This is a genomic window from Streptomyces sp. I05A-00742 (assembly GCF_013055795.1).
Lineage (GTDB): Bacteria > Actinomycetota > Actinomycetes > Streptomycetales > Streptomycetaceae > Streptomyces.
Genome location: NZ_JABETO010000040.1, coordinates 1 through 51369, shown reverse-complemented (window position 1 = coordinate 51369; position 51369 = coordinate 1). Strand labels below are relative to the sequence as shown.

The following is a 51369-nucleotide window of genomic DNA, read 5'->3' as shown; positions in this document are numbered from 1 at the left end:
CTCGTACGAGGGCATCAAGCGGAACATCATGCGTGAGTCGACCGGTAACCCCCAGGCGATCAACAACTGGGACGTGAACGCCCAGGCCGGTATTCCGTCGAAGGGTCTGCTGCAGATCATCGACCCGACGTTCAAGGCGTTCCACGTGGAGGGCACCTCCTGGGACATCTACGACCCGGTCGCCAACATCACCGCTTCCTGTAATTACGCGGCCAAGACCTACGGCTCGATGGACAACGTGAACTCCGCGTACTGATCCGTCCGAACCATCCGCGCGCAAGCGCAAGCGGAAACAGAAGCGGAAACAGAATGACGCCGGAGGGCGGCGGCACCGAAAAGGTGCCGCCGCCCTCCGGCGCGTTTCCCCGCCCCTCCCATCCCGTCTCATCCCGGCCGTGTCAGGTCCGGGCGCAGCCGGTGCCAGATGGGATGGCGGAGGTGCCCGGCCGGTGTCCAGCCGGTGAGGGTGATCTCGGCGACCAGTCGCGGCTCGACCCAGTGGGCGCCCGAGGCGTCGACCGGTCCCGCGAACGGCGACTCGTCCCGGGCCACCGCCTCCAGGTAGCGGGCCAGGTCGCGGCGCTCCTGGCCGGAGAGGCCCGAGCCGACGGACCCGACGTAGCGCAGGCCCGTCGGCTCCTCCACACCCGCCAGAACGGCACCGGGCAGCCCGGCGAGGGCGCCCCGGCCCTCCGTCCAGCCCCCGATGACCACGTCGAGGGTGAGCAGGTGCTTCACCTTGCGCCAGTCGGGTGACCGGACCCCCGGCACATAGAACGAGGACAGCCGTTTCGCGATCACGCCCTCGTAGCCGTGGCGCAGCGTGGCGTCCCAGGCCCGGCGCCCGTGGCCCTCCAGGTGGGTGGGGACGGACCAGCTGCGGCCGGTGAGCCCCATGCCCGAGAGGACGGTCCGGCGCTCCAGGTAGGTGGCCCCGAGGAGAGAGCGGCCGGCGAGGTGCATGATGTCGAAGATCATCAGATGGATCGGGTACTCCATCGCGAGGTGCGCCGCACGCCGGGGGTTGGCGATGCCCATGCGGCGCTGCAGGAGCCCGAAATCCGGCTGCCCCTTCGCGTCGAGCGCCACGATCTCGCCGTCGAGGACTGTCGCCCGGCCCTGGAGCTGCATGCCCAGCTCCCGCAGCTCCGGGTAGGTGGCCGTCACGTCGTTCCCCGAGCGGCCGATCAGCCGCAGGGTTCCGTCGCCCGGGGTGCTGACCACGCAGCGGACTCCGTCCCACTTGACCTCGAAGCCCCAGTCCGCCTCCTCGCCCTCGGCCGGCAGGGGGCCGGGCACGGTCAGCATGGGCCGGATCGCGGGCAGCGGGGCGACGGGCAGGGCCATGTATCCGATGATCAGGGGAGGAGGGCGCTTTCGCAGGTCATTCACCCGGGCGGGGCAGTGGCCCCTCCGCCTCGCCGGACGGCGGCGGTGACTCCGCGACGGCCGGGCAGCGCACGGTCAGCACGGCCTCGACGTCCCCTTCCGGCGCGGCGTACACGTGCGGGACGTCAGCGGCCCCCGCGCCGTGCCCCCGGGACCGACGAGGAAGGACGCGGAGACCTCCCCGACGCGGGCCGTGCCGCCCAGGACGATGATCTGCTCCTCGACGCCCCGGATGTGGGCGGCGGACTCCTGGACCGCCCCGGACCGTATCCGGATGCGGTACACCTCCGTGACGGCGCCGGCGCCCTCGTAGCGCCCGGTGAGCACCGCCTCCACCGCGCTGCCCGCGATCCCGGGCCGGGCCGCGGGGGGCCAGGACGCGCGAACAGGTGGCCCGGGCACTCGCCGCCGCCGGGGTCCCCGGCCGGGTGCGGGAGCTGGCGGAATCGGCGCGCACCGCCGCGGAGGCCGCCGAGGCGCTGGGGTGCGACGTGGGGGCGATCGCCAGCAGCCTCGTGTTCCTCACGGAGGGCGAGCCCCTGCTCGTGATGACGAGCGGCCGGCACCGGGTGGACACGGCGGGGCTCGCCGCCCGCCTCGGCTGCGGCCGGCTCCGGCGGGCCGCCCCCGAGCAGGTCCGCGAGGCCACCGGCCAGGCCATCGGCGGGGTGGCACCCATCGGCCACCCCGGGCGGCTCCGCGCCGCGGTGGACGAGGCCCTGGCCGCCCACCCCGTGGCCTGGGCGGCCGGCGGCACCCCGCGGACGGTCTTCCCGGCGACGGCCGAGGAGCTCGCACGGCTGAGCGGTGGGCCGCTCATGGCGGTCGCCGTACAAAGATGACCCCGGGATCCGAGACGGATCCCGGAGCACCGGAGAGCCCGGGGCGATGGCGGCCGGCCACCTGACGGACTCGGGGCAACGTCCCGCCGGGGTCCCCCGGGCGCTCCGCGCCTCGTCACCCCCGCCGCACCGGGGGGAAACCCCACCGCCGGAGCCCGGTTGCCACCATGGTCCGCCCGTCTCCCTTTCCCTAGCGTCGAAAGTGTCGACATCACCGGCGGAGAAAGGGACACCATGGCGTTGCGCCGCGACCGCGAACCCATCGATCGGCATCGGGGTACGGCCCCGGCGGTCGAGCTACGCGCCGTGCGGCGCGGTTACGGCCGGGGCGAGAGCGCCGTCGAGGCGCTGCGCGGCATCGACCTGGCGCTGTCCCGCGGCAGTTTCACCGCCGTGATGGGCCCCTCAGGGTCGGGCAAGAGCACCTTCCTGCAGTGCGCGGCCGGGCTGGACCGCCCCAGCTCCGGGCAGGTGCTGCTCGGCGGGGAGGAGATCACCCGGCTGAGCGAGGACCGGCTGACGAGGCTCCGCCGCAGCCGCGTCGGCTTCGTCTTCCAGTCCTTCAACCTGCTGCCCTCGCTCACCGTGCAGCAGAACGTCCTCCTGCCGCAGCGTCTCGCGGGCGAGCGCCAGGACCGCCGCCGTGCCCAGCAGCTGCTGACCGCGGTGGGCCTGGACGGGCACGGCAGGCGTCGCCCCGGCCAGCTCTCCGGCGGGCAGCAGCAGCGCGTCGCGATCGCCCGCGCCCTCGTCACCCGGCCCGAGGTCGTCTTCGCCGACGAACCGACCGGGGCGCTGGACACCCGGTCCGCCCACGAGGTCCTCGGCCTGCTCCGGCAGGCGGTCGACACCATGGGCGCGACGATCGTCATGGTCACGCACGACCCGGTTGCCGCCTCCCACGCCGACCGTGTGCTCTTCCTCGCCGACGGGCTGCTCGCCGGCGAGCTGACCCGCCCCGACCCGCAGTCCGTGGCCGACCGGATGGTCGCCCTGGCCGCCGCGGTCCGCACGAGCCCCGCCGCGGCGGTGGCCGTATGACGAACGGACTCGCCCGGGCCTCCGTGCGCTTCCGGCCCGCGTCGTTCGTCGGCAGCGTCGTCGCGCTGCTGCTGGGCTCGGCCGTCATCACCGCCTGCGGCCTCCTCCTCCAGACGGGCGTCACCGCACACGTCGCACCCGAGCGCTACGCCCGCACCCCGGTCGTGGTGGCCGGTGACCCGCAGGTCCGTATCACCGTCGGCCGCGGGGAGGACAGGTCGACGACCGAGGCCGCGCTGCCCGGCCGCAGCCGGGTGCCCACGGTCCTCGCCGCCCGGATCGCGGCCCGGCCGGGCGTGGCGGCCGCCGTCCCGGACCGGTCGTTCCCGGTACGGACGGGGGCCACGGCCCCGGCGAAGGCCCTGCCCGAGCTGACCGGACGCTCCTTCGGAGCCGTCGGCGTCGCCCTCGCCCCCGGCGCCCGCACCCTGACCGACGGCCGTGCGCCGGGCCGCGGCGGCGTGGTGCTGGACGCCGCCTCCGCACGCGCCGCCCGGCTGGCACCGGGCGACCGCGTCAGCCTCGCCGCCCCCGGCGGGACCGCCACGTACCGTGTCACGGGCCTGGCCCCGGAGGCGGCCGGCCGCGCGACCGCCTGGTTCGCGGACGCCACGGCGGACCGCGTATCCGGTCACCCCGGCGCGGCGGACGCCATCGCCGTGCTGCCCCGGCCGGGCGTCACCACCGCCGCCCTCGCCGCACAGGTCGGGGACGCCGTGGGCGACGACGCCGACGTGCTGACCGGCGACGCGCGCGGCGGCGCCGAGGAACCCGGGCTGGCCGACGCCCGGGCGCTCCTCTCCGGGCTCGGCGGCTCCTTCGGCGGCATCGCCGCCATGACCGCGATCTTCGTCGTGATGGGCACCGTAGCCCTGGCCACCGGCCAGCGCGCCCGCGAATTCGCCCTGCTCCGTGCGGTCGGCGCCACGCCCCGGCAGATCCGCCGCACCATCGCCACCGAGGCGGTGATCGTCGCCCCGCTCGCCGGCGCCCTCGGCATCCTGCCGGGCATCGCCCTGGCCCGCTGGTGGTTCGACCAGCTCGTGGCGCGGGGAGCCGTCCCCGACCGGCTGACGCTCGACACCGGCGTCCTGCCGATGGCCGTCGCGGTCGGCACCAGCCTGCTGTCCGCACTCGTCGCCGGCTACGCGGCCGCCCGCCGCTCCGCGAAGCTCCGCCCGAGCCAGGCGCTCGGCGAGGCCGCCGTCGAGCGCGTCCGCCCGGGCTGGATCCGCACACCGCTCGGCCTGGCCGCCCTCGTCGGCGGCACGGTGCTCGCGGGACTCGCGGCCGGCCAGGACGGCGAGACCGCCGCCAACACCGCCCTCGGCGTCGTCATGTGCTTCCTGCTGGCCGTGGCCCTGCTCGGCCCACTGGTGGCCCGGCTCTGCGCGACCCTGCTCGGGCTGCCCCTGCGGACCGGCGCCGCGGGCGCGGCCGGCTCGCTGGCCGCCGACAACTCCCGGGCCCAGGCCCACCGGCTGGCCTCCGCCATCACCCCGATCGTCATGGTGACGGCCTTCTGCGGAACCCTCCTCTTCCTCCAGAGCACCATCCGGCACGTCGCCGACCAGCACGTCCGCGAAGGCGTCGTCGCCGACCACGTCCTCACCGTCACCGGCCCGGGCCTGCCCGCCGCCACCGCGGACCGGGCGGCACGCGTTCCCGGAGTGGGCACCGCCGTCGGCGTCCTCCGCACGGGGGCCGTCCACCGCTCCGGCGACGTCCTGTCGTCGACGACCGTCCTCGGCGTCTCCGGCGACCCGGCGAAACTGCCCGACGTGCTCGACCTCGGCGTCCGCAGCGGCTCCCTGGGCAAGCTCGCCGCCTCCCCCGACACCGTCGCGCTCGGCGCCTCCCTGGCGGACACCCTCCATGTGAAGCCGGGTGACCGCGTGCCGCTCTGGCTCGCCGACGGCACCCGGGTGCGCCCCCAGCTCGTCGCCACCTACGAGCGGGGGCTCGGCCTGGGCGAGGCACTGATGCCCCGGGCCGCCGTCGCCGCCCACGCCTCCGCCGCCTTCGACGCCCACGTCCTCGTCAAGAACGCCCCCGGCGCCGACCGCGCGGCCGTCGCCCGGCGGCTCGCCGAGCTCGGCCCGCCCGGGACCGACGTCACCGACGCCGCGGGCTACGCGGCCGCCGCCGACCGCGACCGGGAGCTCAACGCCTGGGCCAACACCGTGATGGCGGCCGTACTCGGCGGTTTCGCGGCCGTCGCCGCCGCCAACACCCTCGTGATGACGGTCCTCGACCGCCGCCGCGAGGTCGACCTGCTGCGCCTCTCCGGCGCCACCCGGCGCCAGGTGCGCGGCATGATGGGCTGGGAGGCCCTGCTGGTGGCCGGCAGCGGACTGGCCCTCGGCGGCGCGATCGCCTGGATCACCCTGGTCCCGATCACCCGCGGCATCACGGGCGCGGACCCCTACGTCCCCGCCGGCACCGCACTTCCGCTCGCCGCCGGCGCGATACTGCTCAGCCTCGCCGCCACCGGCGTACCGACGTGGGCCCTGCTGCGCCGCGGCCCCCTGGCCGCGGGAGCCGAACGGCAGTGAGGGCGGGCGACGGCCCTGAAGTCCGGATCGCGCCCGCATCACCCCGTTCCCGAGGGAAATTCAGCTGCGGACCGCCCAACCCCCGTGGTACCTCACTCCTCATGGAAGACCTCACGACACCGCGCCTCATCCTGCACCCGCTGACCCCCGCCGAAGCCGAGCGCCTGGTGGCCCGGACCCCCGCCCCCGACGACCGGTGGGCGCCCGACTACCCCACCGACGGCGACGTGGAATCGGCCCAGGACCACCTCGGCCACTGCGCCACCACCGGCGACCCACAGCCGTTCGGCGACTACGAGATCCGCCGCCGCGACGACGGCCTGGTGATAGGGAGCCTGGGGTTCCACCGTCCCCCGGACGCGGAAGGAACCGTGTCGATCGGCTACGGCGTGGCCGAGTCCGCACGCGGCAAGGGCTACGCCGGCGAAGCGCTGAGCGCCCTGCTGGCCATGGCGCGCGACCGGGGCATCACCCGCGTCAAGGGCGACGCCGACCTCGACAACATCGCCTCCCAGCGCGTCATGGAGACCGCGGGCATGCGGTTCGTCGGCGAGGACGAGCGGGTCAAGTACTACGAGACCGACTGGACCCCCGCCGAGACGACCGGCACGCCGGCCGCCGGCGCCCGGACCTCCATACCGTGCCCCTGAACCCGGCACGGGCACCTGTGGGCCCGGCGTTCCGGGCATCCGCGCCGGGGCGTGCCCCGTCCCCGTGTTACTGATGGGGACAGCCCTACCAGTGACACGGGGACGTGCCGGATGGCACCGGCCGTAACCCGCCGGTGACCCTGGGGGTATGAAACGACACCCGGTCACCGCGCTGTTGACCTTCTTGCTCTGCCTGGGGACGGCCGCCACCGCGACTCCGGCCACGGCCGGGGCACGCGAGGGGGACGCCGTCGTTCGGGCCCTCGAACGCGCCGCCCACCCCCTGCGGACCACCGAACCGTCCGGTTCGACGGACGATCTGCGCCCCCTGGGCCGCATGGTGGGTGACGCGCGGGTGGTGGGTGTGGGCGAGGCGACGCACAGCTCGCACGAGTTCTTCGCGCTCAAGCAGCGTGTCTTCCGCCATCTGGTGCGCGACCGCGGCTTCAGGACCTATGCGCTGGAGGCCCCTTGGAGCACCGGAACGCGGCTCGACGACTACGTCGTGCACGGGAAGGGCGACCCGCGCCGCATCCTGCGGGAGGACTTCCAGGACGCCTACCTCTTCTGGAACACCCATGAGTACCTCTCGCTCGTCGAGTGGATGCGCTCCTGGAACATCGCTCACCCGGGCGACCCCGTCCGCTTCATGGGCAACGACGTCGCGTACGCCGGGCCGGAGCTCTACGACCGGGTCCTCGGCTACGTCCGCGACGCCCACCCCGCCGTCCTGCCCGAACTCACCGCGCTCTACCGCGGTCTGCGGCCGACCGGAGCCGCGGGCCCGTACCTGCGCGCGTACCTCGCCCAGCCGCTCGCCGAACGCCGGGACAAGGCGGCCCGGGCCGCGCGCGCCCTGGAACTGCTGCTGAAGCGGCGTCCGGCGCCGGGCCGGGCGGCGGGCGAGGCCCACCGGTGGGCCGTGCAGAACGCGCGGACGCTCCGGCAGACCGCGGATCAGTACGCCTTCGACTACGGCCGGCAGGAGGGAGTCGCGGCGGCGATGCTCTTCCGGGACCGGGTCATGGCCGAGAACACCGTCTGGTGGCAGGAACACACCGGAGACAAGATCCTGCTCTCCGCCCACAACGGGCACGTCGGTCTCCGGAGCAACGACCCGGAGAACTACCCGAAGTCCCAGGGAGCCTTCCTGCGCGACCGGCTCGGCACCGGGTACGTCGCGGTCGGACTCTCCTTCTTCCAGGGCTCGTTCAACGGCACCGGCCCCGACGACGAGCTGGTGGACAAGAACGTCCGGCGCTTCACCGTGGGCCCCGCCGGCGCCGGCAGCAACGAGCACACCCTCGACCGCGTCCGCCACCGCGACTACCTGCTCGACCTGCGCACCGCACCCGCACCGGCCCGCGACTGGCTGCGCGGCGCGCGTCCCACGCACGACATCGGCACGGCCTGGCCCATGCCGCGGCATCCGATCGCGCTCGGGCGCGCCTACGACGTGCTGATCCACCTTCAGGAGGTGCGGGCGGCGGACCGGCTGCCCGGTGGGTGAACCAGGCGTCCCCGCCCTGAGCCTGACGCTCGACCACCCCGCGCGGGTCGCCGGACTCGCCCTGGTGTGTCCGGGCGTCACCGGGTACGAGGGACTGGCCTCCCCGGAGCTGACGGCCGAGATCGGGAGGCTGGCCCAGGCCGGCGACATGGACGGACCGGTGGCCCTGGGCCTGCGCACCTGGGCCGCCGCCGGCACCGGTGACGACCCCGCGGCGGCGGCCCAGTTGCGGTCGGCGATCCCGGCGTGGTTCACCGACTTCCCCCACGAGGTGCCGGGCGCCCCCGCCTTCGACGGCCTCGGCGAACTGGCCGTGCCCTGCGTGCTGCTCCTGGGGGAGCACGACCAGCCGGAAGTGGTCCGCTGCAACGAGGAGATGGCCGCACGCGTCCCGGGCTGCCGCCTCGTGCGGCTGCCCGGCAGCGACCACACGCCGACCCTGCGCGAGCCGGAGGCGGTCGCCCGTCCCGTCCTCGAACTGAGCGCTCGTGCGGGAACTTCCGACCGGAGTCGGGACCGCTCGTCCGGATGATCGCGGGGCCGGCGGCCGGTCAAGGACCCGTGTGCCGGCGTTCGTTCGCCGGCACGCGCCGTGCCGTCATGCCGAGGACCGGTCGGTCGCCGGGGCGGCGGCCCGGGGCGTGGGCCCGCTTCCGGGCAGGGGGGTGGAGATGTCGCGCATCAGGAGGAGTGCCCCGAGCGCGAGGAGCCCGCCGACGGCTCCGCTCCAGGCGATGGTCGAGCCGATCGCCGAGGCGGTGGGCGCGGTCATGGGGTGGTGGCCCATCAGGGACTGGGCGCACGCCAGGCCGAACGCGCCGCCGATCTGCTTGGTGAGGGCGGAGCCGGCGGTCGCCGTGCCCATGTCGCCGTGCGGGACGCAGTTCTGGGTGGCGATGGTGATGCCGCCCATGGCCGGTCCGGTGCCGAGTCCGGCGATGAGCAGCCATATGGACGTCAGCGCCGGCGGTGTCGCGGCACCCAGGGTGAAGAAGGCGGCGGTGCCGATGGTGAGGAGACCTGCGCCGGTCAGGAGCGCGGGTCTGGCGTGTCCGCTGCGCAGGACGGCGGTGGCGGTGAGCCGGTTGCCCAGCGTCATACCGGCCAGCAGGGGGAGGAGCAGAAGACCGGAGACGGTGGCCGAGTGGCCGCGGACGTACTGGAAGTACAGCGGCAGGAAGACTCCCACGGGCAGCGCGGCGGCCTGGAAGAAGAACCCGGCGGTCAGCAGGGCGGCGTAGGTACGGTCGAGGAACAGCCGCAGCGGCAGGACCGGGACGGCCGCGCGCCGTTCCGCCGGGACGAGCAGGGCCAGCAGAGCCAGGCCGCTCAGCAGGCAGCCGGCGACGGCGGGATCCGACCACGACGGGGAGTGCCCGGACGATGTGGTGCCCTTGAGGCTGAGGCCGGTCAGGGCCAGCGAAAGACCGCCGGCGAGCAACAGGATTCCGGCGGTGTCGAGGCGGCCGGACGGTGCCACGGCGGGCCGGCGGTCGGGCAGCGCCAGGGTGAGGACGGCGGCGGCCGCCAGGCCGATGGGGAGGTTGAGCCAGAACGCCCAGCGCCAGCCGGCGTGGTCGGCCAGCAGGCCGCCGACGACCGGACCGCCCACCATGCCGAGCACCATCATGGTGGCCAGCACCGTCTGCATACGGATCAGCCCCTCCGCACGGGAGGGCGGGTGGAGGTCGCGGATCAGCGCCATGCCGAGGGTGAGCAGGGCCCCGGCCCCCAGCCCCTGCACCGCGCGCGAGGCGACGAGCACCTCCATGGACCCGGCCAGACCACAGGCGAGCGAGCCGGTCAGGAACACGGCGAGTCCGCCCAGCAGCAGCCGGCGGCGGCCGTACAGGTCGGAGAAGCGACCGTAGACGGGCACGCCCACCGAGGAGGTCAGCAGGTAGGCGGTGACGAGCCACACGTACCAGGAGCCGCCACCGCCGATCTGCTCGACGATGCGCGGCAGGGCGGTGCCGACCACGGTGCCGTCCAGCATGGCGAGGAAGGTGCAGCCCAGCAGGGCGAAGGTGATCAGCTTCCGACGGCGGGTGGTGAGCGTGTCGTAGGCATCGGGCGCGCTCACCGGGCCGCCCCGGGCGTGATGAGCGCGCCGTGCAGGAAGAGGTCCACCAGCTCCTCGGTGGTCAGCGGGTCGGGGGCGCCCGGGCGTCCGGCGGACATCAGCATCAGCTGGAAGGCGTCCGCGAGCCGTTCCGGGGCCAGCCGCAGAGCCTCCCGGTCCGGCTCGAACAGAGCGGCCAGGGCCGCCCGTGGCGCGGCGAGCCCCGCTTCGCGGTCCGGGGACCGGCCGTCCCCGGCGAGCCGTCCCCGGCGGGCCGGGCCCGGTCGGGGCGTTCCAGCCGTCCGGCCGCGGCCAGGGCTCCGGCGACGGCGCCCAGACGGGCCATGTGGCCGCGCATCACCTCGGCCGCCTCGGTGAGCCGGGCCGCCAGCGGCTGGTCCGGCGTGATCGACCCCAGATGGGCGACGGTGTCGTCGGGGCGCACGGCCTCGGCCATGCAGGCCGCGAGCAGGGCGTCCTTGTCGGCGAACGCGCGGAAGACGGTGCCCTCCCCGATGCCCGCGGCGCGGGCGATCTTCGCCGTGGACACGGAGGCGCCGTACTCGACGACAAGGGGAAGGGCCGCGGCGACGATCATCGCGCGGCGCTGATCGGGGTGCATGGCGGGCGCGCGGCGCCGGGAGGGGGAGGAGGGCGTCTCTGTCATGGCCTGTAGGAGTGAGTGCTCACTCCGTCAATGTTTCTCTTCGGAGAACCTGCCGCGAGCCGGCGTGCACCGACCCGCCCTGTGGTCCGCCCGTACCGACGGCGCGGCCGGAACGCCGCGACTCCCCACCGACGGGTGGTTTGACGGCGGGGAACGGCGGAACCGCCCGCCCCCGCGCGACACTGACCGGAAGGCGACCCGATGATCCGATCGGGATCCGGGCGTGCCACGCGCGAGGGGGACCGAGATGGCCGTCGGCACCGTACTGTTCGCTCTCGATCAGGACCCGCTGGGCCAGGGGGCGGACGGCGAGCAGCTCCGCAGGATCCGCGCGGCGGTGGAGGGTTCGGGTCTTGAGGTGCGCTGGGCCAGGACCGGGAGCGACGCCCGCGCCGTCCTGCGTACCGAGGCGGGCCTCGCCGCGGCCGTCGTGGCATGGGACCTGGCGGCCGGCAAACACGCCGGCGACGAGCCCGGGGGAGCGGCGGTGCTCCGCCGCATCGGCCGGCGCTTCAAGGACCTGCCCGTCTTCCTCGTCATGACGGACGAGGCCGACGACGACCTCGACCGGCTGCCACTGTGGGTCTCGGAGAGCGTCGTCGGCTACGTCTGGCCGCTGGAGGACACCCCCGGGTTCATCGCCGGACGGATCTCCGGCGCCGCCCACGCCTACCGGGAGGCCGTGCTCCCGCCCTTCTTCAAGGCCCTGCGGCGGTTCGACGACGCGCACGAGTACTCCTGGCACACACCGGCACACGCCGGTGGCGTCGCCTTCCTCAAATCACCGGTGGGCCGCGCCTTCTTCGACCACTTCGGGGAACAACTGCTGCGCAGCGACCTTTCCATTTCCGTCGAGGAGCTCGGCTCCCTCTTCGAGCACACCGGGCCGATCGGCGACGCCGAGCGCAACGCCGCCCGGATCTTCGGCGCCGACCGCACCTACTTCGTCCTCCACGGCAACTCCACGGCGGACCGCATGGTCGGGCACTTCTGCGTCGCCCGCGACGAGATCGCCCTGGTGGACCGCAACTGCCACAAGTCCGTCCTGCACGGGCTGGTCCTCTCCGGCGCCCGCCCCGTCTACCTCGTGCCCACCCGCAACGGCTACGGACTGGCCGGACCGCTGCCCCCGGCCGAGACCGAGGCGGAGGCGGTGGCCGCCCGCATCGCCCGTAACCCGCTGACCCCCGGGGCGGCCGGATCCCGGCCGGAGTACGCCGTGATCACAAACTCCACCTACGACGGCCTCTGTTACGACGCCGTCCGGGTCGCGCGGCGGCTCGCGCCCAGCACCCCCCGGCTCCACTTCGACGAGGCGTGGTTCGCCTACGCCCGCTTCCACCCCCTCTACGCAGGCCGCTACGGCATGTCCGTCGGCCCCGACACCTTCCCCGGCCCCGAACGCCCCACCGTCTTCACCACCCAGTCCACCCACAAACTCCTGGCAGCCCTCTCGCAGAGCGCGATGGTCCACATCAAGGAGGCGCCCCGGGCCCCCGTGGAACACGAGCTCTTCAACGAGGCGTTCATGATGCACGGCACCACCTCGCCCCTCTACCCGGCCATCGCCTCCCTCGACGTGGCCGCCGGCATGATGGACGGCCCCCAGGGCCGGTGGCTGATCGACGAGGGGATCACCGAGGCCGTCCGCTTCCGGCAGGCCGTCGTCCGCACCGGACGGCGCATCGCGGCGGAGGGCGACCGGCCCGGCTGGTTCTTCGGCGTCTGGCAGCCCGACACCGTCACCGACCCCGACACCGGCGAACGGTACGACTTCGCCGACGCCCCGCCCGACCTGCTGCGCACCCGCCCGTCCTGCTGGGAACTGGAGCCCGGCGCCGCCTGGCACGGCTTCCGCGGCCTCGGCGCGGGCGACTGCCTGCTGGACCCGGTCAAGGTGACCCTGACCTGCCCGGGCGTCGACGCCACCGGCGGCTGGGCCGCGACGGGCATCCCCGCCCGCATCCTGACGGCCTACCTCGCCACCCGCGACATCGTCGTCGAGAAGACCGACAGCTACACCACCCTCGTCCTCTTCTCCATGGGCATCACGAAGGGCAAATGGGGAACCCTGCTCGACGCCCTGATGGACTTCAAGGCCCTCCACGACGCCGACGCCCCGCTCGACCGCGTCCTCCCCGGCCTCCTCGCCCAATACCCGCGCCGCTACGCCGGGACGACGCTCTCCGGACTCTGCCGGTCCATGCACGAGCACCTGCGCGACACCGACCTCGTCACACTGCTGGACACCGCCTTCCAGGAACTCCCCGAGCCGGTCGCACCCCCGCAGTGGTGCTACCAGCAGCTGATCCGCGGCGGCACGGAACGGCTCCGGCTCGCCGACGCCGCGGGACGGGTCGCCGCGGCCATGGTCACCGTCACCCCGCCCGGCATCCCCGTCCTGATGCCCGGCGAGTCGGTCGGCGCCCCCGACGGGCCGCTGCTGCGCTATCTGCGCGCGCTGGAGTCCTTCGACCGCGCCTTCCCCGGCTTCCGCAGCGAGACCCACGGCGTCACCGTCGACGAGGAGACCGGCGACTACGGCATCGCCTGCGTCCGCGCCGACCGCGAGGTCAGCGGGTAGTCCGCGAGCCCGGACGGTCCGGCTCCGGGCGCGGCCGCGGGCCGGGGAACCGGACGCCGTCCGCGAGCCGGTCCTGGAGCCGGGCGTGGCGGAACTGGTACACGGCCCCGACCTGCCGCAGCACCCCGAGCCGGTGCGCGTCCGCGAGGAACGCCCGGAGCCGCCAGGGCAGTTCACCCCGCGCGGCGAGCACGAGACGGGCCAGGGTGTAGTGCGACCAGGCGTGGGCGGCGAGCGAGAGGACGAGGCCGACGAGACCGCCGTCCAGCAGGCCGAGGACGGTCAGCAGCAGGACGTCGCCCCACGTGCCCGAGAACCAGATCCACGCCCGCGCGCTCGAGTCCGGCAGGAGGAAGGCGACGGTACAGGCCGCGGCGGTGATCAGGGAGAGGACGCGGTCCGCCCGTACGGAGGAGGCGACCGAGACCGGATCGTCCGCGGTCGCCGGGTGCCGCACCCAGGCCAGTGTCGCCAGGGCCACTCCGAGGACCGTGCCCAACAAGGCCCCCGGAAGCAGCAGTTCCGACCAGGACTTCCGTCCCCCCGGGTTGACGTAACCGGCGAAGACCAGGGCGTGGACGGCCGTCACACCGGCCACGACGGCGAGCGCGCGCGGCAGGCGCCGGCGCCAGTGCCGCAGCGTCGGCCGGCCCCTGCTCGGCATCCGCGGCGGCACCGGCAGGCCCGCGCCCAGCACCACCAGCCACAGGCTGAACCCGTAGAACGCGGCGCCCGCCAGAAACTGCGCGGGCGTCGGCGACCCGCCGTAGACCAGGCCGACGGCCGGAACGACGCCCACCCCGCCGGCGACCGCGACCACCGCGGCCGCGGTGCCCGGCCTGCGCCCGGCCCACCCGCTCGCGGCCACCCGCGGAGCCAGCGCGATCATCGGCACCACGACGGCGGCCTTCAGCACCGCGAGCGGCACGTACCACCAGGGCAACCCGCCCCGGGCGACCGGCGGGACGGCCGCCGCCGGCACCACGAAGGCACAGGTGACCAGCCACCAGACCACCGCCCGCCGGCCCGGCCGGGCGAGGGACGGCAGCCACCGGTACAGCTGCCACCACGCGAAGTCCCTCGTGTCCTGCTCCCGCAGACCCGCCGCGATCCGGCCGAGGTGGTGCCGGGCCAGGTCCGCGTCCCGGCGCCGGGACGGGTCCTGCCGCCGGGCGCGTCCGTAGAGGGCCGGTACGAGGGCGTCCAGCAGGTGGTGTTCGACGGCCTCGGCCGCCGGAAAGCGCCGTGTGTCGGCGAGTTCGCCCGGGTCCGCGTCCCCGTCCGCGTAGATGGCCCGCGCCAGTGCCACCATCAACGGACTCGCCAGGGCCTCCGCCACCGGACTCCCCGGCCGCTCGGCCAGGTGCGCGGCGAGGATGTCCCAGCGGCACTGCCGGGACGGCGGGCGGGTGGCCAGCCGCAGCAGGGCGAGCGCGTCGTCGGCCCGGACCGGCGCGGGCTCCACGACGGCGGCGCCGGTGAGCACCCCGCCCTCGGCCACCGCCCGCCGGTAGTCGGCCGTACGGCAGGTCAGCACGAGCGGCGCGTCGGCGGGCAGGGTGTCGTTGAGCGCGGCCAGCACGGCGGCCCGGCCGGGGGCGGGCAGTTCGTCGAGGCCGTCGAGGACGGGAATCAGCCGGCGCCCGGCGAGCAGGTCGTCGACGGCGCCGGTGCCGTAGGTGTCGGCGTCCGCGAGGGCCGGGTGGTCGGCGGTGATCCGGCGGCGCAGCCACTCCGGCGCGCCCTCCCGCGCGGGGTCGAACGAGGTCAGGGAACACAGCACCGGTACGGGATCTCCGGGCGCCCGGGTGCGCAGCAGGGCGAGGACCAGCAGCACCGCGAACGTCGTCTTGCCCGAACCGGCCGGCCCCAGCACCACCAGACGGCGGCGGGCCAGCCCGCCGAAGGCCGCGGCCAGGCCGTCCGGGTCGTCCGCCCGGCAGACGACCGGACCGCCCGTCAGCGGGCGGTGGTCACCGACGTCGGGAAGGGAGCTGTCCGCCCACACGACCGGCAGCGGCGCCGGGTCGTACAACTGCCGCAGGACCGCCTCGTCCTCCCACTGCCGGCGCACCGTCCGCGCCAGCGCCTCCCCGGCCTCGTCCACCTGCGTGCCGCTCGACCGCCCCCGGCGCCCCTCGACCCGCCACACCCAGACCGCCAGCACCCCGAACAAGCCCACCGCGCCGCCCAGTATCGACGCCACGTCCGACGCCCGTTCCGGGCCGCGCAGCGCCCACACCGTCACCAGACCGCAGGCGACCGTCGCGCACAGCGCCCATGTCGTCGTCCATCGCCACCGCACACCGGAGGAACGACCGGCGCGGGCGGGAGTCACCGCGACCCGGCCCGTTCCCGGGCGGATCCACCGCGGATAGGGTCGGAGCATGGATCTTCTCGCTCAGTTCCGCCACGAGGCCCGGGCGTTCGAGGAGGCCGTCCGCCGCGCGGCCCGTGCCGACAACGCCCCGCCGGTCCCGTCCTGCCCCGGGTGGACGGTCACCGACCTGACCGGACACCTGGGCTGGGTGCACCGGTTCGTGAACCGCATCGTCCGGGAGCGGCTCCAGGAATCACCCGACACCACGGACCCGGCGTTCCTCCGGCTGCCCGCCGACCGCGACGGCTGGCCCGATCCGGCCCGTCCGCCCACCACCGGACCGGTCCCTGCGAGCCTCGTGGACTGGTTCGCGGACGGCGCCCGCGCGCTGGCGTCCCTCTTCGCGGAGCGGGACCCGGATGACCCCGTGTGGACCTGGACGACGGACCGGACCACCGGCTTCTGGCTGTGGGCACAGACCGTCGAAGTCGCCGTGCACCGCTGGGACGCCGAGAGCGCGACCGGCGCCCCGCGGCCGTTCGACGCCGAGTTCGCGGCGGACGGCGTCGGCCGGTTCCTCGGCACGGTGATCCCCGCCTGGCGGACCCGCGAACGGATGGCGCCCGGCGCCGGCGAACGGTTCGGCTTCCGGCGGACCGACGGCGAGGGCCACTGGACCGTCCGCTTCGACGGCGACGACGTCCGGTACGGGACGGACCCCGGCCCCTGCGACGTCGAACTCGCCGGTACCGCCTCGGACCTGACGCTCTTCCTCTGGCGCCGGACACCCGCCGACCAGTTGGACGTCCGGGGCGACCCGGCCGTTCTGGACCGCTGGTCCGCCCTGGTCCCGGCAGTCTGACGCCGCGCGCCTCACCCGAGCGGCACGGCGGCCGCCACCGCGCCCGGCGTGACGGCGGCGCGGGGTGTCGGCGCGCCCTGCGCGCCGTAACCGAAGCGGAACAGGAACTGGGGCCAACCGGGTTCGTCCCGGAGCAGGGCGTGCCGCAGGTCCGGCCACTCCAGCGCCTGGTGCAGCGGACACGTCCGGACCCCCCGTGCCGTGGCCAGCAACAGCGCCCGCTCCAGGGCCTGTCCGGCCCGCAGCCGGTCCAGCGGCCGGTCGCGGCCGGTGCATACGAGGGCGAGCTGCGCGTGGCGCTCGAACGGCACCGCCGGAGCGCGGCGCGCACGGCCCGCACCGGTGAAGTCGCGCATCGGCATCCGGCCCGTCGCGTCCAGCGGTCCCAGCGCGGCGGCCGGGATGCCGTAGGGGCCGGACCCGGAGGCGAGGACCCAGGCACGGCTCTCCCGGACCCGCGCGGAGTCCCGGCGGTTGCGCCGCTCCGCCTCGGCCGTCAGGGCGAGCATCCGCCGGGTGGCGACGACGCCGGGCAGGTACAGCCGGGCGCCCTCGGTCAGCACGGCCGCCGCCAGCTCCGTCACGACCCCGGTGGGGACCGGACGGCCCGTGAACGGCATGCGGCTCGTCCGGCGCCGGGCGACGGCCTCGTACAGGTCCGGGTGCCGGGACCGGTCGGGCGGGAAACCGGACACGTCCACGACGGCCAGCAGACCGGGGTCGCGGTCGTCCGGCAGCAGCCGCACCCGCGGCTGCCGGCCCAGATGCGCCGCCGCCACCCGGAGGTTGAACAGGGCCGCGCCGACGGAGAGCAGCCGCGCCCGCCCGGACGGGTCGGCGACCGGCAGCGACCGGCCCGCCGCCGCGCGCACCTCCAGCAGGGACGAGCCCGCGACCGGACGGAACTCCCAGGGCTGCGAGTTGTGCAGCGAGGGCGCCGCCACCGCCGCCGCCAGCAGCGTCTCCAGGTCGGTCGCGCCGATCCCCGTTGCGCCCATCGCCCTCAGCCCCCTCCGCGTCTCCGCGACCGGCCGGACCGGCCGCGTCCCGCCGTCCACGGTGCGCCGCGCGGAGGGCGGCGTGCCATGGTCCGAGCGGCCCCGGCAGGCGGGAATCCGGCCCTTGCCAGAAGCCCGCAGCAGTGCTCGTGCCGACTGCACGACGTGGGCGTGCGGTCAGCACGACCGCATCCGGGGGGGCGTCCCCATGGCCGTAGCGTAGTTCGGGCCGTACACGGCTTCTGAAATCGCTGCGCGTATGCGGATTTCCCTGGTGGGAGTCTCGTGGCGAGAGTCTCCACCGGACTGCGGGGGGCCATGACGCGGCCCGGGGCGGGAGCCTGGGGGCGAATACTCGATTGCTCACCCTGCGATCGGGAACGTAGCCTGAGGCCGTTCGTGGAGCTGTCCGCTCCGTTCATGAATGTCACGAGGTGATGACCTATCTCCCAGGCCTGAGAACCGCTCGCCATGAGGCTTGACCCCCTGCTCTGTGCAGCAGCGCGCGGTCGTCTCCCAGCAGCGGTCTGCCCTTCGGCCTGGGCGTTGCCGCACCCGAATCTTCCTGTCGCGCAGTAAGCGGGACGGGCATGCCTGGCCTGCCCCCTTTTCCCCTTTCTGTCCGCCAGAACAGGAACCGCGTCGTGTCCGCTGACACCAAAACCCTCCCGTCCCGCTCCGCCCCCGCCGACAACCGTCCCGGCAGCGGTCGCACCGTCATGCTGGTCGTCGTCCTGGTCGCCGAGCTGATGAACGCCCTCGACGGCTCCGTCGTCTACACGGCCCTGCCCTCCATTCAGCACGACACCGACGCCTCGGGCGCCGCGGTGCAGTGGATCTACGCCGCCTACGCGCTGACCTTCGCTCTGGGACTGATGACCGGCGGCCGGCTCGGCGATCTCCACGGCCGCAAGCGGCTCTTCCTCCTGGGAACCGGCGTCTTCACCGCGGCGTCGCTGCTCTGCGGCCTGGCCGGTACCCCCGCCCTGCTGATCGCCGCCCGCTTCATCCAGGGCAGCGCCGCGGCGGTCATGATTCCTCAGGTCCTGGCCACCTTGCACGTGACCTTCGACGAGGGCTCCCGTGCCAAGGCGTTCAGCCTCTACGGCACCGTCATGTCGCTGGGCAGCGTCGCAGGACCGGTCCTGGGCGGCGTGCTCACCTGCGCCGATGTCTTCGGCCTCGGATGGCGCCCGATCTTCCTGATCAATGTGCCCATAGGCCTGGCGACTGTGCTTCTCGGCCTGCGGTACCTGCCCGAATCCCGCGACCTCGCCGCCCGGCGCCTGGACCTCACGGGCATGATCCTGGCCGCCCTGGGCCTGCTGCTGATCACCTACCCGCTCACCGTCGGCGGCGCACACCAGTGGCCCGCTTGGAGCTTCCTCATGATGGCCGGAGGATTGCTGACCTTGGCCGTCTTCGTGGTCCAGCAGAGGGCCAGGGCCGCACGAGGCCGCGATCCCCTGGTCGTCCCGGAGTTGTTCAAGAGCAGGGCGTTCGCCGCGGGCCTGTCCGCGCAGCTCGTCTTCGGCCTGCTGTCCGGGGTGTTCTTCCTGACGTGGGCCGTGTTCACGCAGGACGGGCTCGGGCTCTCCCCCCGCCAGGCGGCGACAGGCTTTGTGGCGGCGTCGGTGGGTGAGATGGCCGGCGCCTGGCTGGCGATGAGCCTGGCCGGCCGGTACGGAGGGCGCGCTCCCCGGGCCGGCGCACTGCTGGCCGCCGCCACCCTGGGCGGTTACGCGTGGCTGATCACAGAACAGAACACCGCCCTGTCCCCGGTGCTGACGCTTCTGCCCATGCTGCCGGCCGGCCTCGGCCTCGGCATGATCGGAGCGGCACTGGCCGACATGACGCTGCGCCAGGTCGACCACGATCACGCCGGCTCCGCGTCCGGGCTCTTCAACACCTCGACCCAGCTCGGCATCGCTCTCGGCACGGCCTCGACCGCCGTGGTGTTCTTCGCCCACTCCCCGGCCGGCAGCCACGGCACCACCGTCACCGCCGCGTTCACCGGATCCCTCTGGTACGTCATCGCCGCCCTGCTGGCGATGTGGGCCCTCATGCTCCTGCTGCCCAAGCGCCACGCCACGGGCTAGAACCAGCCCCGGGAGCCCGGTCGGCAACGTCCGGGCCCCGGGTGTACCCCGGGGCAGCCGCCCGGACGGCAGGGTCTGCGACAACCGGTCCGGGCCGCTGCCCCCATCTGCCGACACGTCCGTCAACGAGGAACAACCGCCCCCCATGATCCGAGTGTTGATCGCCGATGGGCTGCGCCTGACGCGCGAAGCGCTGTCTGTCGTGCTCGCGTCCGAACCCGGAATGCACGTGGTCGCACAGGTGCCACGAGGCGACGAGGTCGTGCCGCAGGCCCTGCGGACCCGCCCGACCGTGGCGCTGCTCGACGCCGACCTCCCCGGCCTGGACGGAATCTCGGCCGCGAAGCAGCTCAAAGCCGCTCTGCCCCCCTGCCGCATCGTCATCCTGACCACTCCGGAACGCGCCGGCGCCCTGAGAACCGCCCTGGAGGTGGGGGTGGAAGGGTGCATGAGCAAAGGCGTATCGGTCAAAGAACTGACCGACTCCGTCCGCAAGGTCGCACGCGGTGAGCGCGTCCTGGATCCACGGCTCGTCACTCACGCCCTGCACGCCCCCGACAACCCGCTCAGCGATCGCGACAGGGAACTTCTGCGCCTGGCCGCGCACGGCCACACGCCCCAGGAGATCGCCGAAGTCCTGCATCTCTCACCCGGAACGGTCCGCAACAACCTGGCCGCCATCAACCGCAAAGTCGCGGCACGCAACCGTATCGAGGCGATACGCACCGCCTCCGCCCGCGGCTGGATCTGACCGATCTTCGCCACCACGCCCCCAAGTGCAATCTGCACGGGAAACCGTGCGCTTCACCTCCGCGACCCCACCACGACCTCCCGCTTGATTCCCTATATTCGCTGGTCAGCGCGTTGACAGCAAGAAAATCGGGATACGGAACCGGTTCGGAAGACCGTCGTGATCTTGGAAGAATCCGAATCCGGCGCGGCTCTCGCGTGAGCCGCTGCCTCCATGGTCCGAACGAGAAGGAGACATGATGTCCAGCCGGTGCGATGTATGCAGCAAGCAGCCCGGTTTCGGGAAACGCGTGGCCCGCTCCGGGTCCCGCGCCCAGAGCCGGCACGTCCGGGGACGGTCAAGCCGCCGTTTCAACCCGAACATTCAGTCGGTCAGGGCCGTCAAGGACGGAACGCCCCTCCGTATGAACGTGTGCACCTCTTGCATCAAGGCGGGCAAGGTGGACCGCCGCGTCTCCGCGTAAGCATGCGGGAGAAACCGGCGTCCAGGCTCTTCAGCCGTATCCGCGCTGCGGTGCCTGGCGCCCGGCGCCCTCCGAAGAGGAACGAATTCCCCTGTGACGATTGCGGATTGCCGACCGCACCCGTCGACGGCCCTGACGAGTGGTACACCGTACTCGACGGTGTGTGGCAATGCGCTGGTGCCGCCGAGGACAACGTCCTTTGCGTCGGTTGCCTCGAAGTTCGCCTGAACCGCCGTCTGGTGCACACCGATTTCATCCCGGCAGCCCTCAATGACCCGGACTACGGCCACCACAGTCAGCGCTTGCTCAGCCGTCTGCGGCCCGCGGTGACCGAGGACTGATATCCACCGGCCGCCTCCGGCCCGAGCGGAAATATTCCCTTGCATGGACGCCTGTGGCCCTTTTAGCCTGTGGTGGTTGTAGTTCCGTCGGTGCCCCTTTCCGGGGCCCGACGCCGTTTCGAGGTGATGACCTATCTCCCAGGCCAAGTAAGCAGCCGCTCGTTCCGAGGCGCTCTTCCGGTTGTCCGCGATGGCGGACTTCTGACGCATGCCTCGACGGCGGTGCTCCCTGATGGCCTGGGTTCGTTTCGTCGCCCCCTGCTTCCCCCCTGTCGCACTGAACGGCGAGCGGGGGCATGCCCAGGCCTGCCCCCGTCCCCCATTCCTTCTGTACGCGAACAGGAATTCCCTCGTGTCAACCGACACCCGTACCACCGGCCGCCCACGCCCCACCGGGGCCGCCCGTGCTGCCACGATCACCCTGATCGTGGTGCTGATCGCCGAGCTGATGAACGCGCTCGACGGTTCCATCGTCCACACCGCACTGCCCTCCATCCAGGCGGACACCGGCGCCTCCAGCGCCGCGGTGCAGTGGATCCCCGCCGCCTACACCCTCACCTTCGCCCTCGCCCTGATCACGGGCGGGCGCCTGGGGGACCTCTTCGGCCGCAAGCGGGTCTTCATCACCGGTACCGCCCTGTTCACCGTGGCGTCACTGCTGTGCGGGATCGCGACCGGCCCGGACTTCCTGGTCACCGCCCGGGCCCTGCAGGGTGCCGGAGCGGCGGTCATGGTGCCGCAGGTCATGGCCACCATCGCGGTCACCTTCAAGGGCGAGTCCCAGGCCAAGGCGTTCGGCATGTACGGCATGATCATGTCGCTCGGCGGCGTCCTCGGTCCGGTCCTGGGCGCGGCCCTGACAGCCGCCGACATCGCCGGTCTGGGCTGGCGGACGATCTTCCTGATCAACCTGCCGATCGGCCTGGCCACCGTGCTCTTCGCCCTCCGGTTCATCCCGGAGTCCCGCGAGCAGCAGGCGAGGCGCCTGGACCCCCTGGGCATGCTGCTCTCCGCCGCGGGCCTGCTGCTGATCGCCTACCCGCTCACCGTGGGCGGGGAGCGGCACTGGCCCGCCTGGAGCGTCCTCATGATCGCCGCAGGCGTGGTCGTGCTGGCCGTGTTCGTGGCCCAGCAGCGCGCCAAGACCGCCATGGACGGCTCCGCGCTGGTGGCGCTGTCTCTCTTCAAGAGCAAGGCGTTCGCTGCCGGCCTCGCCGCCCAGCTGGTCTTCGGGCTGGTCTCCGGTGTCTTCCTGCTGACGTGGGTACTGTTCATGCAGTCCGGCCTCGGCCTTACGGCAGGGCAGTTCGCTCCGGCGTCCGCCGCCATCTCCGTCGGCGGCATGGCCGGCGCCATGCTGGCCTCCAAGTGGGCAGGACGCCACATGCGGCGGGTGCCGCAGGCCGGGGCCGTGCTGATCGCTCTCACGCTGGCGGGCTACCAACTGCTGGTCTCCGCCCAGCAGACCGAGACGCCGTTCGCGGCCGCTGTCGCTCCGATGATCCTCGTCGGCGCCGGGTTCGGCATGGTCGGCGCGGGTCTCGCCGGTCTCACCCTCAGCCAGGTCGGCCACGAGGACGCCGGGTCCGCGGCGGGACTGTTCAACACCGCCATGCAGCTCGGCACCGCACTCGGTATCGCGACGGCGTCGGTGGTGTTCTTCAACCACGCCCCCGCGGGCAGCCACGGCGCCACCGTGACGCACGCCTTCGCGGGCAGCGTGTGGTACGTCATCGCCGCCCTCGCGGTGACGTGGGCGCTGATGTTCCGGCTCCCCAAGCCGGTCAAGGCCGCCATCTGACCCACCCACCACCGGGGCCCGCCCTCACCGGGCGGGCCCCGGCTCCCTTCTCCTCACCCTTCGCCTCGCGCTGGACCGGGCGGCGACGGCCGCGGCCCTGTGCGAGACCCGGCCGGACGCCGTCGTGCACCTGCTGACCGCCATCCCGGCGCGGATCCGGCCGCAGCGCGCGGACCGCGACTTCGCCCTCACGACCACCTTCTCCTTCACCCACACCCACGACGCCGCGACCGCCGTCGTCGCGGCCCCGGCCCGGCCCTTCGCGGGCGCCCTCAACGTCGTGGACGACGAATCCGCCCAGGTCGCCTCATGGCTCCCGGAACTGGCGGATATCCTGGGCGCACCGTGGCCGGGACGGATCCCGGCCGCCGTGGCCGGGCTCGTCGCGGGCGCGTGGGGCGTCGCCTTCACGACCCGGCTGCGCGGCGCCGACGACGCGCGTGCCCGGCTCGCACTGAACTGGCGCCCCCGTCACACCACATGGCGGGACGGCTTCGCGGAAGAGCTGGGGGAGAAGTGAGCGACGTGTTCGAGGGGCTGCGGCCCCTGCTGCTGGGAATCGCCTACCGGATGCTCGGCAGCATGTGGGACGCCGAGGACGTCGTCCAGGAGGCGTACCTGCGCTGGGCCCGCACCGACCCGGAGACGGTGCGCGACCCGCGCGCCTTCCTCGCCACCGTCGTCTCCCGCCTCGCCCTGGACCAGCTGCGCTCCGCGCGCGTGACCCGGGAGGCGTACCGGGGGGAGTGGCTGCCGGAGCCCGTCGCCACGGACGCGGCCGGACCGCTGGACACGGCGGAGCTGCGCGACACCCTCGCGTACGCCACCCTCCACATGATGGAACGGCTCACCCCGCCGGAGCGCGCGGTGTTCGTCCTGCGCGACGCCTTCGAGATGCCGTACGAGCAGATCGCCGAGGTGGTCGGCTCCTCAGCCACGACCTGCCGGCAGATCCACCGCCGGGCCGTCGGCCACCTCGCCGCCTCCCGGGCCCGGCCGCGCCCCTCGCGCGACGAACACGAACGGCTGCTCGCCCGCTTCCTCGAAGCGGCCGCCTACGGGGACATGGCGGGGCTGAAGGGCCTGCTCAGCGCCGATGTGACGGCCTGGAGCGACGGAGGCGGAAAGGTCAGCGCCGCCCTGCGGCCCGTCCTGGGCCGCGAGCGGGTGGCAACCTTCGTGCTGGGCCTGGCGAGCAAGTACGAGATCACCGAGCACCGGCTCGTCGAGATCAACGGCGAGCCCGCGTTCCGGCTGATCGCGCGCGACGTGGAGCAGGTCCTCATGGCCGATGTGCGGGACGGCCTGATCCACGGGCTCTTCGCCGTCCTCAACCCGGACAAGCTGCGCCACATCGGCTGAACCGACGGGAATGTCCGCCCGGCGGCATACGTGTCGTATGTCCCCCGAGGCTCGTTGGCACGGCATGAACCACCGTATGAATCGCCGCATCGTGACACGCCTCGCCGTCGGGTCGATCCTCCTCGCCTCCGGCGGCGTCGCCACCGCGTCCGCCACTGCACACGCCGCCGAGGGCACCCGGCCCGCCGCCCACGGGGTCACCGAACGGCTCTCCCACCTCGCCGCCACCGGTGACACCATGGCGGGCCGGGCCGCATCCTGGGTACAGGACAACGTGCCCGGAGAGGTGACGGGCCAGGTGTCCGTGGAGACGCCGCTGTCCCGGCTCTGAGGGACCGTACGCCGCTGGAGGCGCCGCATGCCCGAGGGGGACACCGTCTGGCGGACCGCGCAGCGCCTCCGGCACGCCCTGGCCGGAACCGTGCTGACCCGTTGCGATCTGCGCGTCCCGGCCCTGGCGACGACCGACCTCGGCGGCAGGCGCGTCGACGGCGCCGTCTCCCGGGGCAAGCACCTGCTCGTCCGGGTGGAGGGCGGCCTCACCCTCCACTCGCACCTCGGCATGGAGGGCTCGTGGCGCGTCCACGCCGCCGGCGAGCGCCGGCGCGGCGGCCCCGACCACCAGATCCGTGCCGTCCTCGCCAACGACCGGTACACGGCGGTCGGTTACCGCCTCCCCGTGCTGGAACTGCTGCGCACCGCCGACGAGTCCACCGTCGTCGGCCACCTCGGACCCGACCTCCTCGGCCCGGACTGGAACCCGGACGAAGCCGTGCGCCGCCTCCTCGCCGACCCCGGCCGCCCGGTCGGCGAAGCCCTGCTCGACCAGCGCAACCTGGCCGGGATCGGCAACGTCTACAAGGCGGAGCTCTGCTTCCTGCTCCGCGTCTCGCCGTGGCTGCCCATAGGGCGGGTGCCCTCGCCCGGCCGGCTCGTGGTCCTCGCCAAGAAGCTCCTCGAAGTCAACAAGGACCGCGCCGCCCGGATCACCACCGCCGACAGCCACCCCGACCGCCGCCTCTGGGTCTACGGCCGCGCCGGCCGCCCCTGCCGCCGCTGCGGCGGCGCGGTGCGGCTGGCGGGCCAGGGGCGGCCGGGGCAGGAACGGCCGACGTACTGGTGCCCGCGCTGCCAGGGGGAACCCGGCTCCTGACCCGCCGGCGCCCCTGACCCGCCGCCGCGCCCGGGGCATCAGGCGGGGCCCGTCACCTCCGCCGGCAGCCTCGGCACGGAGTCGACGAGGGCCCGCACCGCCGGGGACCAGGGGCGTTCCCGCGGGCCGCACAGCACGAGACGCCTGCTGTGGCACGGGGCGAGCCGCACCAGGACGAGGTCGTCCGGGACCAGGGGACGGGAGACCTCCGGCAGGACCGAGACCCCGAGACCGGCCTGGACCATGCTGATGAGCGTCCCCAGGCCCCGTACACGACGGGCGGGAGCGAACTCCGCGCCCGCCAGCCGGTGGACGGCGCGGACGTGCCGCTCGCAGCCGTTCGGCGAGAGGAGCAGCGGGTCGTCCGCCAGGTCGCCGACGTGGATGGTCTCCTCCTCCGCCAACGGGTGGTCCCGCGGGAGCAGGGCGAGGAAGGGGTCGGTCGCCAGCAGCGCGCCGCCGCCGGCGGGAGGGTCGACGACGACGGCCGCGTCCGCGGCGGCGCTCGCGAGCCAGGCGTCGATCTCCTCGCTGCTGCCCTCGAAGACACGGACGCGGACGGCCGGAAGCCGCTCGGACCAGTGACGCAGCAGTGAGGGCAACAGCCCTTGGCAGACCGTGGGGGTGGCGGCGAGGCGCACCGTGCCGGCCGTGGCCGCCTCGTGCCGGGCCGCCGCGTCGGAGATCGCGTCCGTCGCCGCGAGGGCCGCACGGGCATGGGACAGGACCGCATCGCCGAAAGCCGTGGTGCGTACGGGAGTCGAGCGGACGACCAGCGGAGCGGCGAGAGCCCGCTCCAGCGAGGCGACGGCGTGCGACACCGCCGACTGGCTCAGCCCCAGGTCCGCCGCGGCGGCACCGAAGCCGCCGGCGTCGACGACCGCGACGAACGCGCGCAACTGCGGGAGGTTCAGCGCCACCGTGCTCCCTCGCCCCGCGTCATGAATCCCCCTCATGAGCCCATCGATGATCCGCGTTGGACCCATCTTCCCCGATCGGAAAAGGTCGTGATCGTTCACACCCCTTCCGAAGCGCACACCCTCATGAAAGGCGTCGCTCATGCCGTACATCCGCGTCACCGTCTCCGGCCCGGCCCTGTCCCCCGCCCGCCGGTCCGCACTCGCGGAAGGCCTCACGGCCCTCGCCGTCTCCGCCCTCGGAAAGTCCGCCGCCCGCACCACGGTCCAGGTGGACCCGGTCCCGGCCGGCCACTACTTCGTCGCCGGCCGTCCGGTCACGGGAGCCACCGGCGCACACGTGGAGGTGAGCATCACCGCGGGCACCAACAGCGCCGACGAGAAGGCGCGGTTCATCACCGAGACCTACGCACTGCTGCGGGAGACGCTGGGCGTGCTGCCGCCCGTCGCCGGAGTCGCGCTGTACGAGCTGCACCCCGAGAGCTACGGGTACAACGGGGTCACGCAGCTGGACCACTACCGGCGCGTGGCCCACGCGGCCCCGGACGGGACCCTGGTGGACAGCAACTGAGGCAAAGAAGCAACTAAGTCATTTGAATGCCTTGGTAACGTATATGCTAGAGTGACGCCATGGGCGGAACGATGGGACTCCGGGAGCGCAAGAAGCAGCGGACGCGGGCGGCGATCTCCGAAACGGCGATCAGGCTGTTCCTGCGGCACGGCTTCGACCAGGTGTCGGTGGCGGACGTCGCGGCGGAGGCCGAGGTCTCGAAGCCCACGCTGTTCCGGTACTTCCCGACCAAGGAGGACCTGGTCGTCCACCGGTTCGCCGACCATGAGACGGAGGCGGCCACGACCGTGCGCGAACGGGAGCCCGGAACGTCCGCCCTGGACGCCCTGCACCGGAAGTTCGTCGACGGACTGGACGCCCGTGATCCCATCACCGGCCTGTGCGACAACGCGGACGTCCTGGCCTTCCACGGCCTCGTCCGGTCGACGCCGGCCCTGGTGGCCAGGGTGGGCGAGTACATGGCCCGCTCCGAGGAGGCACTGGCCCAGGCGCTCCGCGACACGCTGGAGACGGAACGGCCGGAGGTGACGGCCCGGTTGCTGGCCGGACAGGTCGTCGCCACCGAGCGCATCCTCGCCCTGGCCAACTGGGAGCGCATCGTCGCCGGCCGGACGGCCGACGACGTCCACCCCGAGGCGGTCGGCGACGCCGACCGCGCCTTCTCACTGCTGCGGGACGGGCTCCGCGAGGGCGTCCGCCCCGACGCCGCCTGAGACGGTCGGGGCCGGCGTCGGCCGACACCATCGCCTCGCCCGCGCGAGGAGGTGCCGGCCAACAGGCCCCGGCGCGGGGCCCGGGCCCCCGCCCGTCCTCACCAGGTGTAGAGCCACCACCAGTTGTGGTGGTAGGAGTCGCGCTCGCAGCGGTAGTGCTGCCACTTGCCGTCACGGACGCCCTTCTCCCCGGCCTGACGGCATTCGCGCTCGCTCTGGTAGGGGCCGCGCTTCTTCGCGTGCTGCGGCGGCCGGCTCTCCTGGTCGTCCTGGCCGGACTCGCCCGGGGTGCTGCCGGTCGCGGGACCGGACGCGGAGCCGGACGCTGAGCCGGCCGGGCTGGGGGACTCCTCCGACGGAGCCGCGACGGCCGTCCCCGCCGAGCCTGCCAGCAGCAACCCCGCGGTGACCGCCGCCACCACCGGCGCGAGGCGGAACGTCCTCGGTTTCATGAGGTTCCCTCTCTGTTCGGTATCTGCCCCGATAGTGGGCGCGGAACGGTGTCCCCGGAACAGGCGTGCGGGAGCCCGGGCGCGGGGACGCCCCGCGCGGGCGGGCGTGAACCCCACGCGGCGTGAGGAGGGAGGGCCGGGCCGGGCGCACCACCCGGAAGGCGGGCGCGCTCGCGGCGGCCCGGCCGTGCGCACCCTCCGCCACGGGGATGCCGTCAGCCCCGGCCGGCCCGGGCGGGGCGCCGGCGGGCCGGCGGGTCCGGGCGGAACGTGCGCCGGCAGACGTCCGGTGGGAGGCCCACCGTCCGGTGGAAGTGACGGCGCAGAGTGGGGGCGGTGCTCATGCCGGTGGCCGTGGAGATGGCGGCGACGGTGTCGTCGGTGGTTTCCAGGCGCTCATGGGCGCGCGGGGACGTGGCGCGCGCCGCGCTCCGACACTCCGGGACAGGCCGTCGGTGCGGCAGGGTCCCATCGTGCCGGGCCCGTGTCCGGCCGCGTTCCGACCCCGGGAGCGGCAGCCGTCCAGGTGAACCGTATGATCGACGGTCGGTTCAAGGGCGGCCGCGCCCGTCACCCTCGCCGTCGGAAGAGGAAACATGCGCAAGACAGTCATGGCCGTTGTCATGGTGGCGACCGTCGCCCTGTTGGCAGGGTGCGGCAGCGACGACAAGGACACCGCCGAGGGACAGCAGAAGGCCGGCAGCACCGGCAAGCCCCGCGCGTGGGACAAGCCGAAGTCGGACCTGCCGAAGGGAAAGCCGCACCAGGTGACCCTGGAGATACAGGGCAAGGGGACGACGCAGATCTACTACAACCTCGACAGCAACGGCGCCGCGCGGGTGACCCTGCCCTGGAAGAAGACCGCGACCATCACGCCCGTGGGCGCCGAGCGCGAGGCCGGTGTGCTGGTGACGCTGGCGCCCGGGTCGACGCAGGGCGACGACGGCATGCTGTACGCAGCGCCGTGCACCATCACGGTCGACGGGAAGAAGGTCGCGGACAACCAGGGCGGCAAGAGCAACAAGCCCTGTGAATACAAGGTGAAGTGACGTCTGACGGCTGTGCGCCGCCCCCGCCGGGCGGTCCGGCTCACGCACCGCCCGGGAAGGCGCGGAAACGGAAACTTCCCTTGCCCGCGCTGACCTGGGCCTCGTCGAACCCCGCCGCCCTGAGCCGGGCCGCCAGCGTTCCCGGTGGCACGGGCACGCAGGTGTCGCCCCGGTGGACGAGGCGGAAGACGAAGCCGTCCAGGGTGTCGCAGCCGACGAAGACCCCGCCCGGCCGCAGCACACGGCGGGCCTCCGCGAAGAGCCGGTCCTGCCGTTCGGGCGAGGGCACGTGATGGAGCATCGTGAAACACGTGACCGCGTCGAACCGCCCGCTGGGCAGCGGTAGTTCGGTGCCGTCCGCGTGCAGGACCTCGGCCCGGCCGGCGAATCGGCGCCGCAGCCCCTCGGCGGCGGCCGGGTCGACCTCGGCGACCGTCAGCCGGGCGACCCGGCGCAGCAGGACGCGCGTCGTCGCGCCGTAGCCGGGGCCGATCTCCAGGGCGTCGGAACCGAGCAGCACACCGTTCAGCGCCCAGGGCAGCAGCTGGTCCTCGACGATCCGGGCCCATCGCCGCGAACGGCAGTAGAAGCGGTGGTAGCGGTTCATCGCCATACGCCGAGGCTAGGACGGGTCGGGGGCGCCGCCTACGGGGCGGCGGAGCCCCCCGGCCCGTATCCGCCACGGCACCGGCCCGGGGGCCGTACGACGGGTGTCCGCTTCGACCCGTGTTCCACCGCATCGTCCCGGCCGCCGGAGGGTGCCGCCGGGTCCGCGGGGCATGCGGAGGGCGGGGAGTTCGGCCGGAACCCGCCCTCAGCGGGCGGCGCGCGATCCGGCCGCGGTCAGGAGCAGCCGCTGTCGGCGCACAACCGCCACGGCTCCCAGGTCAGGAACCGCTCCCGCTCGGTGGTCCGCCAGTAGCGGTCGCGGTTCCACTCCCGGGCGACGAGGTGCAGCCGGCCGTCGGGGAGTTGGGTGACGGTCGGCCGGCTCAGCCCGACGCCGCTCTCCGGCATGGGACCCGTGCCCCGGACACCGGCCCAGTGCTCGTCGGTGGCGGCGTACTGGCTGCGCACGTCCATGGCGGAGTACTGGGTCCGGCCCGCGGCGAAGGCGTGCAGCCGCCCGTCGCGCTCCCTGAACAGCGTGACGCCGCCGTGGTACGGGGGCGGCGCCAGCCCGAAGTCCTCCGGCGTGCTCCACGCGCCGCCCGGGGCGCGCAGCACCGAGTGGCAGAAGCCGCCGTAGGAGGAGAAGACGACCTCCAGCCCGCCGGTGGCGTTCTCGACCGCGCTCACCTGGTACAGCTTGGGGCCGACGGGGGTCGCGCCGACCCGTTCCCAGGTGCCGTACGCGCCGCCCGGCACGTTCTGCGACCGGTGCCAGACGAAGGGCAGCCCGCCCGTCGACGAGTCGTCGTAGAACTGCTGGAACTGCTCGGTCCTGCCGTCGGCGCGCACGGCCGACACCAGGGTCCCCGCGACCGGCCGGTCGGCCCGGCCCAGGGCCTGGGCGTCCGCCCCGCACGCCTGGCTGAGCGCCCGGGCCGCCGGGGCCGCGACGACACCGCCCGCGAGCACGGGCACGAGCGCCAGCAGGGCGCACACCACGCCGCGTAAGAGTCTTCGGTGCATTCGGTACATGGTGGGGAACCTCCGATGTCCTGCGGTCGATGGGTCGGGGCGGCTACGACACGACGTCGCGCGGCGGCTTGCCCTCCAGGTGCTCCGTCACGTTCTGCACCGCGGCCAGCGCGATGCGCACCAGCGTCTCGCGCGTGACGCCCGCGACATGAGGGGACAGGACCACGTTCGGGGCCCGGAGCAGCCGCAGCGACGCGGGGGGCGGCTCCGGGTCGAACACGTCGAGCCCGGCCCCGGCCAGGGCGCCCGCCTCCAGGGCGTCGGCGAGGGCGTCCTGGTCGACGAGGGCGCCGCGGGCCGTGTTGACCACGAAGGCGGTGGGCTTGAGGAGGGCCAGTCGCTCGGCGTCCAGCAGGTGCCGGGTGGCGTCGGTCAGCGGGGCGTGCAGCGTGACGTAGTCGGACGTGCGGAGCAGCTCGTCCAGTTCGACGCGGCGCGCGCCGAGGCGCTCCTCGGCCTCCGGGGCGGCCTCGGGGCCGCTGTAGACGACGCGCATGTCGAACGCCACGGCGCGGCGGGCGACTTCGCTGCCGATGGTGCCCAGCCCCACGATCCCGAGGGTCTTGCCGGACAGCTCGGTGATGGACGACTGGAGGCGCGGCAGCGCCCAGTCGCCCCCGGCCAACGCCGTGTGCGCCGGGACCAGTTGCTTGGCCAGGGCCAGCATGAGGGCGAAGGTCTGCTCGGCCACGTTCTGCCGCTCGGCCCCGCTGGAACCGATGGTGCAGACGGGCACGGAGCGGCGCCGGGCGGCGTCCAGGTCCACGTAGTCGTAGCCATGGCTGGCGCACTGGACGAGCTCCAGGCCGGGGGCGGCGTCGATGTGCGCGGCCGTGACGGGCCCGAGGCCGGTGATGATGACGTGGGCCTCGCGCAGGGCCACCGGGTCCTCGTCGGCCGACTCCACGACCGTGACCCTGGCCCGGCCCGGGAACAGCCCGGCGAGCGCGGCACCGGCGGAGCGGCCGCCGACGTGCGGGGAGACGATGGCCAGGACGTTCTTCGTCGTGCTCATGCGTCGTCCCGGACGAGGTCGGCGGGGCCCGGCGAGGCGGGGCCGGAGTGCCCGGACAGGGCCAGGGTGAGGTCGAACTCGGCGAGCAGGCACCGGATGACGTGGTCGACGCCCGCCTGTCCGTCGAGGCCCAGCCCGTACGCGTACGGACGCCCCAGCAGCACCGCCCGCGCCCCCAGCGCGAGCGCCTTGAAGATGTCGTCGCCGGTACGCACACCGCTGTCGAACAGCACGGTGAGCCGGTCGCCGACCGCCTCCACCACCCGCGGCAGGGCGTCGGCGGCGGCGACGGAACCCGCCACCTGGCGGCCGCCGTGGTTGGAGACGACCACACCGTCCATACCCGCGTCGGCCGCGGCGCGGGCGTCGTCCGGGTGCAGGACGCCCTTGAGCACGATCGGCCCGTCCCAGTGCTCCCGGAGGAAGGCCAGGTCGGGCCAGGTCCTCCCGGCGTCGGAGAACATACCCAGGAAGTGCCGGACCGCCGCCTCGCGGTCCTCCTCGACGGGCTTGGCCAGCCCCGCCCGGAAGGCCGGATCGCTGAAGTAGTTGGCGGTGCCCACCCCGTGCAGGAAGGGCAGGTACACCTGGTCGAGGTCGCGGGGGCGCCAGGCCAGCATGGGGGTGTCGAGGGTGACGAACAGGGCGGTGTACCCCGCCGCCCGGGCCCGGGCCAGGAAACTCCGGGCCACCTCGCGGTCCTTCGGCCAGTACAGCTGGAACCACCGCTCGGCGTCGCCCATAGCCTCCGCGACCTGCTCCATCGGTGTGCTGGACGCCGATGACAGGATGTAGGGCACGCCGCGCGCCGCGGCCGCGCGGGCCGCCGCCGGCTCGGCGTCCGGGTGCATGACCGACAGGATGCCGACGGGGGCGAGGGCGAGCGGAGCCGGCAGCCGCCGCCCGAACAGCTCCACGGACAGATCGCGCGCCTCCACGTCCCGCAGCATCCGCGGCACGATCCGCCACCGGTCCAGCGCCGCGCGGTTGGCGCGGACGGTGCTCCCGCCGCCCGCGCCGCCGATCACGTACCCGGCGGGGCCCGGCCCGAGCCGCCGCTCGACGAGCGCTTCGAGCCGGCCCACATCGGTGGGCAGCCGGGGCACCGTGCCCGACAGGCCGTTCAGGTAGATCTCGTACTGGTAGTCCGCCCAGCGCGGTGTCGTCGTCATCGGTACGTCCCGCCTCCCGTCCGTGGAACTGCGCCGTTCCGGCGACGATCCTCACGGCGGCGACGGACCTCGTCCACGGTGGTGCTCAGGGTGTGAGGGCTGCGACCATCACAGGGTGACGAACGAACGCGAACGGATCCGGCGGGAACTGACCGCCGACTCCCGGGTCGTCGAAGCCGTCGTCGGCGCGGTGCACGAACGGGTCCCCGCCTACGCCGCCCTGGACGACGGACGCCTCGTGGAAGTGCGCGCCATCGCCGCCTGGGCGTTGGAGCGCTTCCTGCACCTGTGGGCCGTCGACGGTGACCTGGGCCCGGCCGACCTGCGGCGCTTCCGCGGCATCGCCGCCGCCCGGGCGGCGGACGGCCGCCCGCTGCCGGCCGTGCTGCGGGCGTACCGGGTCGCCGCGTCCGTGATCGTGGACGAGATCGCCGCCCGCGCCGCCCCCTCGGCGGCCGAGGACGCGTTCGCCCTCACCCGGCAGCTGCTCACCCTCCTGGACACCCTGTGCGAGGTGATGGCCACCTCCTACACGGCCACCAGCGAACGGCTGGCGGGCGACCGCGACCAGGCCCTCTGCCTTCTGCTGGACGACCTGATCGCCGGGCGGCACGCGTCCGTCGGCGCGGTGACCGACCGGGCGGCCCGCCTCGGCGTCGAACTGCCCTACCCCTACTGCCTGCTGGTCGCCGGACCGCCCGACGGCGACGGCCCCGGGGACGACGCGGAGGACGCGGCGTCCGGCCTGCTCGCCGCGCTGGCCGGAACCGGCCGGGACACCACCACGCCGCTGGCCACCACCCAGGGCGCCCAGGCGGTCCTGCTGCTCCCGGCGGCTGCGGCCGCCGCGGCCCCGAAGGTGCTGCGCGAGCACGGCCGGCGCGGCTGCGCGATCACCGGCGAGGGACTGGACCGCATCGCCGTCGCCCACCGCCTCGCCACCGGCGCCCTCGCCACCGCGCCGCCCCACGCCCACCGCCCCGGGCGGCTCCTCACCGATGCCGACGCCCACGTCCTCGCGCTGCTTTCCGGCCACCCGGCCACGGACTCCGAGCGCGTCGGCCGGCTGGTCCTCGGCCCGCTCGCCCAGCCCGGCCGGCGGCACCTCCTCGACGCCCTCACCGCCTACCTCGACACGGGCTCCGCCACCGCCGCCGCCCGCGGCCTCCGCCTGCACCCGCAGTCCCTGCGCTACCGGCTGCGCCGCGTCCGGGAACTGACGGGCCGTGACCCGCGCGATCCCTGGCAGCGGCTCACCCTCGACATCGCGCGGACGGTGGCCTTCGGAAGCGGCCGCTGAAACGGACGGCCCGCCCACCGGTGTCACGGAGGGCGGGCCCGGGGCGTGGCGACCTCACACGCCGCCGCTCGACTGCCGTCGGATCAACAGCCCTTGAGGACGCCGGCCAGCTTGTTCTTCTCGGCGCTGTCGACGGTGAGCTTGTAGTCGTGCTTGACGGTGACCCACATGCGGACGTACGTGCAGGCGTAGGCGGTCCGCGACGGCATCCACTTCGCCGGGTCCTTGTCGCCCTTCGCCTGGTTGACGCGGTCGGTCACGGCGATGAGCTGGGACCGCGTCAGGTCGTTGGCGTACTTCTGCCGGTCGGCCCTGGCCCACTTGTCGGCCCCCGACCGCCAGGCCTCCGCGAGGGGTACGACGTGGTCGATGTCGATGTCGGCGGCGTCGTGCCAGGTGGCGCCGTCGTAGGGGGAGTACCAAGTGCCTTCGACGGCCGCGCACTTGCTGTCCTGCTCGACGTCCTGGCCATCCCGCCGGAGTACGACCTCACGGGTGTTGCACTGCCCGTGCTGGGTGATCCAGTGCGGGAACTGGGTCCTGCTGTATCCGTCGAGGGTGCCCTCGGGGCGGACCGTGAGGGACGCCAGGTAGGTGCGCGCGGTGGCGGCGTCCGCGGGGGCGGGCGGCGCGGCCTGGGCGCTCGGTCCGTTGAGGACGAGCGTGCCGGTGAGTGCGGCGAGGCCGGCGGTGACGGTTATTCGACGCGCGTAGAGACGCATGGTGACGCTCCCGGTGAGGTGGGTGGTGTGCGGGAATCGCGGTCAGGGTGACGGCACGCGGTGTCCGGGGGGTGAGTGCCAGGCAACACAATGACCGCGTGCACATGTCAACACAAGTGTTCTGAAAGTGATCTCACTCTCGAACAGGGGATCCGGGGGGTCACGTCATGGCGCCGGGCCCCCGTCGGGGACCCGGCGCGCGGTGGTGTTCCGGCCTGTGCCGTGCATCATGCGGTCAGCGCGAACTGCCCTGTCCCACACGGAACTTCTGATGACCGTCAGGGTGTGCCGGTCGGCGTCCCGGTGGGGGCGGCGGCCGTGAGCGGGGTGGCGATGTCCTCCAGCGAGCGGCGCTCGGCGGGCAGGGCGAGGAAGCCCGCCACGACGCCCGCGGCGGTCATCAGGGCCGCACCGATCCGGAACGCCAGGACGGTGTCCCCGACGACCCCGGAACCGGTCAGCTCGGAGAAGAGCAGCGGACCGGTGATGCCGCCCGCGGCCGTGCCCACCGCGTAGAAGAAGGCGATCGCCAGCGCGCGCGTCTCCATGGGGAAGATCTCACTCACCGTCAGATAGGCGCTGCTGGCCCCGGCGGAGGCGAAGAACAGAACCGCGCACCAGCAGGCCGTCATAGTGGCCGCGGTCAGCGAACCGCGCCCGAACAGCCAGGCGGTCCCGAACAGCAGCAGCCCGCTCAGGACGTACGTCCCGGTGATCATCGGCCGTCGGCCGACGGTGTCGAAGAGGCGCCCCAGCAGCAGCGGGCCGAGGAAGTTCACGAAGGCGATGACGGCGAAGTAGTAGCCGGTCCGGCCCGAGGGCACCGAGAAGAAGTCGGTCAGGATCGATCCGAACCCGAAGGTGATCGCGTTGTAGAGGAACGCCTGGCCGATGAACAGGGCCAGCCCCAGCGCGGACCGGCGCGGGTAGTCGCGGAAGACGGTCCGCGCGATGGTGAGGAAGCCGATGCCGCCGCGCCGGCGGATGGTGAACTCCCGGTCCACGGGCTCGCAGGGGCGGCCCGTGTCGGCGGCGACCTGCCGCTCGATGGAGTCGACCAGCTCCTCCGCCTCCGCGCCCCGTCCGTGGATGAACAGCCAGCGCGGCGACTCGGGGACGTTCCGGCGGACGAGCAGGATCACCAGGCCGAGGACGACGCCGAGACCGAAGGTGAGCCGCCAGCCGAGGTACGCCGGGAACAGGCTCGTGTCCAGCATGACGACCGACAGCAGGGACCCGCCGACGGCCCCGATCCAGAAGCTGCCGTTGATGATCAGGTCGACGCGGCCGCGGTACGCGGCGGGTATCAGCTCGTCGACGGCCGAGTTGATGGCCGCGTACTCGCCGCCGATGCCGCAGCCGGTCAGGAAGCGGAAGACGAAGAACCACCAGGACTCGAACGACAGCCCGGTCATGGCGGTCGCGGCGAGATACACCGCCAGCGTGACCAGGAACAGCCGCCTGCGGCCCAGCCGGTCGGTCAGCCAGCCGAAGAAGAGGGCACCGACGCAGGCGCCCGCCACGTACAGCGCCGCGGCGAGCCCGGTCACCTGGGCGGAGCTGATGTCCAGACCGCTGCCGTGCTCGGACAGCCGGGAGGCGATGTTGCCCACGACGGTCACTTCGAGGCCGTCGAGTATCCACACCGTGCCGAGACCGATCACCACCATCCAGTGCCACCGCGACCACGGCAGCCGGTCCAGCCGGGCCGGTACGGATGTGGTGACCGTCCCGGTCTCACCCCCCGCCCCCTCGGAGCGCTGTTCGACCGTCGTCATGACGCACCTCCCGGACAGCTCGGCCGGAGACCCCGCGCCCCCGGCCGGACGTTCCCGGCGCTTGCCCCGGGTGGCCGGGAGGCACACCCGGTGGCCCGGGGCCCGCGCGGCCCGTGGGCCTCGCGTGGCGATCACTGTGGGGGGCGGGTGAGGATGGAAGTCGCTGAGGTGGGACCGGCCCCTTCCGGACCGTGCGCCCGGGCGGAGCCCCTTCAGTTTCCCTCACCTCCCGGCGCGGGCCACCCGAGGGCCCGGTGCCGGACCGGGGAAGGAGGTCGCCATGGAGCCACCCCGTTCTCACGGAACCTCGCGGGCCTCGGCCGGCGGAATGACGTCCGTGGCCGCCGTCATGCTGATCCGGGGGCTGTTCACGGTGAAGAGGGAACAACCCTGAGCCCGGGCACGGGCCGACGGCCTAACGGACCGTCAAGTCACCGTCGGGGACGTCCTCGACGGTGACCGCCGCGCGCGGCTGCCCGAGCGCCCGTGCCACCGCGCCTGCCAGTCCCTCCGGGGCGGGGCCCGCGGGCTGGGGAATCTCCTCGCCCGGTCCGTAGGCCTCGATCGCCTTCGTCAGGTAGCCCGGGTGCCAGGCGCCCAGGGCGCCCCGGACCTCCACGGCGCGCACCGGCCGGTTCCCGACCCGCTTCCGCAGCGCGGGCAGGATCGCGTCCGACCGCAGTTCGCCGGGGACCCGGAACAGGCTGGCGTGGGCTCCCACCAGGCCGCCGCTCCGCAGCCGGACCGTCACTGTGAGGCAGCTGGTCACGCTCGGGTAGAGGAGGGGCGTCCCCGGGGCGGCCTCCCGCACCTGTCCCTCGGTGATCCGCACGGCGGCCGCCGGGGCGCTGTGCGGGGCAGGGGTGACCCCTGTCCCGTCGAGCGGACGGGCCTCCGCGGCGGAGACGGTCCCGCAGGACAGGGCGACGGCGAGGAGAGTGCTGGTCAGGACGGTGGGGGAGGCGGGCACAGGGTTCCTTTCACTGGTTCGGCCGGGGCATCGAGCACAATAGTTCGGGTGCGGGCGCCGCCGGTCCGCACCCCGGCCCGAGCGAAAGAGCGTCAGTACATGGGCATCACCGTGGAGTACCACCGCGACGCGGACGCCGACGTCCGCCTGTACGAGGAGCTGTACGCCGGACTGCCCGTGCCCGTCCCCGACCCGGCCCGTGACGACGCGGACGGGCCGGCCTGGACCGTCGTCGCCCGCGCCTCCGACGGCGGGCTGCTGGGCTGGGCCGAGGTGTACGAACCGGAGGCCGGAGCCGGTGCCGCCGGAGCCGCGGACGTCCAGTGGCTGCTCGTCTCCCGGGAACGGGAGCGCCTCGCCACCGGCTCGCCCGGCCGGCACGGCCTCACCGACGAGGAGCGGGAGACGACCGCGCGCCTGCTGCACGGCGCCGCCCGGACCGCCGGGGCCGCCGGGCACGCGGCCCTGGAATGGGTCGGCGCGGACGGCGACGACGGGTGCGTCGCGGCCGAACTGGGCGCGGGCGAGGCCGGGGAGCTGGGCAGTCGCTGGACGACGACCGTGCCCCTGGCCGACTGGCGTCCACCGGCCGGACTGCCTCCGGTGACGGCCCGTCAGGTGCCCGAGCGGCCCGACGCCGGTCTGCTCGCCGAGCACGCCCGCTTCTACTCGGAGGTCACCGGCCGGCCTTACGGCCCCGACGAGGCCGCGGCCCTGCAGAACGACCTGCCGCCGGTCCCGCACCTGACCCTGGACCTGCTCGCGCCCGGCGGCGGAACGGCCGCCCAGGCCACGGCGGTGATCGCGGAGACGGAGGCGGCCGTGGACGTGATCTTCCGCGCGGACACGGCCGACGGCGACGCGGTCACCGGCCTGGTCGCCGAACTCGTCGCCCGCCTGCGCCGCGACCACCCGCGCGTCACCCTGCTGGAGGTGCGGGAACACGGCGACCCGGTCACCGCCGGCGCGCTCGCCGCCGCCGGGCTCCGGCCGTCCGGGCGGTGGTGCCGGTACCGGCTGGCCCTCTGAGCGGCCGGCGTCCCCGCTCCGCCGGGCGGGTACAGCCCGTTCGACGCGCCCGGCGGGCGCTTGCCAGTACCCTCCGCACTCCGGAGCATGCGGCGCATGGCACGATGCGAAGTCTGCGGCAACGACTACGACATGGCGTTCTTCGTCGAGACCCGGGACGGCTCCCGGCACGTCTTCGACTCCTTCTCCTGCGCCATCCACCGCATGGCCCCGATCTGCGAGCACTGCCAGGTCCGCGTCATCGGGCAGGGCGTCGAGGCAGGCGGGCAGTGGTACTGCGGCGCCCACTGCGCCCGCGAGGCGGGGAAGGTGGGCATCGTGGACCGGGTCTGAGCGCGGCCGCCCCGGGCCTCGCGGGGTTACCGATAATCTGCGTTGCGGGCGCTGCGGCGGTGTGTCAGGGTCGCTCGATGCGCACACCTCAACGTGACTTGCTCAAATGGCAGTTCGACCTCACCTGGTCGCTCTTCGAGTACCACTTGGAGCGCCTGGAGCCCGAGGACTTCCTGTGGGAACCGGCTCCGCTCTGCTGGACGGTACGCCCGGACGCCGGAGGGCGGTGGTGGCCGGACTGGGCGGACACAGAGCCCGAGCCCGTTCCGGCTCCCACGATCGGCTGGCTGAGCTGGCACCTCGGATGGTGGCTGGGCACGGCCGCCGATCACGCCTCGGGCCGGACTCCCCGTGAGCGGTCCGACGTCGCGTGGCCCGGCGGGGGAGAGGCGGCCGTCGCCTGGTTGCGCGGCCTGCGCGAGGACTGGTCGGCGGCCCTCGAAGGGCTCACCGACGCGGACCTCGACCGCACCGCGCCGTTCCCGTGGCAGAACGACCCCGACCACACCGTCGCGCACATGATCGCCTGGGTGAACGCCGAGCTGATGAAGAACGTGGCGGAGATCGGCCACCTCCGGCTGCTGCGGGCCGCAGGCCCGGGCCGCTGACCCGGGCGGCCCGCGGGTGCGGCCGTCGACCGCACCCGCGGGCCTCGCACATGAGCCCTCGTCAGGCTCGCAGCACTGCGGTCAGACCCGCAGCATCTCGGCCAGTACCGAGCGCCAGTCCTCACCGGGCCGCTCGACGAGGAGTTCGGCCAGGGCCTCCGCCCGGTGGCGGTGGCGGTGGACGAGCCCGGGGGCCGGGGTGTCCGACGGGAGGACGGGGCCGGTGGTGCCGAGCAGCCGGAGGAGTTCGGCGGCGAACCCGGCCCAGGAGACGTGTCCCCCGATGGCGTTGACGACACCGTTCACCGGCTGTTCCACGCAGTGCACCAGCACACGGGCCAGCGCGGCGGCGTGGATCCAGGGCGCGCCGGCCCAGGTGTCGCCCGAGGCGGGAACGTCCCCGGCCGGGGGCAGGACGACCGGACCCCCGGACCGGGCGGCCTGGTAGAGGGCACCGGTCGCGCCCCACCGCAGCTGGTCCCGGAGCCGGGGGTGGGCGCCCCAGACGATGGGGGCCCGCACCACGCTCGCCCCGCCCCGCGGGCCGGCCGCCTCCAGGAGCATGCGCTCGCAGTCCAGCTTGGCCCGCCCGTAGGCGGTCAGCGGCTCCTCCGAAGGCGCGCCCTCCGGCACGTCGGCCACCGACGGCCTGCCGTAGGCGTCGACGCTGCTGACGAAGACGAACGGGACCGGCCGCCGGTCCGCCAGGAGGGCCCGCATCGCCGCCACGTCCACCTCGGGAGAGGTGAAGGTGCAGGCGGAGTGGATGACGGCGTCCGCGCCGCGGGCGGCGGCGCGCAGGCTGTCGAGGTCGCCCAGGTCGCCCTCGGCGACCTCGACGTCGGGGCCGTCCGGCACCAGGTGCGCCGACTCTGGCCGCACGAGCGCCCGGACCGGTCGGCCGCGCGCGGCCAGTTCGCGCAGCACGAACGCGCCCACCCCGCCGGTACCGCCGGTCACCAGGACCGTTCCGGCCCGGGCCGCCGTCCGCCCCCCGGTGGCCGGGCGGGCGGCCGCGCGCCGGGCCTGCCGCTCGTCGAGCAGCGTCCCGAGCGCGCGGGGCGTGCGGTGCTCCAGCACGTCGAGGCCGGTGAGCGGCACACGGAACCGTTCCCGCAGCCGCTCGGCGACCCGTACCGCCAGCAGGGAGTGCCCGCCGAGGAGGAAGAAGTCGCCGTCGGTGCCCGGCCGTTCGCCCAGCAGCTCCTCGAACACGGTCTCCACGGCGGGCGTCGGGCCGGGCGGGGCGGCGGGCTCCGGCCCTTCCGGAACGTCCGACGGGCCGGCCGCCGAGGCCGTCGGGCCGGTCGGGCGCCGCAGCGGGCGGCCGCCGGACGTGGCCGCGACGGTCAGCAACTCCGCGAAGCCGTCGAGGAGTTCCCGCGCCGCCCGGTCGTCGAGCCGCCCGGCGTCGTACCGCACCAGGCAGCGGGCGGGGCCGCCGTCCGACGCCTCCTCCAGGAAGAACCCGACGCCGAACTTGGCTGTGTCCAGCGGGACGTCGACCGGGGTGCAGACGGCCCCCGGGAGCCGCAGCCCCACGGGGCCGGACACGACGTCCGCCGTCACGCCCACCAGCGCGTTCCCGCCCGTGTCCCGGGCGGACGCGTCGAGCCGCCGCACGATCGCGTCGAACGGCACGTGGCGGTGCTGCTGCGCGCGCAGCAGCTCGTCCCGGACGCGGTCCAGCAGCGCGGCGAAGTCCGCGGCGCCGGAGAGGTCCGGGCGCACCGGCAGGGTGTTGACGCACAGACCGACCAGGCCGCGGTCGGCGGCCCGGTCGCGGTGGCTGCTCGCGCAGCCGATGACCAGGTCCTCCTGCCCGGTCGCCTCCAGGAGGGCGGCGAACGCGGCCGCGAGCACCACCGTGAACAGCGTGGCCCGGCGCCCGCGCCCCGCCGCCCGCAGCCCCTCGACGGTGCCGGCCGGCAGGGGAGCGGCGACGGTCCGTCCCTCGCCCTGGCCGGTCGTGGCGGGGGAGGGCCCGGGCAGCGCCGGCGGGCGGGCGCCCGTGAGCCGCCGGGTCCAGTAGGCGGTCCCCGCCTCGTCCGGCGCCGAGGACCGCTCGCGACGGGCGAAGTCCGTGTAGCGGGGCGCCTCGCGCTCCGGCTCCTCCGGGCGGCCCTCCACGGCCGCCCGGTACCGGTCGCCGAGCTCCGCCGCGACGAGCTCCAACGAGCCACCGTCCACAGCGATGTGATGCAGCGTCAGCAGCACCGTGTGGTCGAGCGCCGCATGCCGCACATGCAGGGCCCGCAGGACCGGGCCCTCCGCGAGGTCGAAGGGGCGCGCCGCCTCCTCGCGCAGCAGGGGATCGACGGCGTCCGCGTCGGCGTCCACCGTGGGCACCGGGACCGGCGCGGCCGGTACGACGTCCTGGTACGGCTCGCCGCCGGCCTGCCGGTACCGGGTGCGCAGCACCTCGTGCCGGCGGACCAGTCCCGTGAGGGCCCGGGCGAACGCCTCGCGGTCGAAGGGGCCGCGGATCCGGGTCGCGAAGGGCACGTTGTAGAGCGCGCCGGTGTGGCCCAGCCGTTCCATCAGCCACATCCGGTGCTGCGCGTGCGAGAGGGGCGCCGGGCCGGTGACCGTGGCTTCCGGCACGGAGCCGGGTGCCGTCCGGGCGCCGGCGGCGCGGCGGCGGGCCCTGCGGAGCAGTTCCTCCTGCCGCGCGATGTCCTGGGCGGTGGTCACCGTCCGTCCTCCGTTCCCGTGTCCGCGGTGCCGTCCGGGCCGTAGGCGTCGGCCAGTTCGTCCTCCACCAGCCGTGCCTGCCCCGCCACCGTGGGGGCGGCGAAGAACGCGGCGAGCGACAGCTCCACGCCCAGGTCCTCACGGAGGTCGTCCACGACGCCCAGGGCGAGCAGCGAGTGTCCGCCGAGCGCCAGGAAGTCGGCGTCCGGGTCGGTCACCTCGCACTCCAGGGCCCGGCCCCAGGCCGCCGCGACGGCCTGCTGGACGGGGGTCAGCTCCCGCGCCGCCTGCGCGGCGGTCACGGACCGGCCGCCGAGCGCGGCCCGGTCGACCTTTCCGTTGACCGTGAGCGGCAGATCGTCCACCACGGACCAGGCGGACGGCAGCAGATGGACGGGCAGCATCCCGGCCAAGTGCTCGCGCAGCGCGGCCGGTTCGGGGCGCCGGCCCTCCGCCGGGACGACGAACGCGGCGAGCCGCCCGTCCCCGGGCCCCTCGGCGTCCGGACGCAGCACCGTGACGGCGGCATCCGCCACACCGGGGTGCGAGCGCAGCGCGTGCTCGACCTCGCCGGGCTCGATCCGGAAGCCGCGGACCTTGATCTGGTCGTCCAGCCGCCCGTGGAAGTCCAGCGTGCCGTCCGGCCGGGCCGAGACCAGGTCACCGGTGCGGTAGAGGCGGCCATGGACCGGGTGGTCGACGAAGACCTCGGCGGTGCGCTCCGGCTGCCCGAGGTAGCCCAGGGCCAGCCGCGAACCGCCGATCCACAGCTCCCCCCGGACGCCGGCGGCCACCGGCTCGCCCCGGTCGTCCATCACGTGCGCCGTCGCCCCCGCGATCGGCAGGCCGATGGGCGGCGGCCCGTCGCAGTCCTCCGGGCGCACCCGGTGGGCGGTGGCGAAGGTGGTGGCCTCCGTCGGGCCGTAGCCGTTGACCAGCTCCAGCCAGGGGTGCGCGCGCAGCACCGCGCGGGCGTGCCGGCCCGACAGCGCCTCCCCGCCGACGATCACACCGCGCAGCACCGCGAAGACCGCCGAGCCGCGCGCGGCGAGGTGGTGGAAGAGCGCGGTGGTCAGCAGCGCCACCGTGGCGCCGAGCCGTTCCACGTCCCTGGCCAGGTTCTCCAGCGACTGCCGGTCGGCGGTCGAGACCACGACCGCGGCGCCGTTCGCCAGCGCCACCCACACCTCGAACGGCGAGGCGTCGAAGGTGAGCGGGGAGTGGAACAGCACCCGGTCGCGCGGAGTGACCGTCAGGAAGCGCGGGTCCGCCGTCAGTTCCGCCACGCTGCCGTGGGTGACCGCGACCGGCTTCGGGCGGCCGGTCGAGCCCGAGGTGAACATGGTGTACGCGATCGCCTCCGGGTCGTACGGGCACGGCTCCGGCAGCTCGCGGTCCGCGAGCACCGCGTCCTCCTCGACGGTCCCGGACGCCGACACGGTCACCGTGCGCCCGGCGGGTATACGAGCCGCCTCCAGCACGTCCTTGCGCCCGACCGTGAGCTCCACCCGGCCGTCCGCCAGCATGGCCTCCGTCCGCGCCCGCGGGTACGCCGCGTCCAGCGGCACGTAGTGCCCGCCGGCCCACCAGACGGCCAGCTGGGCGACGACGAGGCCGGGGGAGTGCGGCAGCAGCAGGCCGACGGCGGTCCCCCGGGTGACACCCCGGGCCCGCAGGATGCCCGCCAGCCGCCTGGCGGCGTCGGCGAGTTCGGCGTACGTCAGGGTGTCGGCGCCGTCCGAGACGGCGAGGGCCGTCGGCGCGGCGGCGGCGTGGGCGAGGAACCGGCCGAGGGCGCCGCCGGAGGAGCTGTTGGCGGACGACCGCGTCCTGGGCAGGGGCAGGCCGTCGGTCGCCGGGCCGACTGTCCCGGTGTCCGCGCCAGGACGCGCGTCTTCCCGGCCGGTCGGCGGCGGGGTGTGCCGTCCCTCGGAGCCTCGGGCGTCCCCGGATGCCCCGGAGGTGTAGCCCCCGGCGTCCTCGGGCGCCCGCCGGGGTGCGGGAATCGACCCGGTCCCGCCCGGGCGGGCCTCCTCGTGGGCCGCCGCCCGGCGGGCGGGCTCTCCGGCCGCCGGAGCGGAACCGTGTGCGGCGGCGCCCCGGCTCGCCCCGTCGTCCGACGGGCGCCGCGCGTCCAACAAGGCGGCCAGCGCCCGGAGATCCGGCTGCCGCAGCACCTCGGGTGCCCGCAGCCGGACGCCGCACTGCTCCTCCAGGGCGGTCAGCAGCCGGGCGGCGGTCAGGGAATCCCCGCCGGAGCCGAGGAAGTTGGCGTCCGGGCCGAGGTCGGTCCTGCCGAGCAGGTCCCGGCACAGGCCGATGACCAGGTCCTCGGTCGGGGAGGATGCGGCGGAGTCGGGCGCCGCCGCCTCACGGCGGCCGGCCAGGAGCAGCTCGCGGTCGACCTTGCCGTTCACGTCCACCGGGAAGGCGTCCACGAAGCGGACCGCCGCCGGCACCGCCTGTTCCGGCAGCCAGCCTCGCACGGCCGCCAGCAGTTCCTCCGCGGCGGGTGCGGGCGTGCCGGGGGCGGGGCGGACGAACGCGATGAGGCGGACGCCGCCCCCGGCGGCGGTGTCCGCGGCCACGACGGTCCGCAGGACGCGCGGGTCCCGCTCGAAGGCCGCTTCCACCTCGGCGGGTTCGATGCGCACGCCGCGCACCTTCAGCTGGTCGTCCAGCCGGCCCAGGAACTCCAGTACCCCGTCCTCGCGCATCCGCACCCGGTCCCCGGTGCGGTACACACGGCCGGTGCCCATCACCCCGGCGGGCGGCGGCACGAAGCGCCGCGCGGTGAGATCGGGGTCCAGGTAGCCGAGGGCCAGACCGTCGCCGCCGACGCGCAGTTCGCCCGGCTCACCGCGCGGTACGAGGCGGCCGTCGGCGTCGGTGACGCAGGCGACGACGCCGGGCAGGGGCGTGCCGATGGGCGGGGGAGCGGAGGGGGCCGTGCCGTTCAGGGCATGGGCCGTGACCAGGACGGTCGCCTCGGCGGGACCGTAGTTGTTGTCCACGCGCGCGGTGACGTCGGGGCCGGGGACCCGGCGCAACCGGTCGCCGCCCGTACTGAGATGACGCAACGTCAAGTCATGCGGCCAGGGGCGTTCGAGGACGAGCTCGGCCAGCGGGGTGGGCAGGATCGCCACCGTCACCCCGGCCCGCCGCCACCAGTCCGTCAGCGCCTCCGGGTCCCAGCGGACGTCGTCCGGCGCGACGCTCAGCGCGGCACCGGACGTCAGCGCCGCCCACAGCTCCATCAGGTGCGGGTCGAAGGCCACCCCGACCAGCAGGCCGTGCCGGTCGCCCGGCCCGCAACCGGTGCGCCCGGCGTACCAGTCCAGCCGCGCGGCGAGCGCCGCACCGCTCACCGCCACGGCCTTCGGCACCCCGGTGGTGCCCGACGTGAGCACCGCGTACAGGGTGCCGTCCGGCGCGCCCCGCCGGTCGTCGGCCGGGACGGAGGACGGGAAGGCGGCGACAGGGTCGCCGGAGGCGTTGGCGCCGGCCGCGGGCAGCGGCAGCGGAACCGTACCGCCCGCCCCGGACGCCCCGGGCAGGGCGTCGGCCGAGCCGATCAGGCAGGTCACGCGCAGCACGTCCGCCACGGCCGCCAGCCGCCGCTCACCGGGGCGCGGCCCCAGCGGCAGGTAGACGGCGCCCAGCCGGGCCAGGGCGACGGCCGTCGCGACCAGGGCGACGGAGCGGTCCAGACACACCCCGACGAGATCGCCCGGCCGCACCCGGCCGCGCAGCGCGTCGGCGGTCCGGTCGGCCAGGACGTCCAGTTCGGCGTAGGTCCAGCTCAGTCCGCCGTCCTCGACGGCGGGGGCGGACGGGTCCCGCAGGACCCGGTCCGCGAAGCGGGCCAGGACGTCGTCCGGCCCGCGGTCGGCGCGTCGCTCGGCGCCGTACGCGACAGATGCAGTGGTCATGATTCCTCGTCGAATCGGAAGTCGATGGGTGGTCCGGGGCGCGGGCCGGTCAGCCCAGCCCCATGGCCCGGGCGACGATCACCTTCTGGATCTCCGAGGTCCCCTCGATGATCGTCATCATCCGGACGTACCGGTAAAGGAACTCCAGCGGATGCCCGCGCACCCAGCCCGTGGCCCCGTGCACCCGCAGCGAGCGGTCCACCACGCGCACCGCCGTCTCGGAGGCGGTGAGCTTCGCCAGCGCCGCGTTCTCCGGGGACTCCACACCGTCGTCCACCAGCCGCGCGCACGCCAGCGTCAGCAGCTTGGCCGCCTCGACCTCGGCGCGGCTGCTCACCAGGTGCTCCTGCACATGCTGGTAGGCGCCGATGCGCTCCCCGAACGCCCGCCGCTCGCGGGCGTACTCCACCCCGAGCCGCAGCGCGTACTCGGCGATGCCGTTGCACATCGCGGCCACCACCAGCCGGCCGCGGGACAGGCTGTCGATGCCGTTCCCCAGCGCCGCGCCGATCCCCGCTTCCCCGCCGACGACGGCGTCCGCGCCCAACTCCACGTCGTCCAGGACGAGTTCGAACAGCTCCTCGCCCGACATGCCGTCGTAGCGCTGCCCGATCCGCAGCCGCGGATGGTCCATCGCCACGACGAACGCCGTCGGACCGGCGTCGGCCTGGGCCACCACGATCGCGAAGTCCGCGTGCCCGGCGTTGCTCACGAACGTCTTCCGGCCGGACAGCACCCAGCCGCCGTCCGCCCGCCGCACGGCCGTACTCGTCAGCCGGAACGCGTCGGACCCGGCGTTCGGCTCGGTCAGCGCCAGACAGCGCGTCGTCTCCCCGCGCACCAGCGGCTTCAGGTACCGCTCGATCTGCTCGGGGGTGCCCTGCCGCAGCAGCGGGCTGGGCCCGTCGGACCCCGCCAGCGCGTACGGCGCCAGCGGACAGCCGCTGCGCCCGGCGGCGTGGTGCAGCAGCACCACGGCCGTGAACGGCATGCCGGAGCCGCCCAGTTCCTCCGGGTGGTCGGCGGCGTAGAAGCCCAGCTTGGCCGAGCGCGCGCGGACATACGCCCGTAGATCGGCCGGGGGCAGCTCGCCGCTCTCCGGGAGCTCCGCGGCCAGCGGCACCAGCTCCCGCCGGACGAACGAGGTGAACGAGTCGACGATCTCCCGGTGTCCGGCCTCCAGGACCGACGAGGGCGCGGTGCTCATCGGACCGCCTCCGTCACCGCGTGGGCCTGCTCGGCCAGAACGGGGTTCTGGAAGAGCACCCGCAGCGGCGGACGGCCGCCGAGCCGCGGCTCCAGCCACGCGGCGAGCTGCGCGGCGAGCAACGAGTGCCCGCCGACCTGGAAGAAGTGGGACGACGGCGAGAACCGGTCGTGCCCCAGCACCTCCCGCCAGCCCTCGGCCAGCAGCTCGACGGCCGGATCGGCGGCGGTCTCCGGCCCGCCGGCCGGCTCGTCGACGCTCAGGTCCTCGGCGATCCGGGCCAGCGCCGCCCGGTCCGGCTTCCCACCGGACAGCAGCGGCATCGACTCCAGCCGGACCCAGCGGGACGGGACGAGCGCGGCGGGCAGCCGCCCGGACAGCGCCCGGTGCAGCGCCACCTGGTCCGGCTCGGCACCGCCGTCCAGGAACCCGACCAGGCACGGCCCGGCCGCCGACCGGCCCAGCACCACCGCACACGACCGGCCCCCGAGCTCGCCCGACGCGGCGGCCTCGATCTCCTCCAGCTCGATGCGGTAGCCGCGCAGCTTGATCTGGTTGTCGTGGCGGCCGAGGAACCGCACCAGCCCGTCCCGGCCGGCGAAGCCCAGGTCACCGGTGAGGTAGACGTGCTCGCCGCCGAGCGCGGGCACGGTCACGAACCGGGCCTCCGTCGCCTCCTTGTTCCCCAGGTAGCCCTCCGCGAGACCGGCGCCGGACACGGCCAGCTGGCCGACGGCCCCGGCCGGCAGCGGGCGCAGCCCCGCACCCAGCACGTGCACCCCGACGCCGGGCAGCGCGGCGCCCAGCGGCACCTCCGCCGCGTCGTCGATGCCCGCGAGCGTCACCTCGTGGACCGTGGACGTGATCGTCGCCTCCGTCACCCCGTAGGCGTTGAGCACCGTCGCGTCCGTGGCGGACAGCAACTCCCGCAGCGCCGCCGCCGGAAGCCGCTCACCGCCGGCCACCAGCAGCCGCGGCGCCCACATCCCGTCCCGCAGCGCCTCGCCCAACTCCCCGCGCACCGCCAGGAGATAGCTCGTCGGCAGATTCGCCACCGTCACCCGCCGCGAGGCCAGGACGGCGATCAGCTCCGCCGCCGTCGGCACCTCGCGCTGCGGCAGCACCAGGCAGCAGCCGGCCAGCAGCGACGGCAGCACCTCCTCCAGCGCCACGTCGAAGGAGGGCTGCGCGAACACCAGCACCCGGTCCTCCGGCGACAGCGCGAACCGCTCCGCCGTCACCCGCGCGTGGTGGGCCAGCGCAGCCCGGCCGACCACCACGGCCTTCGGCAGGCCCGTCGAGCCGGACGTGTGGATGACGTACGCCGCGTCCGCCAGCGGCTCGGCCGGCTCCGCCGCCGGGAGGACCGGACCGTCCAGCAGGGCGACCGGCAGCCCCTCGGCGGGCAGCGACAGCGCGCTCTCCCGGTCGGCCAGCACCAGCGCCGGACGCAGCCGGCGCAGCAGCGTCTCCAGCCGGTCGGCCGGATCGTTGGGGGAGAGCGGACAGTACACCGCCCCCAGTCGCAGACAGGCCAGCAGCGTCACCACACCGTGCACACCCCGCGGCAGCACCGCCGCCACCGGCTGCCCGCGCCGCACCCCCGACGCCTTCAGCCGCCCCGCCAACTCGTCGACCATGCTGTTGAGTTCGCCATAGGTGATCTTCCGGGCGCCGCTCAGCAGGGCCACGCGCCCCGCTCCGTGCCGGCCGAGCGGGTCCAGGGTGTCGTCCTGACCGCCCTCCGCCGCCGCGCCCGTCACCGCGGCCACCGGCTCCGGGTCCAGCTCGGCCGCCGGCGCCGACGGCGCGTCCAGGTACGCCCGGACCAGCCGCAGGAACCGGTCGGCGAGCAGCCGGGCGGTCTCCTCGTCGAACAGGTCCCGGTCGTAGTCCCACACCAGCGTCATACCGGCGGCACCGGACCGCGGCCCGACCGTGCGCCGGTCGTCCGGGATCAGCACCAGGTCCAGGTCGAACCGGGTCGTGCCCGTGTTGAAGCCCTCGAACAGCGACACCTCCAGCCCCGGCACCTCCGTCTCCGGCAACGCCGCGTCGTGCGCGCTGAACATCACGTCGAACAGCGGGTTGTCCGCGCCCGAGGTGTGCAGGCCCAGCTCCCGGGTCAGCACCTGCACCGGCACGTCCTGGTGCGGAAGCGCCCGGATGAGCCCGTCGGTGACGTCGTCCACCAGCGCGTCGGCCCCGGCGCCCGGATCGAGCCGCAGCCGCAGCGGAATCGTGTTCACGAACATGCCCACGGTCTCCTCGAAGCCCGCCGGCCGGTTGCCGACCGCCGTGCCGACCACCAGGTCGGCGCGCCCGCTGTGCCGCCGCAGCAGCTCCGCGAAGAGCGCGAGGAGCGTGGAGAACGGGGTGTGGCCCATCGCCCTGCTGTGCGCCCGCAGCCGCTCGGCCAGCTCCGCGTCGACGCTCTGCCGCAACTGCGCCCCCGCGTGCCGGCGCCGGGCCCCCGGCCGGGCCAGCCCGGGCAGCGGCAGGTCGAACGTGGCGCCGTCCAGCTCGCGCCGCCAGTGCGCCAGCCCGGCCGCGCGCCGCTCCTCCCGCCCCGGGCCGGCCGCCGCCGCGATGTGCTCCTCGTACGACCGGACGGCGGACAGCGCCACGGACTCGCCCAGCACCCGCGCCCGGTAGACGGTGAACACATCGCGGAGCAGGACCGCGAACGAGTGCCCGTCATGGATGAGATGGTGCTCGACGTGGACGAGCCGGTGGTGGTCCGTCCCCAGCCGGACCAGCGTCCAGCGCAGCAGCGGGGCCTCGTGCACGTCCAGCGGCGTCTCCGCCTCCGTGCGCAGCAGCCGGCCGAAGGCGGCCTCGGGATCGTCCTCCCCGCTCAGATCGAGGGTCCGCAGCCGTGGGGGACAGCTCTCCCGGATCCGCTGCCCCGGCAACCCGCCGGACGTCTCGACGAGTTCGAGGCGCAGCCCGGGGTGCCGGTCGAGGACCGCGGAGAGGCCGGCCCGCAGGGCGTCCTCGTCGAGGGCGCCGCGCAAGTCCAGCGTGGCGGTGAAGTTGTAGGCACGGCTGCCGGGCAGCATCTGCTCGTGCAGCCACACGATCTCCTGGGATGTGGAGAGTTCGAACATGATCAGCCTTTCCGTTGTGGGGTGGGGGCGGTGAGGCGGAGCGTCGGCGCGTTCCCGTCGGGGTGGGACGGGAGGGGCGCCGGGCGGCGGCCGGCCGGTGGGCTAGCGCGCCTGAGGGGGAGTCAGAGCGGCGACGAGGGCCGCGAACGCGTCCTCGGCCCGGTCGTCCGGCACGGCCGAGCGCTGCCAGGCCATGCGCACGAGCAGGTCGTCGCCGTAGGAGACGGACACCGCGAACGGTGCCTGGAGCGGCCGGTCGTCGAAGTGCGCCTCGCGCCCGGTCGCACCGCCCAGCCGCAGCGGCGGCCTGCGGCCGAGGTCCTCGAAGGTGAGCAGCCCGTCGAGCCGCCCCGACCAGGGCGCACCGGCGGCGCGAGCCGCGTGGACCACCTCGTCGAACGGGGCGTCGGCGTGGTCCAGGTCGTCCCACCAGGCGGCGGTACGCCCGGCCGCGTCCGCCGCGTCGGCAGGATGGGCCACGGTGTTGAGGAAACAGCCCAGCACCGGCCCCGCCGCGGCGGGGCGTCCGCCCCACGGATAGCCCAGGGCCGGGACGCACTCGGTCCCGTACAGGACACGGGCGGCGCGGGCACAGGCGTCGAGCGCGGCCGGGAAGGCCGCCGCCCGTCCGTCGCCCGCCGGGAGCGCCAGCCGCCGCCGGGCGCTCCCCGTCCCCGGCCCGCCCGTCGCGGCCGGCGGGGGC

Annotated in this window: 44 protein-coding genes and 2 pseudogenes; 25 read left to right on the top strand and 21 right to left on the bottom strand. The window is 74.6% G+C overall.

What is annotated here, in order from left to right; translation table 11 throughout:
- Window positions 1–256: transglycosylase SLT domain-containing protein (locus HN013_RS27175; protein WP_171170767.1), on the top strand; the 256-nt coding region annotated here is incomplete at its 5' end.
- 128 nt (window positions 257–384) lie between these two features.
- Here the strand turns inward: HN013_RS27175 and ligD are convergent.
- Together ligD and HN013_RS27165 are read right to left on the bottom strand one after the other, a co-directional pair.
- Window positions 385–1347 (bottom strand): non-homologous end-joining DNA ligase, encoded by a 963-nt coding sequence (ligD, locus tag HN013_RS27170; RefSeq protein ID WP_171170765.1) that lies wholly within the window; start codon window positions 1345–1347, stop codon window positions 385–387.
- Window positions 1348–1464: 117 nt separating this feature from the next.
- Window positions 1465–1716, bottom strand: coding sequence for a hypothetical protein (locus tag HN013_RS27165; protein ID WP_171170764.1), 252 nt, complete (start codon window positions 1714–1716; stop codon window positions 1465–1467).
- A gap of 62 nt (window positions 1717–1778) precedes the next feature.
- Here HN013_RS27165 and HN013_RS27160 point away from each other — a divergent pair, with 62 nt between their 5' ends.
- The 6 genes from HN013_RS27160 to HN013_RS32465 all read left to right on the top strand — a co-directional run bounded on the left by HN013_RS27160 (window position 1779) and on the right by HN013_RS32465 (window position 8519).
- On the top strand, window positions 1779–2231 hold the full coding sequence (locus HN013_RS27160) for a YbaK/EbsC family protein (RefSeq protein WP_171170762.1): 453 nt from the start codon (window positions 1779–1781) through the stop codon (window positions 2229–2231).
- A 234-nt stretch (window positions 2232–2465) separates the two neighbouring features.
- The gene (locus HN013_RS27155; RefSeq protein WP_171170761.1) at window positions 2466–3272 is read left to right on the top strand and encodes an ABC transporter ATP-binding protein; all 807 of its coding nucleotides are present in this window, start codon (window positions 2466–2468) and stop codon (window positions 3270–3272) included.
- On the top strand, window positions 3269–5827 hold the full coding sequence (locus HN013_RS27150) for an FtsX-like permease family protein (protein ID WP_171170759.1): 2559 nt from the start codon (window positions 3269–3271) through the stop codon (window positions 5825–5827). Before HN013_RS27155 ends, HN013_RS27150 begins: the two co-directional genes overlap by 4 nt.
- 101 nt (window positions 5828–5928) lie before the next feature.
- Window positions 5929–6477, top strand: coding sequence for a GNAT family N-acetyltransferase (locus HN013_RS27145; RefSeq protein WP_171170757.1), 549 nt, complete (start codon window positions 5929–5931; stop codon window positions 6475–6477).
- Window positions 6478–6625: 148 nt separating this feature from the next.
- Complete coding sequence (locus tag HN013_RS27140) at window positions 6626–7987, top strand: erythromycin esterase family protein (RefSeq protein WP_171170755.1); 1362 nt, start codon at window positions 6626–6628, stop codon at window positions 7985–7987.
- Entirely contained in the window at window positions 7980–8519 is a 540-nt protein-coding gene (locus HN013_RS32465) for an alpha/beta fold hydrolase (protein ID WP_212764868.1), read from the top strand. The genes HN013_RS27140 and HN013_RS32465 overlap by 8 nt, the downstream gene beginning before the upstream one ends.
- Before the next feature lie 66 nt (window positions 8520–8585).
- On the opposite strand, the gene HN013_RS27130 is transcribed toward HN013_RS32465, so the two are convergent.
- Both HN013_RS27130 and HN013_RS33770 read right to left on the bottom strand, forming a co-directional pair.
- Window positions 8586–10070, bottom strand: coding sequence for an MFS transporter (locus tag HN013_RS27130; protein ID WP_312018726.1), 1485 nt, complete (start codon window positions 10068–10070; stop codon window positions 8586–8588).
- Between the two features lie 103 nt (window positions 10071–10173).
- Complete coding sequence (locus HN013_RS33770) at window positions 10174–10716, bottom strand: TetR/AcrR family transcriptional regulator (RefSeq protein ID WP_283247711.1); 543 nt, start codon at window positions 10714–10716, stop codon at window positions 10174–10176.
- 247 nt (window positions 10717–10963) lie between these two features.
- Here HN013_RS33770 and HN013_RS27120 point away from each other — a divergent pair, with 247 nt between their 5' ends.
- Window positions 10964–13300, top strand: a complete 2337-nt coding sequence (locus HN013_RS27120; RefSeq protein ID WP_171170753.1) for an Orn/Lys/Arg decarboxylase N-terminal domain-containing protein — start codon at window positions 10964–10966, stop codon at window positions 13298–13300.
- Here the strand turns inward: HN013_RS27120 and HN013_RS27115 are convergent.
- Window positions 13290–15689, bottom strand: coding sequence for an NACHT domain-containing protein (locus tag HN013_RS27115; protein WP_171170751.1), 2400 nt, complete (start codon window positions 15687–15689; stop codon window positions 13290–13292). The genes HN013_RS27120 and HN013_RS27115 overlap by 11 nt on opposite strands.
- Here HN013_RS27115 and HN013_RS27110 point away from each other — a divergent pair.
- Window positions 15688–16482 carry a maleylpyruvate isomerase family mycothiol-dependent enzyme gene (locus HN013_RS27110; RefSeq protein WP_171170749.1) on the top strand — a complete coding sequence of 265 codons (795 nt, stop codon included), beginning with the start codon at window positions 15688–15690 and terminating at the stop codon, window positions 16480–16482. The genes HN013_RS27115 and HN013_RS27110 overlap by 2 nt on opposite strands.
- A gap of 11 nt (window positions 16483–16493) precedes the next feature.
- Here the strand turns inward: HN013_RS27110 and HN013_RS27105 are convergent, their stop codons facing one another.
- Entirely contained in the window at window positions 16494–17480 is a 987-nt protein-coding gene (locus HN013_RS27105; protein ID WP_171170747.1) for an Acg family FMN-binding oxidoreductase, read from the bottom strand.
- A gap of 644 nt (window positions 17481–18124) precedes the next feature.
- Here HN013_RS27105 and HN013_RS27100 point away from each other — a divergent pair.
- The 9 genes from HN013_RS27100 (at window position 18125) to HN013_RS27060 (ending at window position 25450) form a co-directional block, all read left to right on the top strand.
- Entirely contained in the window at window positions 18125–19579 is a 1455-nt protein-coding gene (locus HN013_RS27100) for an MFS transporter (RefSeq protein WP_212764867.1), read from the top strand.
- A 145-nt stretch (window positions 19580–19724) separates the two neighbouring features.
- The gene (locus HN013_RS27095) at window positions 19725–20330 is read left to right on the top strand and encodes a response regulator (RefSeq protein ID WP_171170745.1); all 606 of its coding nucleotides are present in this window, start codon (window positions 19725–19727) and stop codon (window positions 20328–20330) included.
- Between the two features lie 238 nt (window positions 20331–20568).
- The gene (gene rpmB, locus HN013_RS27090) at window positions 20569–20793 is read left to right on the top strand and encodes a 50S ribosomal protein L28 (RefSeq protein WP_171170743.1); all 225 of its coding nucleotides are present in this window, start codon (window positions 20569–20571) and stop codon (window positions 20791–20793) included.
- Between the two features lie 107 nt (window positions 20794–20900).
- On the top strand, window positions 20901–21134 hold the full coding sequence (locus HN013_RS27085) for a hypothetical protein (protein WP_171170742.1): 234 nt from the start codon (window positions 20901–20903) through the stop codon (window positions 21132–21134).
- 352 nt (window positions 21135–21486) lie between these two features.
- Window positions 21487–22935, top strand: coding sequence for an MFS transporter (locus HN013_RS27080; protein ID WP_312018725.1), 1449 nt, complete (start codon window positions 21487–21489; stop codon window positions 22933–22935).
- A gap of 124 nt (window positions 22936–23059) precedes the next feature.
- On the top strand, window positions 23060–23455 hold the full coding sequence (locus HN013_RS27075; protein ID WP_171170738.1) for a hypothetical protein: 396 nt from the start codon (window positions 23060–23062) through the stop codon (window positions 23453–23455).
- The gene (sigJ, locus tag HN013_RS27070) at window positions 23452–24297 is read left to right on the top strand and encodes an RNA polymerase sigma factor SigJ (RefSeq protein WP_312018724.1); all 846 of its coding nucleotides are present in this window, start codon (window positions 23452–23454) and stop codon (window positions 24295–24297) included. Before HN013_RS27075 ends, sigJ begins: the two co-directional genes overlap by 4 nt.
- A gap of 76 nt (window positions 24298–24373) precedes the next feature.
- Entirely contained in the window at window positions 24374–24628 is a 255-nt protein-coding gene (locus HN013_RS27065) for a hypothetical protein (RefSeq protein ID WP_171170734.1), read from the top strand.
- Window positions 24629–24655: 27 nt separating this feature from the next.
- The gene (locus tag HN013_RS27060) at window positions 24656–25450 is read left to right on the top strand and encodes an Fpg/Nei family DNA glycosylase (RefSeq protein WP_171170732.1); all 795 of its coding nucleotides are present in this window, start codon (window positions 24656–24658) and stop codon (window positions 25448–25450) included.
- A 38-nt stretch (window positions 25451–25488) separates the two neighbouring features.
- Here the strand turns inward: HN013_RS27060 and HN013_RS27055 are convergent, their stop codons facing one another.
- On the bottom strand, window positions 25489–26370 hold the full coding sequence (locus HN013_RS27055) for a LysR substrate-binding domain-containing protein (protein WP_171170730.1): 882 nt from the start codon (window positions 26368–26370) through the stop codon (window positions 25489–25491).
- A 139-nt stretch (window positions 26371–26509) separates the two neighbouring features.
- On the opposite strand from HN013_RS27055, the gene HN013_RS27050 reads away from it, so the two are divergent.
- Complete coding sequence (locus HN013_RS27050; RefSeq protein ID WP_171170728.1) at window positions 26510–26938, top strand: 4-oxalocrotonate tautomerase family protein; 429 nt, start codon at window positions 26510–26512, stop codon at window positions 26936–26938.
- Between the two features lie 59 nt (window positions 26939–26997).
- Window positions 26998–27651, top strand: a complete 654-nt coding sequence (locus HN013_RS27045) for a TetR/AcrR family transcriptional regulator (RefSeq protein WP_171170726.1) — start codon at window positions 26998–27000, stop codon at window positions 27649–27651.
- A 98-nt stretch (window positions 27652–27749) separates the two neighbouring features.
- On the opposite strand, the gene HN013_RS27040 is transcribed toward HN013_RS27045, so the two are convergent.
- Both HN013_RS27040 and HN013_RS33325 read right to left on the bottom strand, forming a co-directional pair.
- Window positions 27750–28103: a hypothetical protein gene (locus HN013_RS27040; RefSeq protein ID WP_171170724.1), complete on the bottom strand. Its 354-nt coding sequence runs from the start codon at window positions 28101–28103 to the stop codon at window positions 27750–27752.
- A 215-nt stretch (window positions 28104–28318) separates the two neighbouring features.
- A pseudogene (locus HN013_RS33325) lies at window positions 28319–28507 on the bottom strand (AraC family transcriptional regulator); the annotation flags it as partial.
- 192 nt (window positions 28508–28699) lie between these two features.
- Between HN013_RS33325 and HN013_RS27035 the strand changes: the two are divergent.
- Window positions 28700–29152, top strand: coding sequence for a hypothetical protein (locus HN013_RS27035; RefSeq protein WP_171170722.1), 453 nt, complete (start codon window positions 28700–28702; stop codon window positions 29150–29152).
- Between the two features lie 40 nt (window positions 29153–29192).
- Here HN013_RS27035 and HN013_RS27030 read toward each other — a convergent pair whose 3' ends face one another.
- From HN013_RS27030 to HN013_RS27015, 4 genes are all read right to left on the bottom strand, one after another.
- Window positions 29193–29765, bottom strand: a complete 573-nt coding sequence (locus tag HN013_RS27030; RefSeq protein ID WP_171170720.1) for a class I SAM-dependent methyltransferase — start codon at window positions 29763–29765, stop codon at window positions 29193–29195.
- A 230-nt stretch (window positions 29766–29995) separates the two neighbouring features.
- Entirely contained in the window at window positions 29996–30787 is a 792-nt protein-coding gene (locus tag HN013_RS27025; protein WP_171170718.1) for a hypothetical protein, read from the bottom strand.
- Between the two features lie 52 nt (window positions 30788–30839).
- Complete coding sequence (locus HN013_RS27020) at window positions 30840–31811, bottom strand: 2-hydroxyacid dehydrogenase (RefSeq protein ID WP_171170717.1); 972 nt, start codon at window positions 31809–31811, stop codon at window positions 30840–30842.
- On the bottom strand, window positions 31808–32983 hold the full coding sequence (locus HN013_RS27015; RefSeq protein ID WP_171170715.1) for a lactate 2-monooxygenase: 1176 nt from the start codon (window positions 32981–32983) through the stop codon (window positions 31808–31810). The genes HN013_RS27020 and HN013_RS27015 overlap by 4 nt, the downstream gene beginning before the upstream one ends.
- 115 nt (window positions 32984–33098) lie before the next feature.
- Here HN013_RS27015 and HN013_RS27010 point away from each other — a divergent pair, with 115 nt between their 5' ends.
- The gene (locus HN013_RS27010) at window positions 33099–34283 is read left to right on the top strand and encodes a CdaR family transcriptional regulator (RefSeq protein ID WP_171170713.1); all 1185 of its coding nucleotides are present in this window, start codon (window positions 33099–33101) and stop codon (window positions 34281–34283) included.
- 83 nt (window positions 34284–34366) lie between these two features.
- Here the strand turns inward: HN013_RS27010 and HN013_RS27005 are convergent, their stop codons facing one another.
- The 3 genes from HN013_RS27005 to HN013_RS26995 form a co-directional block, all read right to left on the bottom strand.
- Window positions 34367–35005, bottom strand: a complete 639-nt coding sequence (locus tag HN013_RS27005) for an HNH endonuclease family protein (RefSeq protein ID WP_171170711.1) — start codon at window positions 35003–35005, stop codon at window positions 34367–34369.
- Between the two features lie 278 nt (window positions 35006–35283).
- On the bottom strand, window positions 35284–36783 hold the full coding sequence (locus HN013_RS27000) for an MFS transporter (protein ID WP_171170709.1): 1500 nt from the start codon (window positions 36781–36783) through the stop codon (window positions 35284–35286).
- A 415-nt stretch (window positions 36784–37198) separates the two neighbouring features.
- Window positions 37199–37753, bottom strand: a complete 555-nt coding sequence (locus HN013_RS26995; protein ID WP_171170706.1) for a hypothetical protein — start codon at window positions 37751–37753, stop codon at window positions 37199–37201.
- Between the two features lie 99 nt (window positions 37754–37852).
- Here HN013_RS26995 and HN013_RS26990 point away from each other — a divergent pair, with 99 nt between their 5' ends.
- From HN013_RS26990 to HN013_RS26980, 3 genes are all read left to right on the top strand, one after another.
- Window positions 37853–38782 carry a hypothetical protein gene (locus HN013_RS26990; RefSeq protein ID WP_171170705.1) on the top strand — a complete coding sequence of 310 codons (930 nt, stop codon included), beginning with the start codon at window positions 37853–37855 and terminating at the stop codon, window positions 38780–38782.
- Window positions 38783–38878: 96 nt separating this feature from the next.
- Window positions 38879–39115 (top strand): hypothetical protein, encoded by a 237-nt coding sequence (locus tag HN013_RS26985; RefSeq protein ID WP_171170703.1) that lies wholly within the window; start codon window positions 38879–38881, stop codon window positions 39113–39115.
- 77 nt (window positions 39116–39192) lie between these two features.
- A complete protein-coding gene (locus HN013_RS26980) occupies window positions 39193–39723 on the top strand; it encodes a DinB family protein (protein ID WP_171170701.1) in 531 nt (176 codons plus the stop codon).
- 81 nt (window positions 39724–39804) lie between these two features.
- On the opposite strand, the gene HN013_RS26975 is transcribed toward HN013_RS26980, so the two are convergent.
- The 5 genes and pseudogenes from HN013_RS26975 to HN013_RS26950 all read right to left on the bottom strand — a co-directional run.
- Window positions 39805–42417, bottom strand: coding sequence for a condensation domain-containing protein (locus HN013_RS26975; protein ID WP_171170699.1), 2613 nt, complete (start codon window positions 42415–42417; stop codon window positions 39805–39807).
- Window positions 42414–46349, bottom strand: coding sequence for an amino acid adenylation domain-containing protein (locus HN013_RS33320; protein ID WP_249375444.1), 3936 nt, complete (start codon window positions 46347–46349; stop codon window positions 42414–42416). Before HN013_RS33320 ends, HN013_RS26975 begins: the two co-directional genes overlap by 4 nt.
- Window positions 46350–46398: 49 nt before the next feature.
- Window positions 46399–47556: an acyl-CoA dehydrogenase family protein gene (locus HN013_RS26960; RefSeq protein WP_171170697.1), complete on the bottom strand. Its 1158-nt coding sequence runs from the start codon at window positions 47554–47556 to the stop codon at window positions 46399–46401.
- A complete protein-coding gene (locus HN013_RS26955; RefSeq protein ID WP_171170695.1) occupies window positions 47553–50666 on the bottom strand; it encodes a non-ribosomal peptide synthetase in 3114 nt (1037 codons plus the stop codon). The genes HN013_RS26960 and HN013_RS26955 overlap by 4 nt, the downstream gene beginning before the upstream one ends.
- A 102-nt stretch (window positions 50667–50768) precedes the next feature.
- Window positions 50769–51369 (bottom strand): annotated as a pseudogene (locus tag HN013_RS26950) (non-ribosomal peptide synthetase); the annotation flags it as partial.

What these genes read in the sequence shown, in the direction of transcription:
- HN013_RS26960 (WP_171170697.1), bottom strand. Translation starts at nt 47,556, where the DNA reads ATGAGCACCGCGCCCTCGTCGGTCCTGGAGGCCGGACACCGGGAGATC.
- HN013_RS27150 (WP_171170759.1), top strand. Translation starts at nt 3,269, where the DNA reads ATGACGAACGGACTCGCCCGGGCCTCCGTGCGCTTCCGGCCCGCGTCG.
- HN013_RS26955 (WP_171170695.1), bottom strand. Translation starts at nt 50,666, where the DNA reads ATGTTCGAACTCTCCACATCCCAGGAGATCGTGTGGCTGCACGAGCAG.
- HN013_RS26980 (WP_171170701.1), top strand. Translation starts at nt 39,193, where the DNA reads ATGCGCACACCTCAACGTGACTTGCTCAAATGGCAGTTCGACCTCACC.
- HN013_RS26990 (WP_171170705.1), top strand. Translation starts at nt 37,853, where the DNA reads ATGGGCATCACCGTGGAGTACCACCGCGACGCGGACGCCGACGTCCGC.
- HN013_RS27115 (WP_171170751.1), bottom strand. Translation starts at nt 15,689, where the DNA reads ATGCTCCGACCCTATCCGCGGTGGATCCGCCCGGGAACGGGCCGGGTC.
- HN013_RS27145 (WP_171170757.1), top strand. Translation starts at nt 5,929, where the DNA reads ATGGAAGACCTCACGACACCGCGCCTCATCCTGCACCCGCTGACCCCC.
- HN013_RS27020 (WP_171170717.1), bottom strand. Translation starts at nt 31,811, where the DNA reads ATGAGCACGACGAAGAACGTCCTGGCCATCGTCTCCCCGCACGTCGGC.
- HN013_RS27015 (WP_171170715.1), bottom strand. Translation starts at nt 32,983, where the DNA reads ATGACGACGACACCGCGCTGGGCGGACTACCAGTACGAGATCTACCTG.
- HN013_RS27155 (WP_171170761.1), top strand. Translation starts at nt 2,466, where the DNA reads ATGGCGTTGCGCCGCGACCGCGAACCCATCGATCGGCATCGGGGTACG.
- HN013_RS26985 (WP_171170703.1), top strand. Translation starts at nt 38,879, where the DNA reads ATGGCACGATGCGAAGTCTGCGGCAACGACTACGACATGGCGTTCTTC.
- HN013_RS27065 (WP_171170734.1), top strand. Translation starts at nt 24,374, where the DNA reads ATGAATCGCCGCATCGTGACACGCCTCGCCGTCGGGTCGATCCTCCTC.
- HN013_RS27025 (WP_171170718.1), bottom strand. Translation starts at nt 30,787, where the DNA reads ATGCACCGAAGACTCTTACGCGGCGTGGTGTGCGCCCTGCTGGCGCTC.
- HN013_RS27060 (WP_171170732.1), top strand. Translation starts at nt 24,656, where the DNA reads ATGCCCGAGGGGGACACCGTCTGGCGGACCGCGCAGCGCCTCCGGCAC.
- HN013_RS27095 (WP_171170745.1), top strand. Translation starts at nt 19,725, where the DNA reads ATGATCCGAGTGTTGATCGCCGATGGGCTGCGCCTGACGCGCGAAGCG.
- HN013_RS27005 (WP_171170711.1), bottom strand. Translation starts at nt 35,005, where the DNA reads ATGCGTCTCTACGCGCGTCGAATAACCGTCACCGCCGGCCTCGCCGCA.
- HN013_RS33770 (WP_283247711.1), bottom strand. Translation starts at nt 10,716, where the DNA reads ATGACAGAGACGCCCTCCTCCCCCTCCCGGCGCCGCGCGCCCGCCATG.
- HN013_RS33320 (WP_249375444.1), bottom strand. Translation starts at nt 46,349, where the DNA reads ATGACCACTGCATCTGTCGCGTACGGCGCCGAGCGACGCGCCGACCGC.
- HN013_RS27140 (WP_171170755.1), top strand. Translation starts at nt 6,626, where the DNA reads ATGAAACGACACCCGGTCACCGCGCTGTTGACCTTCTTGCTCTGCCTG.
- HN013_RS27105 (WP_171170747.1), bottom strand. Translation starts at nt 17,480, where the DNA reads ATGGGCGCAACGGGGATCGGCGCGACCGACCTGGAGACGCTGCTGGCG.
- HN013_RS27000 (WP_171170709.1), bottom strand. Translation starts at nt 36,783, where the DNA reads ATGACGACGGTCGAACAGCGCTCCGAGGGGGCGGGGGGTGAGACCGGG.
- HN013_RS27045 (WP_171170726.1), top strand. Translation starts at nt 26,998, where the DNA reads ATGGGCGGAACGATGGGACTCCGGGAGCGCAAGAAGCAGCGGACGCGG.
- HN013_RS27040 (WP_171170724.1), bottom strand. Translation starts at nt 28,103, where the DNA reads ATGAAACCGAGGACGTTCCGCCTCGCGCCGGTGGTGGCGGCGGTCACC.
- HN013_RS27030 (WP_171170720.1), bottom strand. Translation starts at nt 29,765, where the DNA reads ATGGCGATGAACCGCTACCACCGCTTCTACTGCCGTTCGCGGCGATGG.
- HN013_RS27050 (WP_171170728.1), top strand. Translation starts at nt 26,510, where the DNA reads ATGCCGTACATCCGCGTCACCGTCTCCGGCCCGGCCCTGTCCCCCGCC.
- HN013_RS27120 (WP_171170753.1), top strand. Translation starts at nt 10,964, where the DNA reads ATGGCCGTCGGCACCGTACTGTTCGCTCTCGATCAGGACCCGCTGGGC.
- rpmB (WP_171170743.1), top strand. Translation starts at nt 20,569, where the DNA reads ATGTCCAGCCGGTGCGATGTATGCAGCAAGCAGCCCGGTTTCGGGAAA.
- HN013_RS27110 (WP_171170749.1), top strand. Translation starts at nt 15,688, where the DNA reads ATGGATCTTCTCGCTCAGTTCCGCCACGAGGCCCGGGCGTTCGAGGAG.
- ligD (WP_171170765.1), bottom strand. Translation starts at nt 1,347, where the DNA reads ATGGCCCTGCCCGTCGCCCCGCTGCCCGCGATCCGGCCCATGCTGACC.
- HN013_RS27035 (WP_171170722.1), top strand. Translation starts at nt 28,700, where the DNA reads ATGCGCAAGACAGTCATGGCCGTTGTCATGGTGGCGACCGTCGCCCTG.